The organism is Aeromonas sp. 11P (assembly GCF_051920165.1).
Lineage (GTDB): Bacteria > Pseudomonadota > Gammaproteobacteria > Enterobacterales > Aeromonadaceae > Aeromonas > Aeromonas veronii.
Genome location: NZ_JBQBDJ010000004.1, coordinates 3,550,406 through 3,605,324 on the forward strand (window position 1 = coordinate 3,550,406; position 54,919 = coordinate 3,605,324).

Annotated in this window: 58 protein-coding genes and 3 pseudogenes (2 of these 61 cut by a window edge); 46 read left to right on the forward strand and 15 right to left on the reverse strand. The window is 56.6% G+C overall.

Features of this window, described 5'->3' with window-relative positions; all coding sequences use genetic code 11:
- The 5 genes from ffh to rplS all read left to right on the forward strand — a co-directional run.
- Window positions 1–730 carry the 3' portion of a signal recognition particle protein gene (ffh, locus tag ACTG1P_RS16465; protein ID WP_440001736.1) on the forward strand. It extends 647 nt beyond the left edge of the window, so the window shows 730 of its 1,377 coding nt (coding positions 648–1,377); the start codon falls outside the window, past its left edge; it ends in the stop codon at window positions 728–730.
- Window positions 731–907: 177 nt separating this feature from the next.
- On the forward strand, window positions 908–1,156 hold the full coding sequence (gene rpsP / locus ACTG1P_RS16470; RefSeq protein ID WP_005340392.1) for a 30S ribosomal protein S16: 249 nt from the start codon (window positions 908–910) through the stop codon (window positions 1,154–1,156).
- A gap of 24 nt (window positions 1,157–1,180) precedes the next feature.
- Entirely contained in the window at window positions 1,181–1,702 is a 522-nt protein-coding gene (gene rimM / locus ACTG1P_RS16475) for a ribosome maturation factor RimM (protein ID WP_005340394.1), read from the forward strand.
- A gap of 34 nt (window positions 1,703–1,736) precedes the next feature.
- Entirely contained in the window at window positions 1,737–2,486 is a 750-nt protein-coding gene (trmD, locus tag ACTG1P_RS16480) for a tRNA (guanosine(37)-N1)-methyltransferase TrmD (protein WP_005340400.1), read from the forward strand.
- A 32-nt stretch (window positions 2,487–2,518) separates the two neighbouring features.
- Complete coding sequence (rplS, locus tag ACTG1P_RS16485; protein WP_005313505.1) at window positions 2,519–2,866, forward strand: 50S ribosomal protein L19; 348 nt, start codon at window positions 2,519–2,521, stop codon at window positions 2,864–2,866.
- A 108-nt stretch (window positions 2,867–2,974) separates the two neighbouring features.
- Here rplS and ACTG1P_RS16490 read toward each other — a convergent pair whose 3' ends face one another.
- Both ACTG1P_RS16490 and mutH read right to left on the reverse strand, forming a co-directional pair.
- Window positions 2,975–3,298 (reverse strand): isoamylase early set domain-containing protein, encoded by a 324-nt coding sequence (locus ACTG1P_RS16490; RefSeq protein ID WP_005348910.1) that lies wholly within the window; start codon window positions 3,296–3,298, stop codon window positions 2,975–2,977.
- Window positions 3,299–3,378: 80 nt separating this feature from the next.
- Window positions 3,379–4,048, reverse strand: a pseudogene (mutH, locus tag ACTG1P_RS16495) (DNA mismatch repair endonuclease MutH).
- Window positions 4,049–4,781: 733 nt separating this feature from the next.
- Between mutH and rppH the strand changes: the two are divergent.
- From rppH to ACTG1P_RS16535, 8 genes are all read left to right on the forward strand, one after another.
- Window positions 4,782–5,309, forward strand: coding sequence for an RNA pyrophosphohydrolase (gene rppH, locus ACTG1P_RS16500; protein ID WP_005340421.1), 528 nt, complete (start codon window positions 4,782–4,784; stop codon window positions 5,307–5,309).
- Window positions 5,310–5,323: 14 nt separating this feature from the next.
- Window positions 5,324–7,603, forward strand: a complete 2,280-nt coding sequence (gene ptsP, locus ACTG1P_RS16505; protein ID WP_440001737.1) for a phosphoenolpyruvate--protein phosphotransferase — start codon at window positions 5,324–5,326, stop codon at window positions 7,601–7,603.
- Between the two features lie 67 nt (window positions 7,604–7,670).
- The gene (lgt, locus tag ACTG1P_RS16510; RefSeq protein ID WP_042084341.1) at window positions 7,671–8,495 is read left to right on the forward strand and encodes a prolipoprotein diacylglyceryl transferase; all 825 of its coding nucleotides are present in this window, start codon (window positions 7,671–7,673) and stop codon (window positions 8,493–8,495) included.
- A complete protein-coding gene (thyA, locus tag ACTG1P_RS16515; RefSeq protein ID WP_440001738.1) occupies window positions 8,495–9,289 on the forward strand; it encodes a thymidylate synthase in 795 nt (264 codons plus the stop codon). Before lgt ends, thyA begins: the two co-directional genes overlap by 1 nt.
- A 222-nt stretch (window positions 9,290–9,511) precedes the next feature.
- Window positions 9,512–10,702, forward strand: coding sequence for a Na+/H+ antiporter NhaA (gene nhaA / locus ACTG1P_RS16520; RefSeq protein WP_440001739.1), 1,191 nt, complete (start codon window positions 9,512–9,514; stop codon window positions 10,700–10,702).
- Entirely contained in the window at window positions 10,699–11,106 is a 408-nt protein-coding gene (locus ACTG1P_RS16525; protein ID WP_019445581.1) for a hypothetical protein, read from the forward strand. Before nhaA ends, ACTG1P_RS16525 begins: the two co-directional genes overlap by 4 nt.
- On the forward strand, window positions 11,093–12,025 hold the full coding sequence (gene nhaR, locus ACTG1P_RS16530; protein WP_440001740.1) for a transcriptional activator NhaR: 933 nt from the start codon (window positions 11,093–11,095) through the stop codon (window positions 12,023–12,025). The genes ACTG1P_RS16525 and nhaR overlap by 14 nt, the downstream gene beginning before the upstream one ends.
- Window positions 12,026–12,076: 51 nt before the next feature.
- Entirely contained in the window at window positions 12,077–12,379 is a 303-nt protein-coding gene (locus tag ACTG1P_RS16535; RefSeq protein WP_005348924.1) for an ArsR/SmtB family transcription factor, read from the forward strand.
- 49 nt (window positions 12,380–12,428) lie between these two features.
- Here the strand turns inward: ACTG1P_RS16535 and rpsT are convergent, their stop codons facing one another.
- Window positions 12,429–12,692: a 30S ribosomal protein S20 gene (rpsT, locus tag ACTG1P_RS16540; RefSeq protein ID WP_005308808.1), complete on the reverse strand. Its 264-nt coding sequence runs from the start codon at window positions 12,690–12,692 to the stop codon at window positions 12,429–12,431.
- A 191-nt stretch (window positions 12,693–12,883) separates the two neighbouring features.
- Between rpsT and murJ the strand changes: the two genes are divergently transcribed.
- The 12 genes and pseudogenes from murJ to tapY2 all read left to right on the forward strand — a co-directional run bounded on the left by murJ (window position 12,884) and on the right by tapY2 (window position 26,781).
- Window positions 12,884–14,446 carry a murein biosynthesis integral membrane protein MurJ gene (murJ, locus tag ACTG1P_RS16545; protein WP_026034954.1) on the forward strand — a complete coding sequence of 521 codons (1,563 nt, stop codon included), beginning with the start codon at window positions 12,884–12,886 and terminating at the stop codon, window positions 14,444–14,446.
- A gap of 155 nt (window positions 14,447–14,601) precedes the next feature.
- Window positions 14,602–15,575: pseudogene (gene ribF / locus ACTG1P_RS16550) on the forward strand (bifunctional riboflavin kinase/FAD synthetase).
- Window positions 15,575–18,436, forward strand: coding sequence for an isoleucine--tRNA ligase (gene ileS, locus ACTG1P_RS16555; RefSeq protein WP_440001741.1), 2,862 nt, complete (start codon window positions 15,575–15,577; stop codon window positions 18,434–18,436). The pseudogene ribF and the gene ileS overlap by 1 nt, the downstream one beginning before the upstream one ends.
- The gene (gene lspA, locus ACTG1P_RS16560) at window positions 18,436–18,933 is read left to right on the forward strand and encodes a signal peptidase II (RefSeq protein WP_005340447.1); all 498 of its coding nucleotides are present in this window, start codon (window positions 18,436–18,438) and stop codon (window positions 18,931–18,933) included. Before ileS ends, lspA begins: the two co-directional genes overlap by 1 nt.
- Entirely contained in the window at window positions 18,930–19,382 is a 453-nt protein-coding gene (fkpB, locus tag ACTG1P_RS16565; protein WP_440001742.1) for an FKBP-type peptidyl-prolyl cis-trans isomerase, read from the forward strand. The genes lspA and fkpB overlap by 4 nt, the downstream gene beginning before the upstream one ends.
- The gene (gene ispH, locus ACTG1P_RS16570) at window positions 19,382–20,317 is read left to right on the forward strand and encodes a 4-hydroxy-3-methylbut-2-enyl diphosphate reductase (RefSeq protein ID WP_159158173.1); all 936 of its coding nucleotides are present in this window, start codon (window positions 19,382–19,384) and stop codon (window positions 20,315–20,317) included. The genes fkpB and ispH overlap by 1 nt, the downstream gene beginning before the upstream one ends.
- 110 nt (window positions 20,318–20,427) lie before the next feature.
- Window positions 20,428–20,832, forward strand: a complete 405-nt coding sequence (locus ACTG1P_RS16575; RefSeq protein WP_019445575.1) for a type IV pilin protein — start codon at window positions 20,428–20,430, stop codon at window positions 20,830–20,832.
- 2 nt (window positions 20,833–20,834) lie between these two features.
- Window positions 20,835–21,404 carry a type IV pilus modification protein PilV gene (pilV, locus tag ACTG1P_RS16580; protein ID WP_440001743.1) on the forward strand — a complete coding sequence of 190 codons (570 nt, stop codon included), beginning with the start codon at window positions 20,835–20,837 and terminating at the stop codon, window positions 21,402–21,404.
- Window positions 21,401–22,396 (forward strand): PilW family protein, encoded by a 996-nt coding sequence (locus tag ACTG1P_RS16585; protein ID WP_440001744.1) that lies wholly within the window; start codon window positions 21,401–21,403, stop codon window positions 22,394–22,396. Before pilV ends, ACTG1P_RS16585 begins: the two co-directional genes overlap by 4 nt.
- On the forward strand, window positions 22,393–22,830 hold the full coding sequence (gene tppD / locus ACTG1P_RS16590) for a type IVa pilus pseudopilin TppD (protein ID WP_440001745.1): 438 nt from the start codon (window positions 22,393–22,395) through the stop codon (window positions 22,828–22,830). Before ACTG1P_RS16585 ends, tppD begins: the two co-directional genes overlap by 4 nt.
- Window positions 22,831–22,840: 10 nt before the next feature.
- On the forward strand, window positions 22,841–26,503 hold the full coding sequence (locus ACTG1P_RS16595; RefSeq protein WP_440001746.1) for a pilus assembly protein: 3,663 nt from the start codon (window positions 22,841–22,843) through the stop codon (window positions 26,501–26,503).
- A complete protein-coding gene (tapY2, locus tag ACTG1P_RS16600) occupies window positions 26,500–26,781 on the forward strand; it encodes a type IVa secretion system protein TapY2 (RefSeq protein WP_108541570.1) in 282 nt (93 codons plus the stop codon). The genes ACTG1P_RS16595 and tapY2 overlap by 4 nt, the downstream gene beginning before the upstream one ends.
- Before the next feature lie 27 nt (window positions 26,782–26,808).
- Here tapY2 and ACTG1P_RS16605 read toward each other — a convergent pair whose 3' ends face one another.
- Window positions 26,809–27,336, reverse strand: coding sequence for a GspH/FimT family pseudopilin (locus ACTG1P_RS16605; RefSeq protein WP_108541571.1), 528 nt, complete (start codon window positions 27,334–27,336; stop codon window positions 26,809–26,811).
- Between the two features lie 98 nt (window positions 27,337–27,434).
- Window positions 27,435–28,076 carry a GspH/FimT family pseudopilin gene (locus ACTG1P_RS16610; protein ID WP_440001747.1) on the reverse strand — a complete coding sequence of 214 codons (642 nt, stop codon included), beginning with the start codon at window positions 28,074–28,076 and terminating at the stop codon, window positions 27,435–27,437.
- Window positions 28,077–28,099: 23 nt separating this feature from the next.
- Between ACTG1P_RS16610 and ACTG1P_RS16615 the strand changes: the two genes are divergently transcribed.
- The 4 genes from ACTG1P_RS16615 to luxS are packed head-to-tail and all read left to right on the forward strand — an operon-like array spanning window position 28,100 to window position 31,251.
- Window positions 28,100–29,722 (forward strand): NAD+ synthase, encoded by a 1,623-nt coding sequence (locus tag ACTG1P_RS16615; RefSeq protein WP_149153623.1) that lies wholly within the window; start codon window positions 28,100–28,102, stop codon window positions 29,720–29,722.
- Window positions 29,723–29,731: 9 nt separating this feature from the next.
- On the forward strand, window positions 29,732–30,070 hold the full coding sequence (gene glnB / locus ACTG1P_RS16620) for a nitrogen regulatory protein P-II (RefSeq protein WP_005308848.1): 339 nt from the start codon (window positions 29,732–29,734) through the stop codon (window positions 30,068–30,070).
- Between the two features lie 59 nt (window positions 30,071–30,129).
- Window positions 30,130–30,723 (forward strand): transglycosylase SLT domain-containing protein, encoded by a 594-nt coding sequence (locus tag ACTG1P_RS16625; protein ID WP_272951253.1) that lies wholly within the window; start codon window positions 30,130–30,132, stop codon window positions 30,721–30,723.
- An 18-nt stretch (window positions 30,724–30,741) separates the two neighbouring features.
- Window positions 30,742–31,251 (forward strand): S-ribosylhomocysteine lyase, encoded by a 510-nt coding sequence (luxS, locus tag ACTG1P_RS16630; RefSeq protein WP_429032301.1) that lies wholly within the window; start codon window positions 30,742–30,744, stop codon window positions 31,249–31,251.
- A 325-nt stretch (window positions 31,252–31,576) separates the two neighbouring features.
- Here luxS and tppF read toward each other — a convergent pair whose 3' ends face one another.
- Window positions 31,577–32,191, reverse strand: coding sequence for a type IVa pilus pseudopilin TppF (tppF, locus tag ACTG1P_RS16635; protein ID WP_272868746.1), 615 nt, complete (start codon window positions 32,189–32,191; stop codon window positions 31,577–31,579).
- Between the two features lie 41 nt (window positions 32,192–32,232).
- On the opposite strand from tppF, the gene ACTG1P_RS16640 reads away from it, so the two are divergent.
- The 7 genes and pseudogenes from ACTG1P_RS16640 to deoD all read left to right on the forward strand — a co-directional run bounded on the left by ACTG1P_RS16640 (window position 32,233) and on the right by deoD (window position 39,456).
- On the forward strand, window positions 32,233–33,006 hold the full coding sequence (locus ACTG1P_RS16640) for a TatD family hydrolase (RefSeq protein WP_440001748.1): 774 nt from the start codon (window positions 32,233–32,235) through the stop codon (window positions 33,004–33,006).
- Window positions 33,007–33,228: 222 nt separating this feature from the next.
- On the forward strand, window positions 33,229–34,503 hold the full coding sequence (locus ACTG1P_RS16645; protein ID WP_005340466.1) for a NupC/NupG family nucleoside CNT transporter: 1,275 nt from the start codon (window positions 33,229–33,231) through the stop codon (window positions 34,501–34,503).
- A gap of 125 nt (window positions 34,504–34,628) precedes the next feature.
- Window positions 34,629–34,799: a XapX domain-containing protein gene (locus ACTG1P_RS16650; RefSeq protein WP_005340467.1), complete on the forward strand. Its 171-nt coding sequence runs from the start codon at window positions 34,629–34,631 to the stop codon at window positions 34,797–34,799.
- 423 nt (window positions 34,800–35,222) lie between these two features.
- A complete protein-coding gene (gene deoC, locus ACTG1P_RS16655) occupies window positions 35,223–35,996 on the forward strand; it encodes a deoxyribose-phosphate aldolase (RefSeq protein ID WP_033112950.1) in 774 nt (257 codons plus the stop codon).
- Window positions 35,997–36,105: 109 nt separating this feature from the next.
- Window positions 36,106–37,437, forward strand: coding sequence for a thymidine phosphorylase (gene deoA / locus ACTG1P_RS16660; protein WP_005340469.1), 1,332 nt, complete (start codon window positions 36,106–36,108; stop codon window positions 37,435–37,437).
- A 14-nt stretch (window positions 37,438–37,451) separates the two neighbouring features.
- Window positions 37,452–38,659, forward strand: a pseudogene (locus tag ACTG1P_RS16665) (phosphopentomutase).
- Between the two features lie 80 nt (window positions 38,660–38,739).
- Window positions 38,740–39,456 (forward strand): purine-nucleoside phosphorylase, encoded by a 717-nt coding sequence (deoD, locus tag ACTG1P_RS16670; RefSeq protein ID WP_005340471.1) that lies wholly within the window; start codon window positions 38,740–38,742, stop codon window positions 39,454–39,456.
- A gap of 67 nt (window positions 39,457–39,523) precedes the next feature.
- Here the strand turns inward: deoD and ACTG1P_RS16675 are convergent, their stop codons facing one another.
- Window positions 39,524–40,144 carry an AhpA/YtjB family protein gene (locus ACTG1P_RS16675; protein ID WP_005340472.1) on the reverse strand — a complete coding sequence of 207 codons (621 nt, stop codon included), beginning with the start codon at window positions 40,142–40,144 and terminating at the stop codon, window positions 39,524–39,526.
- A 120-nt stretch (window positions 40,145–40,264) separates the two neighbouring features.
- Here ACTG1P_RS16675 and serB point away from each other — a divergent pair, with 120 nt between their 5' ends.
- Together serB and ACTG1P_RS16685 are read left to right on the forward strand one after the other, a co-directional pair.
- Window positions 40,265–41,275: a phosphoserine phosphatase SerB gene (gene serB, locus ACTG1P_RS16680; RefSeq protein ID WP_440001749.1), complete on the forward strand. Its 1,011-nt coding sequence runs from the start codon at window positions 40,265–40,267 to the stop codon at window positions 41,273–41,275.
- A 28-nt stretch (window positions 41,276–41,303) separates the two neighbouring features.
- Window positions 41,304–42,209: an alpha/beta hydrolase family protein gene (locus tag ACTG1P_RS16685; protein ID WP_440001750.1), complete on the forward strand. Its 906-nt coding sequence runs from the start codon at window positions 41,304–41,306 to the stop codon at window positions 42,207–42,209.
- 54 nt (window positions 42,210–42,263) lie between these two features.
- Here ACTG1P_RS16685 and ACTG1P_RS16690 read toward each other — a convergent pair whose 3' ends face one another.
- Window positions 42,264–44,642: a PilZ domain-containing protein gene (locus ACTG1P_RS16690; RefSeq protein WP_440001751.1), complete on the reverse strand. Its 2,379-nt coding sequence runs from the start codon at window positions 44,640–44,642 to the stop codon at window positions 42,264–42,266.
- 100 nt (window positions 44,643–44,742) lie between these two features.
- Between ACTG1P_RS16690 and radA the strand changes: the two genes are divergently transcribed.
- Window positions 44,743–46,110, forward strand: coding sequence for a DNA repair protein RadA (gene radA, locus ACTG1P_RS16695; RefSeq protein ID WP_005340481.1), 1,368 nt, complete (start codon window positions 44,743–44,745; stop codon window positions 46,108–46,110).
- Window positions 46,111–46,196: 86 nt separating this feature from the next.
- Here radA and ACTG1P_RS16700 read toward each other — a convergent pair whose 3' ends face one another.
- Together ACTG1P_RS16700 and ACTG1P_RS16705 are read right to left on the reverse strand one after the other, a co-directional pair.
- Window positions 46,197–46,577 carry a PilZ domain-containing protein gene (locus ACTG1P_RS16700; protein WP_005340482.1) on the reverse strand — a complete coding sequence of 127 codons (381 nt, stop codon included), beginning with the start codon at window positions 46,575–46,577 and terminating at the stop codon, window positions 46,197–46,199.
- A 100-nt stretch (window positions 46,578–46,677) separates the two neighbouring features.
- Entirely contained in the window at window positions 46,678–47,160 is a 483-nt protein-coding gene (locus tag ACTG1P_RS16705; RefSeq protein WP_005340483.1) for an Rsd/AlgQ family anti-sigma factor, read from the reverse strand.
- 337 nt (window positions 47,161–47,497) lie between these two features.
- Here ACTG1P_RS16705 and hupA point away from each other — a divergent pair, with 337 nt between their 5' ends.
- Window positions 47,498–47,770 (forward strand): nucleoid-associated protein HU-alpha, encoded by a 273-nt coding sequence (hupA, locus tag ACTG1P_RS16710; RefSeq protein WP_005340484.1) that lies wholly within the window; start codon window positions 47,498–47,500, stop codon window positions 47,768–47,770.
- A gap of 128 nt (window positions 47,771–47,898) precedes the next feature.
- Here hupA and ACTG1P_RS16715 read toward each other — a convergent pair whose 3' ends face one another.
- From ACTG1P_RS16715 to ACTG1P_RS16725, 3 genes are all read right to left on the reverse strand, one after another.
- Entirely contained in the window at window positions 47,899–48,342 is a 444-nt protein-coding gene (locus tag ACTG1P_RS16715; protein WP_440001752.1) for a PACE efflux transporter, read from the reverse strand.
- Window positions 48,343–48,505: 163 nt separating this feature from the next.
- Window positions 48,506–49,363, reverse strand: a complete 858-nt coding sequence (locus ACTG1P_RS16720; RefSeq protein WP_440001753.1) for a hypothetical protein — start codon at window positions 49,361–49,363, stop codon at window positions 48,506–48,508.
- Between the two features lie 111 nt (window positions 49,364–49,474).
- Window positions 49,475–50,698 (reverse strand): Nramp family divalent metal transporter, encoded by a 1,224-nt coding sequence (locus tag ACTG1P_RS16725; RefSeq protein WP_440001754.1) that lies wholly within the window; start codon window positions 50,696–50,698, stop codon window positions 49,475–49,477.
- Between the two features lie 237 nt (window positions 50,699–50,935).
- Here ACTG1P_RS16725 and rpsF point away from each other — a divergent pair, with 237 nt between their 5' ends.
- The 4 genes from rpsF (at window position 50,936) to ACTG1P_RS16745 (ending at window position 52,923) form a co-directional block, all read left to right on the forward strand.
- Window positions 50,936–51,322, forward strand: a complete 387-nt coding sequence (rpsF, locus tag ACTG1P_RS16730) for a 30S ribosomal protein S6 (RefSeq protein WP_005308887.1) — start codon at window positions 50,936–50,938, stop codon at window positions 51,320–51,322.
- Between the two features lie 30 nt (window positions 51,323–51,352).
- The gene (gene rpsR, locus ACTG1P_RS16735) at window positions 51,353–51,583 is read left to right on the forward strand and encodes a 30S ribosomal protein S18 (protein WP_005308890.1); all 231 of its coding nucleotides are present in this window, start codon (window positions 51,353–51,355) and stop codon (window positions 51,581–51,583) included.
- Window positions 51,584–51,635: 52 nt separating this feature from the next.
- A complete protein-coding gene (gene rplI, locus ACTG1P_RS16740) occupies window positions 51,636–52,082 on the forward strand; it encodes a 50S ribosomal protein L9 (RefSeq protein WP_005340490.1) in 447 nt (148 codons plus the stop codon).
- Between the two features lie 100 nt (window positions 52,083–52,182).
- Complete coding sequence (locus ACTG1P_RS16745; protein WP_440001755.1) at window positions 52,183–52,923, forward strand: ferredoxin--NADP reductase; 741 nt, start codon at window positions 52,183–52,185, stop codon at window positions 52,921–52,923.
- Between the two features lie 38 nt (window positions 52,924–52,961).
- Here ACTG1P_RS16745 and ACTG1P_RS16750 read toward each other — a convergent pair whose 3' ends face one another.
- Window positions 52,962–53,258 carry a hypothetical protein gene (locus ACTG1P_RS16750; protein ID WP_440001756.1) on the reverse strand — a complete coding sequence of 99 codons (297 nt, stop codon included), beginning with the start codon at window positions 53,256–53,258 and terminating at the stop codon, window positions 52,962–52,964.
- A 255-nt stretch (window positions 53,259–53,513) separates the two neighbouring features.
- Between ACTG1P_RS16750 and ACTG1P_RS16755 the strand changes: the two genes are divergently transcribed.
- The gene (locus tag ACTG1P_RS16755; protein ID WP_440001757.1) at window positions 53,514–54,524 is read left to right on the forward strand and encodes a Preprotein translocase subunit SecY; all 1,011 of its coding nucleotides are present in this window, start codon (window positions 53,514–53,516) and stop codon (window positions 54,522–54,524) included.
- Between the two features lie 54 nt (window positions 54,525–54,578).
- Here ACTG1P_RS16755 and ACTG1P_RS16760 read toward each other — a convergent pair whose 3' ends face one another.
- Window positions 54,579–54,746 (reverse strand): hypothetical protein, encoded by a 168-nt coding sequence (locus tag ACTG1P_RS16760; RefSeq protein ID WP_005308905.1) that lies wholly within the window; start codon window positions 54,744–54,746, stop codon window positions 54,579–54,581.
- A 56-nt stretch (window positions 54,747–54,802) separates the two neighbouring features.
- Between ACTG1P_RS16760 and ACTG1P_RS16765 the strand changes: the two genes are divergently transcribed.
- Window positions 54,803–54,919, forward strand: the beginning of a protein-coding gene (locus ACTG1P_RS16765; RefSeq protein WP_440001758.1) for an NADP-dependent oxidoreductase. The gene runs 861 nt beyond the window's last position; only the first 117 of its 978 coding nucleotides appear in the window; it begins with the start codon at window positions 54,803–54,805; its stop codon lies off the right edge, out of view.

Here is a 54,919-nt window from a genome sequence, read left to right on the forward strand (position 1 = left end):
GACTCTGTTCGTGGTGGATGCCATGACCGGTCAGGATGCCGCCAACACCGCCAAGGCGTTCAACGAAGCGCTGCCGCTCACCGGTGTCATCCTCACCAAGGCGGACGGCGACGCCCGCGGTGGTGCCGCACTGTCGGTGCGTCACATCACCGGCAAGCCGGTCAAGTTTATCGGTATGGGTGAAAAGACCGATGCGCTGGAGCCGTTCCACCCGGATCGTCTTGCCTCCCGTATCCTCGGTATGGGCGATGTGCTCTCTCTGATCGAGGAAGTCGAGCGCAACGTCGATAAAGAGAAAGCGGCCAAGCTGGCCAGCAAGGTCAAGAGCGGCAAAGGCTTCGATCTGGAAGATTTCCGCGAGCAGCTGGCCCAGATGCGCAACATGGGCGGCATGATGGGGATGCTCGACAAGCTGCCCGGCATGTCCGGTCTGCCGGATAACGTGAAAGATCAGATGGATGACAAGCTCACCGTGCGGATGGAGGCCATCATCAGCTCCATGACGCCGAAGGAGCGCGCTCACCCAGATCTCATCAAGGGCTCACGCAAACGCCGTATCGCCGCAGGTTCCGGCATGCAGGTGCAGGATGTGAACAAGCTGCTCAAGCAGTTCACCGAGATGCAGCGCATGATGAAGAAAATGTCCGGCAAGGGCGGCATGCGCAAAATGATGAGCCAGATGAAGAACATGATGCCCCCCGGTTTCGGTGGCGGTCGCGGCCCGTTCTGATCCGGCCTGCGTGTTGATGGGGGTCTGCAGTGGCAGGCCCCTTTTCATTGCCGCTCTGCGCAAAAAATGGCTGGCTTGGTTGCAATTATTACGAATCCAAGTAGAATTACGCGGCTTATTTTAAGCTAGGGTCCGCGTGTTTGCGGGCCTTGTTCATTAGATGTTAATGAGGACGATATGGTAACCATTCGTTTACAACGTGGTGGCGCGAAAAAGCGTCCGTTCTACCAGGTAGTAGTTTCTGACAGCCGTTGCGCCCGTGACGGTCGCTTCATCGAGCGCGTTGGTTTCTTCAACCCGGTTGCTGCTGGTCAAGCTGAAAAGCTGAACCTGGACCTGGCTCGTATCGAGCATTGGGTTGCTACTGGTGCCGCTGTTTCTGACCGCGTTGCCAAGCTGATCAAAGACGCTAAAAAAGCTGCTTAATCAGCCCAACGGTAAGGAGTTAAGGTGGAAAAACCTGTAGTTCTGGGCACCCTGGGTACCGTTTATGGCATCAAGGGCTGGCTTAAAGTGAACTCCTTCACCGATGTTGCCGAAGCGATTTTCGATTACAACCCCTGGCTGATTAATCAGAACGGGGCGTGGCGTGAAATTCGGGTCTCATCCTGGAAACGTCACAACAAGGGTCTGATTTGCAAACTCGATGGTATCGATGTGCGCGAAGATGCCCTGGCATTGACCAATGTCGAGATTGGCGTACCCGCCGATCTGTTGCCTGCGTTGCCTGAAGGTGAGTTCTACTGGCGTGACCTGATTGGTTGCTCCGTGGTGACCACCAAGGGATACGACCTGGGCAAGGTGACCGAATTGATGGAAACCGGCTCCAACGATGTGTTGGTGGTTGAGGCCAATGTAAAAGATGCCTTTGGTGCAAAGGAGCGGTTGATTCCGTTCCTGGAAGAGCAGGTGATCAAGAATATTGATCTGACTGCTCGAACAATCGAAGTTGATTGGGATCCTGGTTTCTAGTTTCCCGCGCTAACACGGGTGCCGGAGGTTTCTTATGTGGATTGGGGTCATTAGCCTCTTCCCTGAAATGTTCCGAGCCATTACCGAGCACGGGGTAACGGGTCGGGCCGTCAAGAGTGGCCTGCTGCAGATTGAGTGCTGGAACCCCCGGGAGTTTACTCACGATAAACACCGTACGGTCGATGATCGTCCTTATGGTGGTGGGCCCGGCATGTTAATGATGGTTCAGCCGCTGCGTGACGCGATTCATGCAGCCAAGCAAGCGGCGGGAGACGGGGCGAAAGTCATCTATCTCTCTCCTCAGGGACGCAAGCTGACTCAAGCGGGCGTAACCGAGTTGGCGACGAATCAGAAACTGATTCTGGTAGCCGGTCGATACGAAGGTATCGATGAACGCGTGATACAAACCGAAGTCGACGAAGAGTGGTCTATCGGGGATTACGTGTTAAGTGGTGGCGAGTTGCCTGCCATGACCCTGATCGATGCGGTTTCGCGTCTGGTCCCCGGGGTTTTGGGCGATCAGGCCAGTGCCGAGCAAGACTCCTTTACGGATGGCTTGCTGGATCATCCCCACTACACTCGGCCGGAGGTGTTGGATGGATTGGCGGTGCCCGAGGCGCTGACAAGCGGCAATCACGAAGTGATTCGACGCTGGCGTCTCAAGCAGTCGCTCGGACGAACCTGGCAAAGAAGGCCGGAACTTATTAACAACCTAGCTCTGACTGACGAGCAAGAATCACTTCTTGCCGAGTATGTCCGCGAAGTGCGTGACAGCGTTAAGTAGAGTTTTCAGTTTATCCTAGGTAAGGAAAGACAATGAGCAAGATTATTCAGCAGCTTGAACAAGAGCAACTGCGTACCGACATCCCGGCTTTTGCCCAGGGCGACACTGTACGTGTTCAAGTTCGTGTTAAAGAAGGTGGTAAAGAGCGTCTGCAGGCTTTCGAAGGCATCGTTATTGCCAAGCGTAACCGCGGTCTGCACTCTGCTTTCACCGTTCGCAAGATCTCCAACGGCGAAGGTGTTGAGCGTGTATTCCAGACTCACTCTCCGCTGATCCACAGTGTAGAACTGAAGCGTCGTGGTGATGTTCGCCGCGCCAAACTGTACTACCTGCGCAACCTGTCCGGCAAAGCTGCTCGTATCAAAGAGAAGCTCAACTAATTCGATTCGAATTGGTGTCGGTATGTCGGCAAATAGCTCGACAGGTAGTGAAAAGGCTCGCCAATGGCGAGCCTTTTTTGTATCCGTTTATTGGCTCTCTGGTTGCCGTTACTGGATCACTCGTACCACCGAGTTGTCACGCCCGAAAGGGCCAGGCACATAGTCGTCCGCAGCCCAGTCATTCTCGTAGAGGGTTTCCCCTGCCGGAGTGATGAGCTGGTAGCAATATTCAAAGTACCCCGGGCCGTCGGTCGGCAGATTGAGGGTGGCTTTGAACTCGCCGCTCTTCATGCGTTTCAGCTCGACCGGTTGCCACTGGGTGAACTCGCCGATCAGCATCACCTGTTCCGCTCCTGCAGCCGCCTCTTTCTCGACGGCAAAGGTCACCTTGACCTCGGGCTTGGACTTCAAAAACTGTTTGATCAGTGGCATGACGCCTCCTTGTCTGTGAGTTAAAAATGGCTCCTGTCTATTTTTATACCACCATATGACAAAGATGTTGATAAGGCAGATCAAGTCGGCAAGGCAAAATAGCGTTGCAGCAAACTGTGGGTAAAGTCGATCTTGAGATAGAAGCCGCGGGGCAGGGTCATGATGGGTTGACCATCGCGGCCGATGGCGCGAGTCAGCGCCTTGTTGTTGGCCGCCTTGGGCCGGAGTTGCATCACCTGGCCGTGGCGTGCGCTGATCTGCTCCACTTCTCCCAGCACTATCATGTCCATTAGCTCCTCCCAGTCCTGACGCAGTAGCCGATCTTCCTCTTCATTCGGGCTCCACATCAGCGGCATGCCGACCCGCCGCTCACCAACCGGGATCTCGCGACTGCCTTCCACCGGGATCCAGAGCACCCGGGATAGCTTGTTGCGCACGTTGGACTCCTCCCAGCGCTGGCCGCTGACGCCGATCAGCGGAGCGACGCAGACGAAGGTGGTCTCCAGCGGTTTGCCTTGAGGATCCACGGGGATCGTCTTGAGTTCGATCCCCAGCTCCGGGAAGTCCTGCTCCGGCTTGCTCCCTGCGCTGGCCCCCAGTTGCAGCTCGATCAACTGACCGACCCACCCCTTGTCACGGCGCAGGTCTTTGGGCACTGCGACACCAGCCTCGGCGGCCAGCCAGCGTGAAGCCGGCCATGGCATAGGCGCGGCTCAATAACTCCTGCTCGGATTGGGGATTGCTTGGCATAGTTGGCTCCATCTTGCTCGCCATATTCTAACAGGGGAGGATCCCGAGAAGGATTGCTGTTTTTATAACCGATCCTGAGTGGATAAGATCAAATGCAGAGAATTTGGGGGCTATCAGTTCATCATTATGATTTTAAAGGGTTTTGTCTATTTTATCGAGCAGTAAGCCAGGTCTGCTTTGACCTCTAAATAGTTGTCCAAGGGTTTGTGCATGATGTTACACACAGTTATCCACAGAAATCTTGGATAAGTGGATGAAAATGGTTGGAGTCGCTGATATGTTACAAAAAATTGTGAATGCCACCCCATTTTTACAGGGTAAACGGGGTAGATATTGTGCCACTCCTGTGGATAATTTCGCCGCGGTGGATCTTTGAGCAGTTGAACTTGTTCACAATCCGGATCATGGATCTGACTCTTGGGGGAACATGGATCTAGATCCAGTTGTCTTATCTCAAGTTTATAAAAAATAATGATTTTTTATATTTTATGTCGCGTGGTGATACGGAGGGTCACTTTTCGCGTACAGTTAAAAAGTACTGTATATACCCGTTTGCTAACAGCTTTATGCACAGCCTGGGTGGGCAACTTGGGGGCGCGGATCCTTGGATTTGTTTATAAGTATGTTTGAAATCGAAAGTTATTCATGAAACAGGGGATTCACTCCTTGTTTGCTGCCACGGAGTGAATGTGGAACAATCTCCTTATAGATTCAGCCTTTATAAGGTGATCACGTGATTGATGGCGACGGATTTCGTCCCAATGTCGGTATCGTGATCTGTAACCGTGAAGGACAAGTGTTGTGGGCTAAACGCTATGGGCAGCACTCCTGGCAGTTTCCGCAGGGGGGGGTTGATGATGGTGAAACGCCAGAGCAGGCCATGTATCGAGAGCTGTATGAGGAGATTGGCCTCAAGCCCGAAGATGTGACCATCATGGCCACCAGTCGTAACTGGCTAAAGTACCGTTTACCCAAACGTCTTGTCCGCTGGGACAGTTCACCGGTCTGTATTGGCCAAAAACAAAAATGGTTCCTGTTACAGCTGAATTCGGGCAAGGAGTCGCGGATCCAGTTCGGCTGTCATGGCCATCCCGAATTTGACGACTGGCGTTGGGTCAGCTTTTGGTACCCGGTGCGTCAGGTCGTCTCGTTCAAGCGGGAGGTTTATCGCCGGGTCATGAAAGAGTTTGCCCCGCTGGCGATGCCGGTGCCGGCAGTGCAGGTCAACAAGAAGGATGGGCGGCGCAATCGCGCCCGTTAAGGAGCACAGATTAGTTGTTAACGGAACTGAGACGAATCGTCGAGAGCATGGCCGAGGCCAATACCCTCGAGCAGGCCTTGCAAGCATTGGTGAGCCAGACCCGGCACGCCATGGCAGTGGACTGCTGCTCCGTCTATGTCTCGGAACCCGAGGTGCGCCGCTATCGCCTGGCGGCTACCGACGGCTTGGCGCCGTCCGCAGTCGGCAAGGTGACCCTGCCCTACGAGCAAGGCATCGTCGGTCTGGTGGGTCAGCGGGAAGAACTGATCAACCTGGCTGATGCCCCCGCGCACCCCAGTTTCAAATTCCTGCCCGATGTGGCCGAAGAGGCGTTCCGCTCCTTCCTCGGCGCTCCCATTATGCACCAGCGTCAGGTGGTTGGCATTCTGGTGGTGCAGCAGAAGGAGAGTCGCCGCTTCGATGAGGGGGAAGAGTCCTTCATGGTCACCCTGGCGGCCCAGTTGGCGGCGAGGATCGCTCAGGCGCAGGCCAAGGGGTGGTTGCAGAAGACCGACTGGAGCAAGCCGCTGCGCGGTATTGCCGGTGCCAGCGGCATTGCCATGGCCAAGGCCTGGGTGTGGCGGCCCCGCAAGGCGCTCTCGTCCATTACCCCGCGCAAGGATGAAGACCATACCAGCCAGTTGGCGCGACTGGAGCTGGCGGTTGAGGAAGTGCGGCACGACTTGGAGAGTCTGGCGCTGCGTTTTCGCGAGAGCTACAGCCAGGATTCGGTGGCGATCTTCGATATCTACCTCCATCTGCTGAACGATCCCGGCTACATCAAGCCTATTCGCAACAAGGTGAGCAAGGAGCACTGGACTGCGGTCTCGGCGGTCAAGCTCATCAGTGATCGCTTGATCGAGCAGTTCAAGGGGATGAAGGATCCCTACCTGCAGGAGCGCTCCACCGACGTGAAGGATATTGCCCAGCGGCTGATCAGCCGACTGGTGCAGAATGAACCGGAACATATCTCCATCGGCGAGCCGGTGGTGCTGGTTGCCGATGAAGTGACCGCCACCATTCTGGCAGAAGTGCCTCGCGAGTATCTGACCGGGGTGGTCTCGCTCAAGGGGGGGACCAACTCCCACGCGGCCATTCTGGCCCGTGCCATGGGAGTCGCCGCCATCATGGGGGTCGATTTGCCCCTTGGTGACATCGGTGGTCGCATGCTGGTCGTCGATGGCTACAGCGGCGATCTCTTCATCGAGCCCAATCAGGTGATCCTGACCGAGTATCGTCAGCTGCTGAGCGAAGAGCGGGCGCTCGATACCCTGGTGCGCAGCGTCGACAACCTGCCATCCGAGACGGCCGACGGCACCAAGGTCTCCCTGTTGCTCAACGCCGGTCTCAGCGCCGATACCGAGATCTCCCTCAATCAGCTGGCGGACGGGGTCGGGCTCTATCGTACCGAGATCCCCTTTATGCTGCAGGAGAGCTTCCCCTCAGAGTGGGAGCAGACTGCCCGCTATCGCGGCATTCTGGAGACCTACCGCAACCGGCCGGTCTGCATGCGGACGCTGGATGTGGGCGGCGACAAGCCGTTACCCTATTTCCCTATCGTCGAGGAAAACCCCTTCCTTGGCTGGCGGGGGATCCGGATCACCCTGGATCACCCCGAACTGTTTCTGGTACAGCTCAAGGCGATGCTGCGGGCCAGTGAAGGGCTGGACAATCTGGCCATCATGCTGCCGATGATCAGTAGCGTCAGCGAAATCAAAGCCTCTCGTCGTCTGCTGGATCAGGCGTGGCGAGAGGTATCGGAAGAGGCGGCGAGCCGCGATGCGGTGATCCGCTACCCCAGCCTCGGGGTGATGATCGAGGTGCCCTCAGCCCTCTTTATCTTGCCGGAGATGGCGCCGCTCATCGATTTCTGGTCGGTTGGCAGTAACGACCTGACCCAGTACCTGCTGGCGGTAGATCGCAACAATTCCCGGGTTGCCAACATCTACGATGCCTTCCATCCTGCGGTGATCCGCGCCCTGCAACAGCTGGTTGATGCTTCCTACCGCTACCAGAAGCCGGTGTCGGTATGTGGCGAGCTGGCCGGTGATCCGGTCGGTGTATTGCTGCTGCTGGCCATGGGCTATCGCCGCTTCAGTATGAACACCCACAACATCGCCCGGATCAAGTACGTGCTGCGTCAATCCACCCTGAGCGAGTTGACCAAACTGATGGCCGATGGCCTCAAACATGACAACCCCCACGTACTGCGCGGCCTGTTTGCCCGCTATCTGGAGGAGCATGGTTTGGGCGGTTTGCTGCGAGCCGGTCATAAATCGAAACAGAGTGATTGATAATCATGCCTTGTCCCTGCTGACGAATGATCGGAAAATGCGGCTTTTATTTTGACTGGGGCCGCATATGCAGCACGATGGATATTGGGTTTTCTCGCAGATTGATCCCGTAGCATTCAGTTTGGGACCACTATCGGTACGCTGGTATGGTCTCATGTACCTGTTCGGTTTTGCGTTTGCCATGTGGCTTGCCGGCCGTCGCGCCGATACACCGAACAGCGGCTGGACCCGCAACGAGGTGTCGGATCTGCTGTTTTACGGCTTCCTCGGGGTGATCCTCGGTGGCCGTGTCGGTTACGTGCTGTTTTACAACTTCGATCTCTTCCTCGCGGATCCGACCTATCTGTTCAAGATCTGGACCGGCGGTATGTCGTTCCACGGTGGGCTGATCGGGGTGATCACCGCGATGATCTGGTTTGCCCACAAGACCAAGCGCCACTTCTTCACCGTGGCCGATTTTGTGGCACCGCTCATTCCGTTTGGTCTCGGTGTTGGCCGGATCGGCAACTTCCTCAACGGCGAGCTGTGGGGTCGGGTCACCGATGTGCCCTGGGCCATCATCTTCCCGGAGGCCGGCCCCGAGCCGCGTCACCCCTCCCAGCTCTACCAGTTCGCACTGGAAGGGGTGGTGCTGTTCATCATCCTCAACCTGTTCTGGCGCAAGAATCCGCCGCGCGGCGCCATCTCCGGCATGTTCCTGCTGTTCTACGGCCTGTTCCGCTTCCTGGTGGAGTTTGTGCGCCAGCCGGACAGCCAGCTTGGTCTCTACTTCCAGGAGATCAGCATGGGCCAGATCCTCTCCACCCCGATGATTATCGCCGGTGCCCTGATGATCTGGGCCGCCTACAAGCGTCCGCAGTTGTTCGGTAATGCCGTGAAGGAGGCGAAATAATGCGAGCTTATCTCGACCTGATGCAGAAAATCCTCGATGAGGGCTCCGTCAAGTCTGACCGTACCGGCACCGGTACTGTCTCCCTGTTCGGCCATCAGATGCGCTTCAATCTGGCGGAGGGGTTCCCGCTAGTGACCACCAAGAAGTGCCACTTGCGCTCCATCATTCACGAGCTGCTCTGGTTCCTCAATGGCGATACCAATACCGCCTATCTAAAGGAAAATGGCGTCAGCATCTGGGATGAGTGGGCCGATGAGAATGGCGATCTGGGGCCGGTTTACGGCGCTCAGTGGCGCTCCTGGCCTGCGGCTGACGGGTCTGTCATCGACCAGATCCAGAAGGCGGTGGATGACATCAAGCACAACCCGGATTCGCGCCGTATCATCGTATCCGCCTGGAACGTGGGTGAACTGGACAAGATGGCGCTGGCCCCCTGCCACGCCTTCTTCCAGTTCTATGTGGCGGATGGCAAGCTCTCCTGCCAGCTCTACCAGCGCAGCTGTGATGTATTCCTCGGCCTGCCGTTCAACATCGCCAGCTACGCCCTGCTGACCCACATGATGGCCCAGCAGTGTGGTCTGGAAGTAGGCGACTTTGTCTGGACCGGCGGTGATGTGCACCTCTACTCCAACCATATGGAGCAGACAGCTCTGCAGCTCTCCCGCGAGCCGCGCCCGCTGCCGACCCTGGTGATCAAGCGCAAACCTGACTCCATCTTCGATTACAAGTTCGAGGATTTCGAGATCGAGGGTTATGACCCCCATCCCGGGATCAAGGCGCCCGTCGCCATCTGATAATAAGGCGCCTCAGGGCGCCTTTTTTATGCAGTTAAATAATTGAAAATTCATTTTATTGATTAATAAGACGGTAGCCAGAGACGAGGAAAACCTGCTTATAGCAGGTATGTTCTATTTTGCCTTCGGTTTTTTCGTTGTATTGAGCAGCAAGAAACGATTTTCCATTGGTTGTTGCAGGATATAGACTCAAACCAAAGCAAAACGGTGGAAAATTTAACCATGAGTGACGTAATCAAAAAGTTCCTGAAGCTGGAGGCTGCCTCCGGAATTATTCTGATCATGGCTGCCATGCTGGCAATGATTTTAGCCAATACCGCGCTGGCTGGCGGGTATCAGGCGTTTCTAGATACGCCGGTGCAGGTGCGCATCGCGGCCCTCGACATCAACAAGCCGCTGCTGCTCTGGATCAACGATGGCTTCATGGCGATCTTCTTCCTGCTGGTTGGTCTGGAAGTGAAGCGTGAAATGCTGGAAGGGGCGCTCTCGACTCGGGTGCAGGCGACCTTCCCGGCCATCGCTGCGGTGGGCGGCATGCTGGCTCCGGCCTTGATCTACGCCTTTTTCAACTATTCGGATGAAGTGGCGCGCGCTGGCTGGGCAATCCCGGCTGCGACCGACATCGCCTTTGCCCTCGGGGTGATGGCGTTGCTCGGCAAGCGGGTGCCGGTGAGCCTCAAGGTATTCCTGTTGGCGCTGGCCATCATGGATGACCTCGGTGTCATTATTATCATCGCGCTCTTCTATACCCAGCAGTTGTCGCTGGAGGCGCTGGCCATCGGTATTCTGGCAACCCTCACTCTGCTTTGGATTAATCGCCGTGGTGAGGATCGGATCAGCCTCTACATGCTGGTTGGTCTGGTGCTCTGGGTTGCGGTGCTCAAGTCTGGCGTTCATGCGACTTTGGCGGGTGTGGTGGTGGGCTTTATGGTTCCGCTTAACGGCAAGCGTTACGCCTCGCCGCTCAAGTATCTGGAGCATCAGCTGCACCCCTGGAGTGCCTATCTGATCCTGCCGCTGTTTGCCTTTGCCAACGCCGGGGTATCGCTGGAGGGGATTGGTCTCTCCTCCCTGCTGAGTCCGGTACCGATGGGGATCATGCTGGGGCTGTTTATCGGCAAGCCGCTCGGGGTGTTCACCATCAGCTGGCTGTCGGTCAAGCTGGGCATCGCCCAGTTGCCGCCCGGGGTCAACTTCAAGCAGATTTTTGCGGTCAGCATCCTCTGTGGCATCGGGTTTACCATGTCGATGTTTATCGCGTCGCTCGCCTTCGAGCACGGTGGGCTGGATTACGGCAGCTACTCTCGCCTCGGGATCCTGGTGGGCTCCACCATGGCGGCGGTAGTCGGCTATCTGGCCTTGCGCATGGCCCTTCCCAAGGGTGAAGGGGAACAGAGTACGGAGGGACTATGAAGCTACATACAGGGTTGTTAATGCTGTTGTTGAGCCCCGCGGCCTGGGCCGGTGGGCTGGAGGATTGCAAGCAGGACGCCGCCTCGGCGAACTGTTCTGCCTATCTGAACGGAGTGGTCGATAGCGCCCTGCTGCTGGGGGACAAGCAGGCCAAGGCGCGCTTTGGCGAGACCTTCTCCGAGCGGGCGCTGAGCAGCCGGGCTGGCGAGATGGTCAAGCGTTCCAACAAGCGTTATTGCGCGGACCGGATGCCTGACAAGGCACGCCTCAAGGCCAGTCTGATGGAGCAGTTTGGCGCGAACAAGGTTGACTCGGTTAGCGATATGTATGACATTCTGGCGGTTGAACTCAGCTGCTACCGGAGTCCGCGTCAAGCGGGAACCCCATCGGATGTCACACCTTAACTACAACCACCTTTACTATTTTTGGATGACTCAGAAGAAGGGCTCCGTTACCCAGGCAGCGGAAGCCCTTTTTTTGACCCCGCAAACCGTCACCGGTCAGATCAAGCTGCTGGAGCAGCGCCTCGGTGGCAAGCTGCTCAAGCGCAAGGGACGCTCCCTTGAGGCAACCGAGCTGGGCCAGCTGGTATTTCGTTATGCCGACAAGATGTTCAGCCTCTCCTACGAGATGCTCGATATCGTCAACTACCGCAAGGAGAGCCAGATCCTGTTTGACGTCGGCATCGCCGATGCACTCTCCAAGCGCCTGGCCAGCCGCGTGCTGCTCTCTGTCATCCCCAATGATGGATCCATCCATCTGCGCTGTTTCGAATCAACCCACGAACTACTGCTGGAGCAGCTGAGCGAGCACAAGCTCGATATGATCCTCTCCGACTGTCCGGTGGACTCCAGTCAGCATGCGGGCCTGCTCTCCAAACGGCTGGGAGGCTGTGGCGTCAGCTTCTTCTGCAAGGCGCCGCTGCCCGAGAAGCCCTTTCCCGCCTGTCTGGAGGAGCGCAAGCTGTTGATCCCCGGTCGCCGTACTGCCATGGGGCGTCAGCTGACCCAGTGGTTCGAGCAGCAAGGTGTCTCCCCCAGCATTCTTGGCGAGTTTGATGATGCCGCCTTGATGAAGGCGTTTGGCTTCTTCAATCAGGGCATCTTCATGGCCCCGACTATCTATCGGGAGGAGATCCTTGAGGGGGAGGGGGTGATGCTGATCGGGGAAACCCAGGATCTGATGGAGGAGTATTACGTCATCTTCGCCGAGCGGATGATCCAGCATCCGGCGGTGAAGCGGATCTGTGAGAGCGATTTTACCTTTCTCTTTTCCGGCCAGGAGAACTTCTCCGCCATCCAGCCGGCCACCCTGTCGTTTTAAAACGACCCGTCACCACGTATCATCGGCGATGAGTGGTAGAGGAGAGATGTGATGCAACTTGAAGAGATGGAAGCCAATGCGAGTAAAGCGGTGGCCTTGCTCAAGGCGCTGGCCAACGAGCGGCGGCTGTTTATTCTGTGCCAGTTGCTGGAGCGCGAACTGTCAGTGGGGGAGCTCAACGAGCGATTGGGATTGAGTCAGTCGGCCTTGTCACAGCATCTTGCGCTGCTGCGGCGGGATGAGCTGGTGACGACGCGCAAAGAGGCCCAGACGGTCTACTATTCGCTGCGCAGCCATGAGGTGCGTGAAATGATCAGTTTGCTGCATCGACTTTATTGCAGCTCAGATAAATAAAAAACCGGCACTAAGGCCGGTTTTTTCAGCTTTGATCAGCAGACGCTGATTAAGCCATAGCTTTGATCTGGGCAGACAGGCGGCTCTTATGACGAGCAGCTTTGTTCTTGTGGATCAGGCCTTTGGTCGCCATACGATCCATGATCGGCTGAGCAACAGCGAAAGCGGCAGTCGCAGCAGCTTTGTCGCCAGAGGCGATAGCAGCAATGACTTTCTTCAGGTAGGTACGGGTCATGGAACGACGGCTGGCGTTGTGCTGACGGCGTTTTTCTGACTGAAGAGCGCGCTTCTTAGCAGATTTGATGTTAGCCAAGGTAAAACTCCTAAAACTGTCTTAGCGAGTGTATTGAAAAGGCCCGGAAATATGCCCTTCCAACCACATAATGTCAAATGATTTGTGCAAATAAACACCGCCTCCCGGTGGTGTGTCAGTAGGGAGACGGTTAAACTGTCGGCCGATTCTAGCAGCATTCTTTTCATTCTGACAGTTCCAGAGGCCTCGTCTTGAGTAAGAAATTGATCAAATCCGGCATGATAGTGTCCGGAATGACGCTGGCATCCCGCGTAATGGGCTTGGTGCGCGATGTAGTCATCGCAAATCTGCTCGGTGCCGGGGTGGCCGCCGACGTCTTCTTTTTTGCCAATCGCATTCCCAACTTTCTGCGTCGTCTGTTCGCCGAAGGAGCATTTAACCAGGCCTTTGTTCCCGTGATGACGGAGTACAAGAAAAATGGCGACGAGGGAGAAGTGCGTGAATTGCTGGCGGCGGTAGCGGGCACGCTGGGGGGGATAGTGACTGTGGTCACCCTGCTCGGGGTGCTGGGGTCGGGTGTGCTGACCGCGCTGTTTGGCTGGGGCTGGTTCTGGGATTGGCTGCACGGTGGCCCCGCGGCCGAGAAGTTCGAGCTCGCCAGTCTGATGCTCAAAATCACCTTCCCTTACCTCTGGTTCATCACCTTTACCGCCATGGCGGGGGCTATCCTCAACACCTTCGGCCGCTTTGCTGTCTCGTCGTTTACGCCGGTGTTTCTCAACATCACCATGATTGCGGCGGCCTGGTGGATTGCACCGCTGATGGACAAACCTGAGATCTCGCTGGCGATTGGTGTCTTTTTGGGCGGTTTGGTGCAGTTTCTGTTCCAGTACCCCTTTTTGCGCCAAATCAACATGCTGGTATGGCCCAAGTGGGGATGGAATCACCCGGGGGTGGTGAAGATCCGCACATTGATGATCCCGGCCCTGTTCGGGGTCTCGGTCAGCCAGATCAACCTGCTGGTCAACACCATGCTGGCTTCCTTCCTGGCGACTGGTGCCATCAGCTATCTCTACTACTCGGATCGCCTGCTGGAGTTCCCCCTCGGGCTGTTTGCGGTGGCCATCAGTACCGTGATCCTGCCAGCGCTGGCCAAGAAGCATGTGGATGCCGATCCGGCGGACTTCTCCCGCACCATGGATTGGGGGGTGCGGATGGTGATGCTGCTCGGCCTGCCCGCCATGATAGGCATTGCGGTCATGCGCGAGCCCATTTTGCGAGTGTTGTTCATGCGCGGCGAATTTGGCCTGCATGAAGTGGCCATGTCGAGCGCCAGCCTGCTGGCCTCCACTACCGGTCTGCTCTCCCTGATGCTGATCAAGGTGCTGGCACCCGGTTATTACGCCCGTCAGGATACCAAGACGCCGGTGCGGATCGGGGTGATGTCGATGATTGCCAACATGGTTTGCAACCTCATCTTCATCTACCCGCTCGGTTACGTGGGGCTGGCGCTCTCGACTGCCTGCTCGGGCACTCTGAATGCGGCCTTGCTGTTCAAGGGGTTGTACCAGCAGAGCGTCTATCGTCCCTCCCGCCATACTGGCGTGTTCTGCCTCAAGCTGCTGGTCGCCAGCGTGCTGATGGGCGGCGTGCTCGCCTATCTGTCGCCGGATTTGGCCCAGTGGGGCGCATGGAGCATGGGTAAGGCCAGTTTGCAGCTGACCATGCTGCTGTCGCTGGGGGCTGCGGTCTATGCCGTGGTGCTGCTGCTGCTGGGCATTCGGCCGCGTCACCTTAAATCGGGGCAGCAGTAGCCGTGATCCTGCGGCGCCATGGGGATAGTGCCTCATGGCGCCGCAGATGGGCGGGCTTGGGCCCGGATAGTTGAAATCAGGCTATGAGGGCTGACCCTGCCTGCTGCCTGATATATAATCCGCCGATTTCCATGGCAGCAACGCACAAGGCACTGATGGAGCTTATTCGCGGCATTCACAATCTCAAGCCCCGTCACCGGGGATGTGTATTAACCATTGGCAACTTTGATGGGGTTCATCAGGGTCACCATGCGGTATTGGCACGTCTCAAGGAGAAAGCGGCCCAGCTGGGATTGCCCGCCTGCGTCATGCTGTTTGAGCCGCAGCCGCTGGAGCTGTTTGCCGGTAGCGAGGCGCCGGCCCGGCTGAGCCGGTTGCGGGAAAAGTACGAAGCACTGCAGGGGCTGCATATCGACCGCATGCTCTGTGTGCGCTTCAGCCACCGCTTTGCCGAGCAGGTGGCCTCGACCTTCATCGAGCAGTTGCTGGTGGAGAAGCTCGGAGTGCGCTATCTGGTGGTCGGCGACGATTTTCGCTTCGGCAAGGGGCGGGAAGGGGACTTCCACCTGCTGGAGGAAGAGGGTCATCGCTTCGGCTTCGAGGTGATCAGTACCCAGAGCTTCCAGCTCGAACGGCAGCGGGTCAGCAGCACCTTGGTGCGTGAAGCCCTCAAGGCGGGCCGCATGGCGGAGGTGGAGCTGATGCTCGGCCGCCCCTACACCATCAGCGGCCGGGTGGCCCACGGCGACAAGCTGGGGCGCACCATAGGTTTTCCCACCGCCAATCTGGCCCTCAAGCGTCAGGTGATCCCGGTCGGTGGCGTGTTTGCGGTGGAAGTGATATGTTCCGGCAAGACCTTCCCCGGTGTAGCCAATGTGGGTGTACGGCCGACCTTGAGCGGTACACAAGCCAGATTGGAAGTACATCTATTTGATTTTTCTGGTGATCTATATGGTCAGCAGGTCAAGGTGCTGCTTCGCCACAAGCTGCGCGAAGAGCAGAAGTTTGCCTCTTTCACTGCCTTGAAGAGCAGATCGAACGAGATGCCCTGGCGGCCCGAGCCTGGTTCGGGCTGCCACAATTCAATTTACCCAGCACTCTTTTAGAAAAGAAGGGAACCCAGGACTGATGAGCGACTATAAACACACCCTGAATCTTCCGGAAACCGAGTTTCCGATGCGTGGCGATCTGGCCAAGCGCGAACCCAACATGCTGAAACGTTGGTACGATCAGGATCTCTACGGCGCTATTCGCCGCGCCAAAGCGGGCAAGCCTTCTTTCATTCTTCATGATGGCCCCCCCTATGCGAACGGCAACATTCACATCGGTCACTCGGTCAACAAGATCCTCAAAGACATCATCATCAAGTCCAAGGGCCTCTCCGGTTTCGATTCCCCCTATGTGCCGGGTTGGGATTGCCACGGTCTGCCTATCGAACTGAAAGTGGAAGGCATGGTTGGCAAGCCGGGCGAGAAGGTTTCCGCTGCCGAATTCCGCGCCGAGTGCCGCAAATATGCCAAGACCCAGATCGAAGCGCAGAAGACCGACTTCATCCGTCTGGGTGTGCTGGGCGACTGGGAACACCCCTACCTGACCATGGATTTTGGCACCGAAGCCAACATCATCCGTTCCATGGCCAAGATCGTTGAAAACGGTCACCTGCACAAAGGCTCCAAGCCGGTGCACTGGTGTACCGATTGCGGCTCCGCGCTGGCTGAAGCCGAAGTGGAGTACTACGACAAGAACTCCCCCTCCATCGATGTGCGCTTCAAGGCCGTTGATGAGGCGACCGTTGCCGCCAAGTTTGACTGCGCCGAAGGCCACACCGGCAAGGGCCCGATCTCTGCGGTGATCTGGACCACCACTCCGTGGACCCTGCCGGCCAACCGTGCTATCGCCATGCATGCCGATCTGGATTACGCACTGGTGCAGGTTGAAGGTGAGCACCCCGAGCGTCTGATCCTGGCCGCCGAGCTGGTCAAGGATGTGATGGATCGCGCCGGTATCGAGAAGTTCCACAATCTGGGTTACGCCAAGGGCGCCGCGCTTGAGCTGCTGCGCTTCAACCACCCCTTCTACAGCTTCGACGTGCCGGTGGTACTGGGTGATCACGTCACCCTGGATGCCGGTACCGGTGCCGTGCACACTGCCCCTGGCCACGGTCAGGAAGACTTCGTGGTCGGTCAGAAGTACGGTCTGGAAGTGGCCAACCCGGTTGGCAGCAACGGTGTTTACCTGCCGGATACCGAACTGTTTGCCGGTCAGCATGTGTTCAAGGCCAATGCCTCCGTGATCGAAGTGCTGACCGAGCGCGGCGCCCTGCTGCATCACAAGGTGTTCAACCACTCCTATCCGCACTGCTGGCGTCACAAGACCCCGATCATCTTCCGTGCCACCCCGCAGTGGTTCATCAGCATGGAGCAGAAGGGTCTGCGCAAGCGCGCGCTGGAAGAGATCGAGCGCATCGAGAAGGACGGCATTGCCCAGCAAGGCCAGAGCGGCTGGGTACCGGCCTGGGGTAAAAACCGCATTCAGGCGATGGTCGAGAACCGTCCTGACTGGTGTATCTCCCGTCAGCGCACCTGGGGTGTGCCCATCTCCCTGTTCGTCCATAAAGAGACTCAGGAACTGCATCCGGAATCCGTGCGTCTGATGCATGAAGTAGCCAAGCGGGTCGAGCAGTCCGGCATTCAGGCATGGTGGGATCTGGACAAGGCGGAGCTGCTGGGTGCCGATGCCGACATGTACGACAAGGTGCCTGACACTCTGGACGTCTGGTTTGACTCCGGTTCTACCCACGCTTCCGTGGTTGATGCCCGTCCCGAGTTCAACAGCAAGCCGGCCGACATGTATCTGGAAGGTTCTGACCAGCACCGTGGCTGGTTCATGTCCTCCCTGATGATCGGCGTGGCCATGAAAGACAAGGCTCCCTACAACCAGGTGCTGACTCACGGCTTCACCGTGGATGGTCAGGGTCGCAAGATGTCCAAGTCCATCGGCAACGTGGTGAGCCCGCAAGACGTAATGAACAAGCTGGGTGCAGACATCCTGCGTCTGTGGGTAGCGAGCACTGACTACACCGGCGAGATGACCGTCTCCGACGAGATCCTCAAGCGCTCTGCCGATGCTTATCGCCGTATTCGCAACACCGCCCGCTTCCTGCTGGCCAACCTGAACGGCTTCAATCCGGCGACCGACATGGTGGCCCCTGCCGACATGGTGGTGGTGGATCGCTGGGCTGTCGGTCGTGCCAAAGCGGTACAGGCCGAGATCATGGCAGCCTTCGATGAGTACAACTTCCACGGCGTGACCCAGAAGCTGATGCAGTTCTGCTCCATCGAGATGGGTTCCTTCTATCTGGACGTCATCAAGGATCGCCAGTACACCGCCAAGGCTGACAGCCTGGCCCGTCGCTCCTGCCAGACTGCCCTGTACCACATCGCCGAAGCCATGGTGCGCTGGATGGCGCCGATCATGAGCTTCACCGCTGATGAAATCTGGGCACTGCTGCCGGGTGAGCGCGGCGAGTTCGTCTTCACCGAAGAGTGGTACGACGGCTTGTTCGGTCTGGAAGCGGGTGAAACCCTCAACGACGATTTCTGGGCCGAGATCCTCACCGTGCGTGGTGAAGTGAACAAGGCGCTGGAAGTGGCCCGTGGCGAGAAGCGTATCGGCGGCTCCCTGCAGGCCGAGCTGACCCTGTTCGCCAAGCCGGAGCTGGCTGCACGCCTGAATGCCCTGGCTGATGAGCTGCGCTTCGTGCTGCTCACCTCCAAAGCCAATGTGGTTGAGGCTGACACTGCGCCGGAAGGCTCTGTGGCGACCGAGCGTGATGACCTGTGGCTGAGCGTGGCCCAGTCTGTTGCCGCCAAGTGCGACCGCTGCTGGCACCATGTAGAAGATGTGGGCACCATCGCGGGTCACGAAGAGATCTGTGGTCGCTGTGTGACCAACGTTGAGGGTGACGGCGAAACTCGTCAATTTGCCTGATGAACATGACTCAACATAAAAGCGGCCTGCGTTGGCTGTGGCTGGCAGTGCTGGCCTTTGTACTGGACCAGGCGAGCAAGCTCGCCGTGGTCAAGTTGCTGCCATTTGGTTACCCGGGGGTGGAGATCACCCCCTTCTTCAATCTGGTTCACGTCTACAACAAGGGTGCCGCATTCAGCTTTCTGGCTGATCAGGGGGGCTGGCAGCGCTGGTTCTTCGCGGTGCTGGCTTTTGCCATCTGTGGATTGCTGATCCACTGGCTGCGCAAGCAGTCGGTGACCCAGCGTTGGAGCGGTATCGCCTATTCACTCATTATCGGCGGCGCCCTTGGTAACGTCTTTGATCGACTGGTGCTGGGCCATGTGGTCGATTTCCTCGACTTCTACTGGCAGCGTGCGCATTGGCCGGCATTCAATCTGGCCGACAGCTTTATCTTTATCGGGGCCGCCATGATTGTGCTGGACGGTTTCCGTGGTGAGAAAAAGGAGCAGGCATGAGCCAGCAGATCACCGCTAACAGCAGCGTGCTGTTCCACTTCTCCATCAAGCTGGAAGATGGCTCGGTTGCCGACAGCACGGCGCTGCACGGCAAACCTGCCCGCCTGCGGATGGGCGATGGCAGCCTGACTCCCACCTTCGAGCAGTGTCTGCTGGGCCTGCGCGAAGGGGAGAGCAAGAGTTTTACTCTGGCGCCGGAAGAGGCCTTTGGTCTCTCCAATCCCGACAACATCTACCATCTCGACCGGGCCAAATTTGGCGCCGATGTGGAGCCAAAAGTCGGCACCATCATCCTGTTCGATCAGCCCAATGGCAGCGAGCTGCCGGGCATCATCCGGGAGGTAGCCGGGATGTCGGTGACGGTCGATTTCAACCACCCGCTGGCCGGTCATACCGTCACCTTCGAGGTGGAGATCCTGGGCGTTGATGATGAGGAGAAGGTGCATTAATGGATATTCTGCTCGCTAACCCTCGCGGTTTTTGCGCCGGTGTTGATCGCGCCATCAGCATTGTCGAGAGCGCGCTGGAGAAGTTCGGTGCCCCCATCTATGTCCGCCACGAAGTGGTGCATAACCGCTATGTGGTGAACAAGCTGAAAGATGCGGGTGCCGTCTTCGTCGAGGAGCTCGATGAGGTGCCGGATGACAGCATCGTCATCTTCTCTGCTCACGGCGTGGCCAAAACAGTGCGCGAGATGGCCAAGTCCCGCGCCCTCAAGGTATTTGATGCCACCTGTCCGCTGGTGACCAAGGTTCACATGGAAGTCCATCGCGCCAGTCGCAAGGGCTCCGAAGCCGTGCTTATCGGTCATGCTGGCCACCCCGAGGTGATCGGGACCATGGGGCAATACGAGAATCGCGAAGGTGGCATGTATCTGGTGGAGACACCGGAAGATGTGGCCAGGCTCAAGGTGAAGAATCCGGATGACCTTTGCTTCGTCACCCAGACCACCCTGAGCGTGGATGAGACCTCGGACGTGATCGATGCGCTGCGCAAGCACTTCCCCAAGATCCAGGGGCCGCGCAAGGACGATATCTGCTACGCCACCCAGAACCGTCAGGATGCGGTGCGGGAGATGGCAGGGCTGGTGGACGCCATGCTGGTGGTGGGGTCTCGCAACTCCTCCAACTCCAACCGTCTGCGCGAGCTGGCCGAGAAGGTGGGCGCCAGAGCCTATCTTATCGACGATGCGTCGATGATCGAGGCGAGCTGGTTGGAAGGGGTGAAGGCGATCGGCGTCACTGCAGGTGCATCAGCCCCCGAGGTGCTGGTGCAAAACGTGATTGCCCGCCTGCGGGAGCTGGGTGGCAAGGTGGTCGCCGAGCATCCTGGCCGTGAAGAGAACGTAGTCTTTGAGGTTCCTCCCGAACTTAGAATAATTTGAGTGCAGCCAGGAAGGCTTAAGAATAAAGTGTGTTGATAATGACGCCGGGTTTGTTCAAGAGACAGGCTCGGCGTTAAACTTATGAAGCAGTCTGTCACCAAGGATGGGATATGATTGGATACTTTCGTGGCTTTTCTCTTATTGAGTTGATGATTGTCATCGCCATCGTGGCGATTCTTGGCACCATCGCTTATCCCGCCTATCAGCAATATGTGCTGACCAGTCATCGTGTCGAAGCCAAGAGCATGCTGCTCAATGCGGCCAATCGGCAAGAAACCTATTTTATGGATTTCAATCAGTATGCATCCTCTGCTGCTGCTCTTGGTATCAGTAGTGCATCTGAGAATGGCCTGTATCAATTATCCATTGCCGTATCAGGTAACACCTACACCTTGTCAGCCAGTGCTGGCGCAACGACAGCCCAAGCCAAAGATACCGATTGCACGGTGTTTTCCATTAATCAGTTGGGTGTCAAAAGTGCCTCTGGTGCAGCTAGCAATAGCTGTTGGGAATAGCCATGGCCATTCATGTTTCATCACATGAGAGAGGATTCAGCCTGCTGGAGGTGATGATCACCGCAGTGATCCTGTCGCTGGGGCTGCTTGGTCTGGTTGCTTTGCAAACCCATTCCAAATTTGCCAGTTATGAAGCTCGTCAGCGTACTATCGCCAGTTGGTTGGCTAACGATATGGTTGAACGAGTACGGATAAATCGCGATAGCTGGACCGCATCCGGTGCAGTGACCGTTAATCTTGCTGCTAACTTGCCACGCCCGACATGCGCAGCCGCAGATGGCACAATTAGCGCGTGCAGTGCTGCAGATTTACGTAACGCCGACCTTCACTACTGGCAACAAGCCTTGCTTGGGGCCAGTGTGTCGGGGGCTGCATCTTCCTTGAATTCACCGATAGGTTGCGTGGTGCGGCGGGCCAATAATGTATTGGCTGTCGGAATATTTTGGGCTGGCAAACAAGATATATCTGATGGGGGGGCTGCCACCGCCGCGGCAACGCTGATCAATGAGTGTCAACTCTCGACAGCAAATAATCTTTCGAGGCGCCAGTTTATTCTGACGACGACTTTATGAATTCTCGCGGTTTCACGCTGGTAGAGTGGCTGGTCGCTATGCTGCTCGGTCTATTCATCCTAGCCGGGGTATTCACTGTTTTTGTGATGTCTCGCTCCAGCTCTGAAGATGCCTTTGATCAAAGTGAATTACAGGAGAATGGTCGGTTGGCCATTCGGCTGATTAGCCAGGATATCAAATGGGCTGGTTTTTTTGGGGCTTATACCGGCCAGTCAACACAAGTTGGTTCTTCTCTGAGCCTCAGTGCTGGCAGCATTGTTCCTGCCAGTAGCGATTGCCTGGATGAGCGCTCTGTCGGTAGTTTGCCCTCAAATGCTGGTCCCATCAGGGGGCTATGGGTAAGCCGGGTATCAACCACCAAAGGATTGGCTGGATTCGCTTGTATTCTCGCTGCTGATCGGGTGGCAAACTCGGATGTTATCAGTATCAAGCGACTGGTAGGGCGTCCTATACCAGCATCAGAGGGATTGGATACAAACCGCTTTTATATGGCAGCCAATAGTCAGGAGGCGAGAATCATCAAGGGAAGTGAAACCCGACCACTCTTTGGTGCCAATAATGAGAGCCAGGTCTGGGAATACCAACACTATATTTATTACCTGTCACAAGAAGATGGTATTCCTGTCTTACGCAAGCGCTATTTGACCGTTAATGGTGGTTCTGCTCTGATTGGTGGTGCTATGGCCGAAGGCGTTGAACATATGGTTCTGATGTATGGAGTTGACGATACCTTGATCCCTGATGGACGTATAGACAGATATATGTCAACGGACCAAATGACAACACAGCGCTGGAATGAGGGGCGAGTATTGGGGGCTCGGCTTTTCTTGCTGATTAGAGCCGCTCGGGAATCAAGTCGCTATAAGAATAACAATAGCTACCAACTCGGTAATATTACGGTTAATGGTGGTGGTGATGGTTATCGCCGTCTGCTCTTGGAAAGCAGTATTGCATTACGCAATCAACAAATAACCACCCGAGGTGGAACATGAGATTGGTTAAAAAAAACCAGGGTGTAGCATTGATCGTTGCACTGGTTATTCTGGTTCCCTTGACTCTGATTGCGGTAGTCGTCATGCAATCCAGTGGTATGAGTCTGAAGATGGCGGGTTCTAGTGCCAGTTTGCAACGGGCGGAGCACGAAGTTGAAGGTACTCTGGAGTCTGCATTGAGCGATACTTCTCTTTCAACACAGATTGCTACACAGGCTATTGGGGTTTCAGCTGCAATAGGTACTACTACTCCATCGACGACCCTGACAGTCAATACAGAAAGTATATGTAAACGCAAATTTGAAGCCAGTAGTCAGAATGTAACGCCAGCTTGTCGTTATGCTGAAGCCACCACATCCAGTGCTTATGGCAAGGTGAATAGCCAAATGACCTTTACTGCCGGGGTAGAACAACCCTTGCTCAGTGCCAATTAGGGAGCCAGTAATGAACATAAGGAACTGTTTATTAACAAGCTTGCTGGTATTGTGTTGCGGAATATCAGGGGGATCTTTGGCGGTAGGTACTGGTTATTCAGATGATACCGAGTTGTTTATTTATGACTTTGCCAAGGCGGGGGACTTCCGCCCTAAGGTGCTCTTTATTTTCGATAACTCGGGGAGTATGAAAAATACAACCGAAGTTGCTAAAGAGCCTTATGACTCATCGATAAGTTATCCATCGTTGGCTAATGATCCAGATGTTAATAATAGCAATCGCTTCATCTATTTCTCCACTGATGGAAAAGTTCCCACTATCAACAGTACCAAACGTTTTAGTGAGAATTTAAATGCATGTGCGACATCTAAAGGCCCTCTAAATAATGTGGGCCGATTTCAGTCACGAGTTTGGGGATATGAAATATATGATAAAAATAGAAAGGGGCGTTGGCGTTCTCTAAATGATTTTGATATTTACAGTATAATAATTGCAGATTGCCAGCAAGATATTGATGAGCGAAACACAAACAATCAATATTCAGGCCCATATTCAACATATATTGTTGATGGTTATCCCGTTGACAAGCCAAATCGCACAACAGGAAGCTGGTTTTACACATCAAATGTAGCCAATGCTCTTGCTAGTGGTAGTTCTACCCAGATCTCATTATTTACGGCAAATTATGTCCGTTGGTATTACGGTAGTACAGGTGTGTCAACACAAACTCGATTGAAAGTTGCTCAGGATGCAGTCAAAGAACTGGTTTTGGCTACGCCAGCTGTCGATTTTGGTCTGGCTGTTTTTAACTACAATGATGGCAATGAACCAGGTAGTAGAAATGGCGGAAGAATAATCCGAAATATTGTAGGTAACGATGCCATCCTCACCTCTGGTAAAAGCGGTGCGCAGGATTTGATTGACAAGGTAAATAGTTTGAGCTCTGACACTTGGACTCCCTTGTGTGAAACACTATATGAATCATATAGATACTTTGGCGGTTTGGGGGTGTACTTTGGTGACGATGATGTAAATCGTACTCCCAAGCGGGATAGCAATGCTGAAGTAACATCGGGTATATATAAAACCCCCTATGATAAATGCTCCAATAATGGTTATATCATCTATATGACAGATGGTGAACCAACCAATGATAAAGCAGCAGATTCCCTTGTCGCCAACCTGATCAGCACGTTATCTACAGAGGATAAGGTTGCTTATGGCGGCTTGGTTAGTTATGGGGCTTCTGGTGAAAAAAGCTATCTTGCTGCACTTGCCGGATATATGAAAAACAATGATGTAAACACCTCGGCTATTGGCAAACAAACAGTCACAACATTCACCGTGGGTTTTGGAGATGAAGCAATTAAGGGGGCCGGTGCATTATTGGCAGAGACCGCTCGTCGTGGTGGGGGTAAATACTATCCGGCAACCGATGCAACCCAACTTAACGAAGCATTAAAATCATCATTACTAGCTATCTTGAAAATGAATACCTCGCTGGTCTCTCCCGCCATTGCCACTAATAACTTTGACCGTACTCGCAGTCTGAATAATATTTATTATGCAATGTTTGAGCCTGGTTCTGGTCCACGATGGAAGGGAAATCTTAAAAAGCTGGTTCTGAATCCAGATAAGGGTTATGTAGTCGATCAGAGTGGCTTACCTGCGATATCCAGTGATGGAACAATTCTTGAATCAGCAAAAACCTATTGGTCATCCACCAGTGATGGTAACAAGGTTGCCGAGGGTGGGGTACAAGAAATGCTGGCTGCTAAAACCAATCGCAATCTTTATATTATTCCCCCTTCCACTAATACATTAACTCCCTTTAGCAAGTCTGCTCTTGAGGGCATGGCAGGCGGGGCGACGCAGCTACGCACTGTCATGAAGCTTGATAGTGCTGATAGCATGGATGACCTGCTTAATTGGACCAAGGGGATTGATGCGTTTGATGAGAATCAGGATGGTGATAGAACAGATAATCGGGAGCATATTCTTGGTGACCCGTTGCATTCACGGCCATTAGTGATCAACTACGGTTGTACAAGGTCGACAGGACAGACTACATGTACACCTGACTTGCGCATCGTGATGGGAAGTAATGCCGGCTTCTTGCATATGTTTAAAGACAGCGGCACCACGGTTGATGAAAGCTGGGCCGTTATGCCCTATCAATTTATCGCGAATCAGAAAGCGCTGCGAGAGAACCTGGACTCATCAGTGCATCTCTATGGTGTGGATGCATCGCCGACAGTGCTGGTCAATGAGCAAGTAAAAGATGGTCATATCAAGTCGTCACAAGGTGACAAGGTGTGGTTATTCACTGGGCTGCGGGGTGGTGGCAAGGCCTATTATGCGTTGAATATATCCAATCCGGACTCCCCTTCGCTGATGTGGCGGTTGGATAAAAACAGCGCCGGTTTCAGCAAACTAGGCGAGACCTGGTCGATCCCCGAGGTTGCGTTTATTCCCGGTTATTACACAGAAACCAATGGTAAAAAAACTTATAAGCCAGTCCTGATATTCTCTGGAGGTTATGATCAGGCCAAGAGCTATTTTGGCCAGGGGGCTGAAGACAGTGAAGGGTTGGGTATTTATATCGTGGATGCTGAGGCCGGCACGCTGTTGTTCAGCTTTACCCCGGATGCGGCCAGTGCAACCAACAAACAGGTTGCAGGCATGGTTTATAGTATGCCTGGCGCTGTTTCTGTGCTGGACAGCGATGGAGATGGTGTATCTGACCGGGTTTATGCGGGTGATACCGGCGGTCAGATCTGGCGCATCGACATGAAGGGGACAGAAAAATCCAAATGGACGGCCATCAAGTTTGCCAGTTTGGGAAATGCACATTTAAGTGGAACTGCCAAGAAGCTGGAAGATGATCGCCGTTTCTTTACCCAGCCCGTATTGGTGCGCACCATTAATAAAGGTTGGAAGTATGATGGTACAAATTATCTTTACAGTGAGCGTCCGTTTGATGCCGTATTGATAGGCAGTGGTGATAGAAACCGCCCCTCCTCGGAGGCGACAACCCAAAATGTGTATGTGATGCTACGTGACTATAATGTTAATCCAACCTTGTTTGGGGCAACGTCTGAACCAGCGGTGCCATCAAGTATCACACTGAACGATCTCTACGATGTGACCAGCGATCCCTTTACGGGTTTGAATGAAGATCAGATTGTAAACACCACCAAGGCGTTGACCAGCAAGTTGGGATGGAAATTCTGGCTCAATGAAAGCGGTGAAAAATCAATGGGGGCTGGTTTGGTGTTGCAAGGCAAGCTCTATTTCACCTCCTTCTTGCCTCAGGTACAGGACTTCCAACAATGTACGATTCAATCGATCGGTGCCATGCGCCAATATATGATTGATATGCACTATGGCACTTCTTTCAAATATGTACTGGATAGCAACAATCAGGAAGTTATTCAGCGTTACGTAGAGGTGCAAAATAAGGTTGCTGATGATCTGGTTATTCATGGTGGGGATGATGGCCGGATCAGGATTATAGGTGGTGCTCCGGGCAAGGAGGTCATCCTCAAAGATGATGGGAAGGGAGAGCCTGAGCGCTGTACCGGTGAAGGAGAATGCTCACAAGGTGCGGAAGAGGCAAAAATGGATATGTCTCCCAAGAAAATCTATCTCTATGAAGGAGAACAGGGATGAAACGCATGCTGCTCTGGTGTGTGGGCTTGCCCTTGTTGGTTCATGCCCAAACGGAAGACATAAAATGTTATGTCACTCTGGAAGGTGGCATACAGATGGTGTTGCAGCAACCGGTTGTTGATACGAGCAAGGCAAATCTTGTCAGGGTGTTTAAACAGAAAGGTTATGAGATTGATGGGGTGGTGCATCTTGTGACAGAGGTAATCGAGTGCGTTCCTTTGGCGGCCACCTTTTCGCTGGCTAATGCAAAAAAACAAGATGAAATCCAACCCAGATAACGTTGGTTATTGAGTAGGGTAAAGGGGCTAAGAACAACTCAGCCCCTTTTTTTCGCTTCTGCTTCTGCCGGATGGGGAAACGATGATATCGACTCGGGGCACCTGGTCGATACAGAACCTGAGTGTCATGTTGGTGCCAATCGCAGTGCCATCTGGACTAAAGCGCACAAATTGTCGATTGGCCGTCACGGTATGTTTTTCAAGAAAGGGTTCTGTTGCTGATAACAAGATATCGCCATTTGTAATATCGAATTGGCGATCCTGATTGATGTCGATAAAGACAAGCATGCGCTGGGCGCCGGTTTGATTTGCGAGTACACAGCCTTCTTTTGTGGAGTTTCTGACCGGCATGGCAAGACATGCTGTGACGGGTTGCTGCTGTGTGATGGCTTGCCGTTGACCGAAGATCAGGTGGTCCTGCAGGTTTCTGGTGTAGATGTCGCTGTCAGTGGATGTTAGCAAATTTGCCAATGACGGTAGTCCCACAGTCAGCAGGATGGTTGTCAGGCTTGCCGATATCAAAAACTCAAGCAGGGTAAATCCATTTCGTGCCATAGCGTATGAGTCCTTGCTCAAAGGAGACTCTAAGCATAGCTACTGGATTGAAATGGATCCTTTTGTGCTCATGTGTGTTTCGCTGTAGTTAACGCTGGTCATGGACATACAGCACCACTTGCTTGGCTATGGGCACGTCCGGCAGGCATAACTTCAATCTGAACGCCCTTTTCGCCGCTTACACAGAGTGAAAAGATGACCTCGCTGTCAGACGTAATGGTGCCATCTGGGGTGAAGCGCAGCGCCTGTGCATCTGCAGAAATGGCCAGTTCTGCAGGAAACTCGGGACTTGCCGTCAGAGTTGTTTCGCTGCCATTGAGCTTCTGATCGCTATTAGTATCGATAAAAGCGATCTGCCGGGTCGCTCCATTTTGATTGGCAGTAACACACTCCTCTACAGAATTATTGATAGTGGTCAGGCAGAGAGTAACCGTTTGTTGGTTAGATATTGCCTGTTGTCTCGCATAGTTTAAGTGGTTTAGCAGGCTCTTTTCCTGGGTCGCCAAATTATTGCTGCCAAGCAGGTTAGAGAGGGAAGGAATACCAATCCCCAACAGAATGACACCCAGCGCAATGGCTATCATCAACTCCATCAGGGTAAATCCGGCGTTTTTCATATCTGCGAAGGCCTGTCGTTCCGTGACTATGTTCAGCTTATCCTTCCCGTTGGTTGCTGTCACACGGTTACGCCTGTCTTGAACTGGCAGATTGCCCCCCTTTTCTTTATCATTCCCCATCATTTTCGAATTCAAGATGCATCGCCATGGCAAAAGCCCTCTCTCTGATGCTTGCCCAGTTGAATCTGACGGTAGGCGCCATCGAAGATAACACTGACAAAGTGCTCGCTGCGGCGGCTCAGGCCGAGCAGCAAGGTGCCGATCTGCTGGTCTGCTCCGAGCTGGCCCTGACCGGCTATCCACCGGAAGATCTGCTGCTGCGCGCCGATCTGATGATGCGGGTCGAAGCCGCGTTGGCTCGTGTTGCCGAATGGCAGGGCAACTGTGCCATTTTGGTGGGGCATCCCTGGCGTGAAGGGGAGGCGCTCTACAACGCAGCTTCACTGTATGAGCAGGGCAAGCTGATTGCCCGTTACTTCAAGCAGGACTTGCCCAACTACGGGGTATTTGACGAGAAGCGCTACTTCACCGCGGCGACCGAGACCTGCGTGGTGCCGTTCCGTGGTCACCAGCTGGGGCTGCTCATCTGCGAAGATTTGTGGCAGCCGGGCCCGGCGCTGGCCGCCAAGGCGGCGGGGGCCGAGCTGCTGCTCACCATCAATGCGTCGCCCTACGATCAAGAGAAACCCTGGATCCGCCGCGAACTGATGACTGAGCGCTGCGATCAGACCGATCTGCCGTTGGTCTACCTCAATCAGGTATGTGGTCAGGATGAGCTGATTTTCGACGGCTGCTCCAAGGTGTTCAACAGCCAGGGCGAGCTGACCCACAAGCTGGCCCCGTTTGCCGAAGAGCTGGCGCTGGTACGTTTTGCCGATGGCCAGCCGGTGAAGGAGCGGGAACCCGCTGCGCCGCTGGAACCGCTGGCCGAGACCTATCAGGCGCTGGTGCTGGCTGTGCGCGACTATGTCACCAAGAACGGCTTCCACGGCGCCGTGCTGGGCCTATCCGGCGGCATTGACTCGGCACTGACCCTGGCCATCGCTGCCGATGCCATCGGCGCCGACAAAGTGCAGGCGGTGATGATGCCGTTCCGCTACACAGCCCAGATGAGTGTGGAAGATGCCAAGGAGCAGGCCGAGCGGATGGGGGTGGAGTTCAACATCATCTCCATCGAGCCGATGTTCGAAGGGTTTATGACCCAGCTGGCGCCGTTGTTTGAAGGTACCGCTCGCGATACGACCGAAGAGAACCTGCAGGCCCGCTGCCGCGGCGTGCTGCTGATGGCGCTCTCCAACAAGCGTCGTCGTATCGTGCTGACCACTGGCAACAAGAGTGAAATGGCTGTTGGCTATGCCACGCTGTACGGTGACATGGCCGGTGGCTTCGACGTGCTGAAAGATGTGCCCAAGACGCTGGTCTTCAAGTTGTGCGAATATCGCAACTCGGTCGACTATGTGATCCCGCAGCGGGTTATCGACCGCCCCCCTTCAGCGGAACTGGCGCCGGATCAGGTGGATCAGGACAGTCTGCCCCCCTACGATATCCTCGATGCGATCCTCAAGCGTTATGTGGAAGAGGATGCTTCGGTCGCCGATATGGTGGCAGAAGGCTTCGAGGAAGCGGTGGTGCGCAAGGTGATCCGGCTGGTGGATCTCAACGAATACAAGCGCCGTCAGGCGGCGGTCGGGCCCCGCATCACGGCTCGCAACTTTGGTAAGGATCGCCGTTACCCCATTACATCCGGGTTCGGTAAACAGAACTGGTAAGGAGTCACCATGAAGAAGATTGAAGCCATCATCAAACCGTTCAAGCTGGACGATGTGCGCGAGGCCCTGGCCGAGATCGGCATCAACGGCATGACCGTATCCGAAGTCAAAGGCTTCGGCCGCCAGAAGGGCCATACCGAGCTCTATCGCGGCGCCGAATATATGGTCGATTTCCTGCCGAAAGTGAAGGTGGAGCTGGTGGTGCAGGACGAGGATCTCGATGCTTGCCTGGAAGCGATCCAGAACACCGCCCGTACCGGCAAGATTGGTGATGGCAAGATCTTCGTCTGCGAGGTGGAGCGCGTCATTCGTATCCGTACCGGCGAAGAGAACGAAGACGCGATCTGACCTTGGCTATCTCTTTACCTGACCAGAGGCGTGAAGTGCGGCCTCATTTGATGGGGTGGATGCGTTTTGCTGTGGTCGCCAGCCTGTTGGCTGGCCTGACTGCTTGCAGTACCCGTCCACCGGCCCAGCCGGAGAATCTGTGCCAGATCTTTCGCGAGAAGCCTGACTGGCACAAGGCCGCGCTCAAGATGAATGAGAAGTGGGGGACGCCAATCCATGTGGTGATGGCCATGATGTATCAGGAGTCCTCGTACGTACATGATGCTCAGCCGCCGATGCAGTATTTCCTCTTCATCCCGACCGGGCGGGCCAGTTCGGCTTATGGTTATGCTCAGGTCAAAGATGAAACTTGGGCGGATTACCAGCGGGAAACCGGCAACAGCTGGAGCGATCGCGATGACTTTGCCGACGCCATCGATTTCATGGGTTGGTACACTAACAAAGCCCAGCGGCTAAATGGCACCTCCAAGTGGGATGCCTATGGCCAGTACCTCAACTATCACGAAGGGTGGGGTGGCTACCGGCGTGGCAGCTATCGCAGCAAGGGGTGGTTGATGAAGACCTCTCGCAAGGTGGAAGCTCGCGCCCAGCGCTACGGCGCCCAGTACCGTCAATGCAAGGATCAGCTCTCCCGTGGGGGCTGGTTCTGGTAACCAAATCAGGAGTCAGAAATGCCGTTATTGGACAGTTTTACCGTTGACCACACCCGTATGGAAGCGCCAGCGGTGCGTGTGGCCAAGACCATGCAGACCCCGAACAAGGACACCATTACCGTGTTCGACCTGCGTTTCTGTGTGCCGAACCAGGAGATCCTTTCCGAGCGCGGTATTCATACCCTCGAACACCTGTTTGCCGGTTTTATGCGTGATCACCTGAACGGCAACGGCGTGGAGATCATCGACATCTCCCCCATGGGTTGCCGTACCGGCTTCTACATGAGCCTGATCGGCGCGCCGGACGAAGCTCGGGTTGGCACCGCCTGGCAGGCAGCCATGAGCGACGTGCTGACCGTGCAGGATCAGGCCAAGATCCCCGAGCTGAACGAGTATCAGTGCGGCACCTACAGCATGCACTCGCTGGAAGAGGCGCACGCCATCGCCCGTCATGTGCTGGAGCGCGGTATCGGCGTTAACCACAACGACGAGCTGGCCCTGCCGGAAGAGAAGCTGAAGAGTCTGTGAGGCGGATGAGCTGTCGCTCATCGGATAATCTCTTCAGGGAATGTTAAAAGAGCCGGTCAGCCATGCTGACCGGCTCTTTTTTATCTCGCCAGACCGCAATAGTGGGGATGACTTGCTCCCCTTGCTGACTCTGATTAGGATGGTTTTTGACCTGAACCTGTTGGCGGAGGTGTGACGATGAAAGGGATATTGCTGCGTTGGCTGGCCCGTTACGACGCGTGGTGCGAGGAGTGGGGGCTCACTCAGGAGAACCGGCGCTGCTGCACGCCGGTTCGTTATGATGATGATTCAAGCAAAGAGCGAGATTGCGCAGAAGAGGCTGAGCTCAATCAAAATTGCGGGTCACGGCACCGGTAACGCTGTTGTACTCGAAGCCGAGGCCGTTGGGGTGATCCGGGAAGCGGCCGATAGAATCGCGAAGAATATAACGGCAGTTATCGTGACGTAGCCCCCCGTCAATTTGGTCATCTGCAGCAATGATCTCAGAGGTGTAGTCTGTGTCCGTATTTTTGTCTGCTAGGTCAGGAACGGTTTGATTGGTATCAAGTAATCCAGTGAAAAGTAGTTTGCAGTCATCCGGGCTACTGACCGATATCTGGTCACTTGTGCCTCCGGGGAAAACAATATCAACACCTTGATTACCCTGATCCTCTTTTGTCCCCACAGGCCAGCCGTAGTGGTTGATATCCAAATCTTTATTGCCCATCCCACTGAAGTTATACAGTGCGAGGTCTTGTCCCTGCACTTTCACCGCCCAGCCAGCATGAGCCAGCTGAACTGCACTGGCAAAGCTGCCTGCGGTCGCCGAGACCGTGCTTTTCAGGGCATCATCCTTGATATTGATAAAGCGGGGCAGGGCGGTGACGGCCAGGATCCCCAGCACTATGATCACCAGCACCAGTTCAATCAGGGTAAAGCCGTTGTTTCTGTTGTTCATCATGTTCAATGACCCATTAAATACCGCAAACAGGTGTAAGTGATATGCAGCTGATAGATACCCATTGCCATCTTGACTTTCCGGTATTCGACCAGGACAGGGAGGCACTGCTGGCCCGTTGCCGGGCATTAGGGGTGACGGAGTATATCATTCCTGCCATCGCAGAGGATAACTGGACTCGTGTGATGGCACTGGCAGAGCAACATGACGGCCTCTTTTATGGTCTGGGCGTTCATCCCTGGTACGCCGGTGAACAGCTGGAGGGGGTGATGGAGCGGTTGCGAACGCTGGTGATGAGCCAGCCTGCCGGGCTGGTGGCCATTGGCGAGTGCGGGCTGGACCTCCGTTCACACGTGCCTCAGGAGGGGCAGCTTGCGCTGTTTGAGGCTCAGGTCCGGCTGGCTGCTGATGCCGAGCTTCCCCTGATGATCCACTCGGTGCGTGCCAATGACACTGTGGCCAAGCTGTTGCGCCGCTTCAAGCCGCCACGTGGCGGGGTGATCCACGCTTTCAGCGGTTCGTTGCAGCAGGCGGAGGCTTTCTGGCAACTGGGCTTTCGACTCGGGGTGGGCGGGGTGATCAGTTTTGAACGGGCGAACAAGACGCGAGAGGTATTTCGGGCCATGCCGCTCGAGGCCCTTGTGCTGGAAACCGATTCGCCCGATATGCCGTTGCAAGGCGCACAAGGCTCCCGAAATACCCCGGAAGCGCTGCCGAAAATAGCGGAAATATTGATGACATTGCGGGATGAACCATCGGCAGATGTTGCCAAGGTGTTATTTGAAACTGCCCGGCATATTTTCCATCACGACCAATAGCTATGAAACAAATTCGCAACACCTGATTTAGTTGTCAGGAAAAAAAATGAGCGTAAAAATCGTTTGCTGTCTAATTTTGTGACACTTGGACATTTTGATAACGATAAAATGTGACCAGCATTCTATTTTATCGGACTTTAATTAGTATAATGCGCTCCCCTTGATTAGTTGGGTTTAATAACAACTCGCTAACAAGCCAGGTGCTACTAGAGGAAGATAATAATGAATTTGTTCATGGGTCTGGTAGGGATGGCGACGCTCGTCCTTATCGCGGTGCTGTTCTCCAGCAATCGCAAGGCAATCAACGTGCGTACCGTTGTCGGTGCGTTCGCTATTCAAGCCGGTCTGGGGGCGTTTGTTCTCTATGTTCCGGTTGGTCGCGATATCCTGGTCGGCGTGTCCGACGCGGTATCCAGCGTGATCAGCTACGGCCAGAACGGGATCGACTTCCTGTTTGGCGGTCTGGTCAGCAACAAGATGTTTGAAGTGTTCGGTGGCGGCGGCTTTGTCTTTGCCTTCCGTGTTCTGCCGGTCATCATCTTCTTCTCTTCCCTGATTGCAGTGCTCTACTACTTGGGCATCATGCAGATGGTCATCAAGTTGCTGGGCGGCGGTCTGCAGAAAGTACTGGGTACTTCCCGCACCGAATCCCTCTCTGCAACCGCCAACATCTTCGTCGGTCAGACCGAAGCGCCGCTGGTAGTTCGTCCCTACATCGCCAAGATGACTGACTCCGAGCTGTTCGCCGTCATGTGTGGTGGTCTGGCTTCCGTTGCCGGTTCCGTACTGGCCGGTTACGCCTCCATGGGCGTGAAGATGGAGTACCTGATTGCTGCCTCCTTCATGGCTGCACCGGGTGGTCTGCTGTTCGCCAAGCTGCTGGTTCCCGAGACCGAGACCCCGAACTACGACGAAAGCTCTGCCGATGCCGAGCTGGATGACAAGCCTGCCAACGTCATTGACGCTGCTGCTGCTGGCGCTTCTGCCGGTATGCAACTGGCCCTGAACGTCGGCGCCATGCTGCTGGCCTTCATCGGTCTGATTGCCATGATCAACGGCATCTTCTCCGGTGTGGGTGGCTGGTTCGGTTATCCGCAACTCTCTCTGGAACTGCTGCTGGGCTGGATCTTCTCCCCGCTGGCCTTCCTGATCGGTGTGCCCTGGAATGAAGCAGTGGTTGCCGGTTCCTTCATCGGTCAGAAGCTGGTAGTGAACGAGTTCGTGGCTTACCTGAACTTCGCTCCGTACCTGAAAGACGAAGTGCTGATCAACGGTGTGGCCATGTCCGATCACACCAAGGCGATCATCTCCTTCGCACTGTGTGGTTTTGCCAACCTCTCCTCCGTTGCCATCCTGCTGGGTGGTCTGGGGTCCATGGCGCCGAACCGCCGCGGTACCATTGCACGCTTTGGTCTGAAAGCCGTATTGGCTGGCTCTCTGTCCAACCTGATGTCTGCCACTATCGCAGGCTTCTTCCTGGCACTGTCCGGCATGTAATCGCCGCCTGACTGACAGGGTATAAACACGAACGCCACGGCATCTGCCGTGGCGTTCGCGTATGGAGCGGTGACAACCGTTTTCCTATCTAAACTAATAATAAAATGAGTCAAATCGGAGGTTATATGAATGAAGTGCTACTGGCGATGGTGGCCGGCTTTATAGTTGGTTTGTTGTTTTCTTTCCTCAAATTGCCGATCCCGGCACCTCCCGTTTTATCCGGGGTAATGGGGATCGTCGGGGTCTATCTGGGGGGATTGGCCTACTCCTGGATCCTGACTCGTTTCTTTTCGTAAGGCTTTTTTAGACCTGGATTTGCCAGATGTGAGGTACCTCTGAAATTGGCAAATCCGGCTTGCAAACAGGGGGTATCTCGGCTGAAATAGGCGTTGCCAGCAGGGTGCTGGCAATGACTAATACTCGATGAAATCGGGTGTTGGCGGTCAAATGGAATTGATTGGGAAGTCGGGTCAGATGTTGTCGGCCTTTCTCAAGTCTTCATGGAACCAAGTCCGCACTTTTGTAAGAAAGTGACAGGGCTCTTGCCTTATTTACAGTCGCAGTGCCTGCAGGGTGTTTTGAATAGCATCCCGATAGTGCCGGTGCCTTCGCACTGTAATTCCATTCCCGTATAGCTGGGGATACTGCCTGTGCATCTATCGCTGGATGGTATGGTGGTGCCCGGTTATCTGGATTAAATCGAGACTTTGGAGAACAGAATGAGTGATCTGAAACTGGCCGCCCAGCGCGCCCTGAACCTGATGGACCTGACCACCCTGAACGACGACGATACCGATCAGAAGGTGATCGACCTGTGCCACAAGGCCAAGTCACCGGCCGGTCTGACCGCCGCCGTCTGCATCTACCCCCGTTTCATTCCCATCGCTCGCAAGACCCTGCGTGAGATCGGCGCTGCCGACGTGCGCATTGCGACTGTGACCAACTTCCCGCACGGCAACGACGACATCGAGATCGCCGTGGCCGAGACCCGTGCCGCTGTCGCCTACGGTGCCGACGAAGTGGACGTGGTCTTCCCGTACCGCGCTTTCATGGCTGGCAACGAGCAGATCGGTTTTGATCTGGTCAAAGCCTGTAAAGAGGCCTGTGGAGCCAACGTGCTGCTGAAAGTGATCATCGAAACCGGCGAACTGAAAGAAGAGGCGTTGATCCGTCGCGCTTCCGAAATCTGTATCGATGCCGGTGCCGACTTCATCAAGACCTCCACCGGCAAGGTGCCGGTCAATGCGACCCCGGAAGCGGCGCGCATCATGATGGAAGTGATCAAGGCCAAGAATCCGAAAGTCGGTTTCAAGCCGGCCGGTGGCGTGAAAGATGCCGCCGTGGCGGGTCAGTACCTGGCCATGGCCGAAGAGATCCTCGGCAAGGACTGGGTATCCGCCCGCACCTTCCGCTTTGGTGCATCCAGCCTGCTGGCCAGCCTGCTGGCCACTCTGGGGCATGGCGACAAGCCGGCCAACACCAGCGGTTACTAATAGGTTGATGAGAGGGCGGACGGCTGTCCGCCCTGTTAAGCCCCCACCTGTGGTGCGCGGGCAAGGATTCAGGCTTGTGTAACGCCAGCAATGGCGGAGGGAATGAAAGATGTTTTTGCCTCAAGAAATTATTCGCAAGAAGCGCAACGGTGAAGCGCTCAGTACCCAAGAGATTCAATTCTTCGTTCAGGGCATTACCAACAACACCATCGGCGAGGGCCAGATTGCGGCGCTGGCGATGGCGGTCTACTTCAAAGATATGACCATGGATGAGCGGGTTGCCCTGACCTGCGCCATGCGCGACTCCGGCATGGTATTGACCTGGGATCACCTCAATCTAGGTGGCCCGATTGTCGACAAGCACTCCACCGGCGGTGTGGGTGACGTTGTCTCCCTGATGCTTGGCCCGATGGTCGCCGCCTGCGGCGGTTTCGTGCCGATGATCTCCGGCCGTGGTCTGGGCCATACCGGCGGTACCCTCGACAAACTGGATGCCATTCCCGGCTACCAGACCTCGGTCGACAACGATCGTTTCCTGAAAGTGGTGAAAGAGGCGGGTGTCGCCATCATCGGCCAGACTGGCGATCTCGCCCCGGCCGACAAGCGTATCTATGCCGTACGTGACATCACTGCCACCGTCGAATCTGTCGCCATGATCACCGGCTCCATCCTCTCCAAGAAGCTCGCCTCCGGGCTCGAAGCGCTGGTGATGGATGTGAAAGTGGGCTCCGGTGCCTTTATGCCGACCTTTGAAGCCTCCGAAGAGCTGGCCAAGAGCATCGTTGCTGTGGCCAATGGCGCCGGCTGCCGCACCTCTGCGCTCTTGACCGATATGAACCAGGTGCTGGCCTCCAGCGCCGGTAACGCGGTGGAAGTGCGTGAAGCGGTGCGTTACCTGACCGGTGAATACCGCAACCCGCGGATCCACGAAGTGACCATGGCGCTGTGCGCCGAGATGCTGATCTCCGCCGGTCTGGCCAGCGACGAGCGCGATGCCCGTGCCAAGCTGCAGGCGGTGCTGGATAACGGCAAGGCGGCCGAGATCTTCGGTCGCATGGTGACTGGCCTCGGCGGCCCGGCCGATTTTATGGAGCGTTATGACGCTTACCTGCCCAAGGCTGCCATCGTGCGCCCGGTCTTCGCGGCCAACAGCGGTTTTGTGACCGCTATGGATACCCGCGAGCTGGGCCTGGCCGTGGTCGCCATGGGCGGTGGTCGCCGCGCTGCCGGTGACAAACTTGATTATGCGGTCGGTCTGACCGACTTTATCCGCCTGGGTCAAAGTGTTGATGCTGACAAGCCGATCGCGATGATCCACGCTCAGACTGAAGAGCAATATGCTCAGGCTGCCAGCATGGTGCAGGCGGCTGTCCGGATTGGTGGCGAGCGGCCGGAAGCACTGCCTGAAGTGTACCGCCGTATCACCCTAGCCGATTTGTAACAAGGGGAAGACCCATGAAACGTACCTTTATTCTGATGATGGACTCTTTCGGTATTGGCGCAGCTGCCGACGCCGACAAGTTCGGAGATGTGGGCGCCAATACCCTTGGCCATATCGCCAAGGCGTGTGCGGCAGGTGAAATTGAAGGCCGTGGTGCCCTCAATCTGCCCAACCTCAACAAGCTGGGTCTGGGCCACGCCTGCGAGCAGGCCTCCGGCTACTTCCCGGAAGGGCTGAAGAAAGATATCGAGGTGGTCGGTGCCTACGGCTTTGCTCAGGAGCTCTCCTCCGGCAAGGATACCCCGTCCGGTCACTGGGAGATCGCTGGTGTGCCCGTGCTGTTCGAGTGGGGCTACTTCAAGGATCACCACAACAGCTTCCCGCAGGAGCTGCTGGACGCCATCGTCGAGAAGGCCGGTCTGCCTGGCTATCTGGGCAACTGCCACGCTTCCGGTACCCAGGTGCTGGACGATCTGGGCGAAGAGCACATGAAGACCGGCAAGCCGATCCTCTACACCTCTGCCGACTCCGTGTCCAGATTGCCTGCCACGAAGAGACCTATGGCCTCGAGAAGCTCTATGAGCTGTGCCACATCGTGCGCGAGCTGCTGGAGCCCTACAACATCGGTCGCGTCATCGCGCGTCCGTTCGTGGGCAGCGGCAAGGGCAACTTCAAGCGTACCGGCAACCGTCACGACTACTCCGTGCTGCCGCCGGCACCGACCGTGCTGGATTACATGAAAGAAGCGGGTGGCCAGGTGGTCTCCATCGGCAAGATCGCCGACATCTATGCCGAGCAGGGCATCACCAAGAAAGTGAAGGGGACCGGTCTGACCGAGCTGTGGGATCGCACCCTGGAAGAGGTGAAAGCGGCCGGTGACAACACCATCGTCTTCACCAACTTCGTCGACTTCGACTCCTCTTACGGCCACCGTCGCGACGTGAAGGGCTACGCCGATGCGCTGGAGTATTTCGACTCCCGCCTGCCGGAGCTGTTCGACCTGCTGCAGGATGGCGACGTGGTGGTGTTGACCGCAGACCACGGTTGTGACCCGACCTGGAGCGGCACCGACCATACCCGCGAGTACATCCCGGTACTGTTCTACGGCAAGCCGGTCAAAGCCGGTTCCGTCGGCCGTCGCGAGACCTTCGCCGACATCGGCCAGAGCATTGCGGCGTACCACGGTCTGCCCAAACTGGCATACGGTACCAGCTTCCTGTAATTTACCCGCCCGCCACTCCGGTGGCGGGCAATTTTAATAAAGACAATAAAACTCAACCCAAGTGTGAAGGAATCAAGAGAATGGCAACTCCTCATATCAATGCGAAAGATGGCGCCTTTGCTGATACCGTGCTGATGCCGGGCGACCCCCTGCGCGCCAAGTACATCGCAGAGACTTTCCTGGAGAACGTCGAGCAGATCTGCGACGTGCGCAACATGTTCGGCTTTACCGGTACCTACAAGGGCCGTCGTATCTCCGTCATGGGCCACGGCATGGGTATCCCCTCCTGTTCCATCTACGCAAAAGAGCTGATCACCGATTACGGTGTGAAGACCCTGATCCGCGTCGGCTCCTGCGGTGCCGTGCGTGAAGATGTGAAACTGCGTGACGTGGTAATCGGTATGGGTGCCTGCACCGACTCCAAAGTAAACCGTCTGCGTTTCAAGGATCACGACTTCGCTGCCATCGCTGACTTCGACCTGGTTGCCAATGCTGTGCAGGCTGCCAAGAACAAGGGCGTTGCCGTGCGCGTGGGCAACATCTTCTCCGCCGACCTGTTCTATACCCCGGATCCCTCCATGTTCGACGTCATGGAAAAATACGGCATCCTGGGTGTCGAGATGGAAGCCGCCGGTATCTACGGCGTGGCCGCAGAGTACGGTGCCAAGGCACTGACCATCTGCACCGTCTCCGACCATATCCGTACCGGTGAGCAGACCACCTCTGAAGAGCGTCAGCTGACCTTCAACGACATGATCGAAATCGCGCTGGATTCCGTCCTGCTGGGCGACAAGTAATTCCCTTGCGAATAAGAAACGGCGGCCTTCTGGCCGCCGTTTTTGTATCCGCTCTCTGGTCGTGCCATCAGTTTTCCGGAGGTGGCGAGGGGGGCGTACTCTTTTTCTTGTGCTTGCGCACCCGCATGTAGTTGCGGCGCACGCCGTAGGAGATGAGCACCCCGGCCAGCAGGGCGACCAGCAGCATCAGCCGCTGTTTCTCTTGCACCACCTTGAGCCGGGTGTCCTTGTCTGCAAGCATCTGCTGCTCTTCCAGGGTGATGCGCAGGAAGCCGATGGTCTGCTCGCCATCCCGGATCTCCTGCACGAACTGGATCCGTCCTTTGCCCTGCTCCGGCAGTGACTTGTTATCGCTGCCGATGGGCAGCAGGCTCTCCAGCGGCACCGCCTGCTCAGACTGGGCGAGGGGAATGCCGCGTCCGTCGTAGAGGGTGGCATCGAGGATCTCCGGTTCCGCCGCCAGATCCCGCGCCAGCCGCTCCAGCTCGCTGCTCTTCTCCTCCTTGATCCAGCGTTTCATGTCGCGGGCGGCATAGGCGACCAGCGCCTGTGCCCGGTTGCGTGCTTCGCTGTGCAGCGAGGCCTGGCTTTCACCCTGCATATGGATGAGCACACCGAGCACCCAGCATCCGAGCAGGATACCGGCACCCAGGCTGAGAACACGTTTGATGGGAAGATGACGCTGCAAGCGCGAGACCTCATGGTAACAAGGAGTGGCGGGATCTTGGCGCTTGCCTGTACAAAAAGCAATACGCTACTCTGGGCCAGCATTGTTAACCCCCTGATCACCAAGGAAGGCGTATCCCTTATGTTGTTGTCCCGGCTCCCCCCGCTGTTATCCGATTGGCCCGCGTTGTTGTCAGGCTCACCCTGTTGGCAGCTCAGCGCAGATGCGTTGCAACCGACAGAGACTCCTCAGGCAGGCGGCTGGTTGGTGCTGTTTGGCAAGGGGCTGGGCGCCTCCCATCTGGCGCGTCTGTCGCCACTGTTGGCTGCACAGGAGTTGGCGGCCACCCTCTATCCTCCCACCGAGGTGGCGGGCGTGCCGCTGCTGCTGCTTGGCTGCGATCGCTTCTCTGCCGAGCTGGTGGCCGAGCTCAAGAGCGGTGAGTGGGAGATCGATCTCTGCCATCTGCCCGCGCTACCGACCCTGAACGAGCCCGGCCTGCTGGTGATGGATATGGACTCCACCGCGATCCGCATTGAGTGTATAGACGAGATTGCCCGCCTTGCCGGGGTTGGCGAGCAGGTGGCGGCAGTGACGGCCGCGGCGATGCAGGGCAAGCTGGAGTTTTCCGACAGCCTGCGCAATCGGGTGGCCCTTCTGGCAGGCGCGCCGGTCACCATTCTCGACGAGGTGGCGGCATGGATGCCCTGGATGCCGGGCTTGCAGCTGATGGTCGATACCCTCAAACAGGCGGGGTGGCGTGTTGCCATCGCCTCCGGCGGTTTTACCCGTTTTGCTGGCCAGTTGCAGCGCGATCTGGGGCTCGATGCCATCTTCGCCAACGAGCTGGCGGTGGAAGGGGAGCAACTGAGTGGCAAGGTGAACGGGCGCATCGTTGATGCCAGCGTCAAGGCCGAGGTGTTGCAGCAGCTTGCTCAGGAGTACGGCATTGCTGCCGCCCAGACCGTGGCTATCGGCGATGGTGCCAACGATCTCAAGATGATGGGGGTCGCGGGCCTTGGCATCGCCATTCACGCCAAGCCGCTGGTGCGGGCGCAGGCGGCGGCCACCCTCAATCATCACGATTTGGAGGGGGTGATCTGCCTGCTGGCGGCGCGGGCCTGCAGCGAGCAACGTTGGGACAAGCGCTGACAGTGTTTCAAGGAGGAAACCCATAAAAATGGAATTGTTGCAGCAGTCTCTGTTTATCCCCTGTGGTGGCCATCAATTGCATGTGCGCCACATCAAACCCCGGGTCGCCGTGCATGGAGAGCCGATCCTGATGGTGCATGGCGCCATCGAGAACGGCCGCATCTTTTACACCGAATCGGGCAAGGGGCTGGCCTGCTTTCTGGCCCGTCACGGCTATCAGGTCTATGTGGCTGATTTGCGGGGGCGGGGGCTTAGCACTCCTGCCATCGCCGAGCAGGCAGAGCACGGTCAGCATGAGCTGATCACCGAGGATCTGCCCGCCCTGCAGCGCTGGATTGCCGAGCGCCATCACGGCTTCAAGGTGCACTGGGTGGCCCACTCCTGGGGCGGTGTCATCATGGCCTCGACCCTGGTGCGCTTCCCCGAGCTGGCGGATCAGGTGGCCAGCCTGCTGTTTTTTGGCACCAAGCGCGGTGTGTCGGTGCACAATCCCGAGCGTTGGCTGAAGGTGGATCTGATCTGGAATCGGCTTGCCCCCTGGCTGGCCCGCCGCCGTGGTTTTCTGGCGGCTCGCACTCTGAGGATCGGTGCTGACGACGAGCCGCTGCGCTATTTGCAGGAGACCATCCCCTGGGTCAAGTGCGGCCCCTGGCAGGATCCTCACGACGGTTTTGCCTATGACGAGGCTGCGGCACGGGTTAACTGGCCACCCCTCTGGATGATTTCGGCCAAAGCGGACAAGGTGCTGGGCCACCCGACCGATGTGCGCCGTTTCAGCGACGAGATGGGGTCGGCAACTCGTCACACCCGATTGGGGCGGGACAACGGCAACCGCCTCGATTATGACCACATCAATATGCTGACCGCCCCGCAGGCGCAGGAGGATCACTTTCCCCAGATCCTCGACTGGCTGCTCAACCCGCAGGCGGCATGAAAAAAAACAGGGCGCCTCGAGCGCCCTGTTTCATTTCTGTCTGTTTCCGGATCTTCAGTTCAGCGGCGGCGTGATGCCAAAGCGGAACAGGGTGGCCTGGGTGGTATCGGTCAGTTCGCCCACCCCCACCACGCTCCAGAGCTCCTCTTCCAGCTTGCGCGCCTTGTGGATGGCAAACTTGGCGATGTAGTCCAGCTCGTTGGCGATGAAGTTGGTGTCGGGCCGTCCGGTACGGGAGATGCCGACCAGCACCGAGTAGAACTCCCCCTGTTGCTGCGCCAGCTCGATGAACTGACGCTTCTCTTTGACGTTGGCAAAGCTGCTGGCCAGTCGGCTGCTGAAGATGGGCAGGCCGGCCTTGGTCTGGATGCTGGCGATGTAGACCTCGTCTTCTCTCGGTTTGTCCTCCCGCTCGATGGCACGCAGCGGGTTCATCAGCAGCTCCTTGAGCAGCTCACCCTGAAACAGCGGGTAGAGGTTCTCCTGCTCCGGCAGCTCGGCACAGGCTTGCAGTAGCCGCTGCAGACTGCGCGGTTGCAGAGATTTGCCGATGGAGGCCGGTTTGGGCGCGCCTTTCAGCTTGTTGACATAGACCGGCGAGTTGAACAGGTGGTGGGTGTAGATGTTGCGCAGTGCCCGCGCCAGCCCGCGATAGCGACGCTGCTCCTGCGCCGCCTTGAGCTTGTTCTGGTTGCTCTCGATCAGCAGGCTGAAGAATTGGCGGCCGGTATGGCGATCCGAATCCCCTTCGATGCAGAGGTGCAGCACGGTGCGGGTCATGTTGAGGCTGACCAGTCGGTAGGAGAGGCGCTGCAGATCCATGCTCTTGGAAAGCTCCTGCAAGCGGGGCAGGGCTATGGTCACCACATCGTTCTTCTCGCCGATGAAAGCATCTTCCAGCTCGATTTGCAGGCCGTGTGTCGAGATGTCGCGGGTCCAGCCGATCCAGGATTTGCCGTTGTGATGGATGGCGACCGCGGTCTTGTGGATGTAGCGCGACTCCTTGCGTAGCTGAACATAGTGCAGGGTCTCGATCTCGAACGGGGCAACCCCCTGCTCGTGACCAAAGCGTTGCAGCTCGTTGGCGTTGTTGCTGACCCCTTCCTGATGGAACTCTTCCCGCTGGGACTCCAGGCCGATCTCCTGCAGCAGGCCGCAATAGCTGATTTGCTTGAGCCGCTCGAGCAGCAGGATATCTTGCAACTGCGGGTTGTCCTGCCCCTGCAGTTGCCCCACATCCGCCTCGACCAGATCGCATGCCTCCAGCGTGAACTTGTAGACACGCCAGCTGGGCCGGCGTGAGCCCACCTGGAAGAAGAGGGCGGTGAGGCCACTCTGGCGCAGCTCCTCGGCGGTGGCGGAGAAGAAGTAGATGTGGCTGCGCACCGTGTGGGTAAAGCAGTAGATGATGGTCTCGGTGGTGGTGCCGGGGGGCGGGCAGAGCCGTTTCATCCGCTCTGCGCTGAAAAGGCCCGCGAGGGCATCGCGGTTTTTTTCATCGCGCCAATACTCCAGCAGGTGCTGGTTGTTTTCCGTACGCAGGGCAATCTCGAGATTGGGGCTATCGCCGGTGCCGAAGAAGAGCGGCATGCCGGTCATCCGCGGCAGGTAGAACTGCTCATACCCCTTGATGATGGCGGCGGAGAGCAGATAGTCGACGCTGACCCGATAACGGATCTTGTTGGCGTCGATAAAATCGCTGAGGAAAGCATCGAAGGCGGGCTGTTCGCCGGAGCGCACCAGCCGCAGCCAATATTTTCCCTCTTTGCTCTCTTCGCCGAGGATCTGATAGCCGACCGGCTGATGCAGCACCGGATTGGGGGTGTCCCGCTCCAGTCCGGTAAAGAAGACCTCCACCTGGGCGCCGGTGTGATAGTTAGGCAGATAGGGCACCGAGACCCGCATGCCCCCCAGCGAGAGATCGGAACTCTTGGCGAACAGCTTCTCACCATCCTGAAACTTGATCAGCACTGGCGAGCTGAAGTGCATCCGCTCCTGGCGGCGGCCGTAGTAGCTGGCAAAGGCGATGGTGTTGACATCATATTGCCGGAAGGGGCTGGCCGGCGGAGACAGCTGACCATCCACGCGGGCGTTGTGGTGCTGTTTTTGCCACTGTTGCAGCGCCTCGTAGACACCGAGGGTATAGATATCGCGGTAGAGATAGCACTGGGACTGGAACAGGGCAATCGCATCGGCGGGCATGAAGTGAGTGATGCCGTCAAACTCATGCACCAGGCACTCATCCTCCAGCTCATCGCGCATGTCGATGACCCTGCGGCAGGGGGAGCACTTGCGCTTGAGCTCCATCTTGATCAGAAAACGGCTGTTGCTGTTTTCCTCCTGGGTCATGCGGTTGAAGATCTCCTCGAAATCTTTCTCCCGCAGCAAGGGGACGAGTTGTTCAATCAGATGTTGCTGGTGTTCTGAATCCATTTGTTCCTGCCACGGAAAGTCACTTTTCCGATTCTGGGTTTGATCTGTCGGTCGCAAACAAGTATATCAAGCAGGAATTCATCCTGTCCCCGAGTTATCAATGGCCAAAAATAAAACTGCTTATGTTTGTTCCGAATGTGGTGCCGACTTCACACGCTGGCAAGGTCAATGCAGCGAGTGCAAGGAGTGGAATACCATTACCGAGGTGCGCCTCGGTTCGGTGAGCCCCGCTGGCAAGAGTGCCCGTTACACCGGTTATGCCGGCGCGGTCGGCAGTCAGGTACAGACACTGGCAGAGATCGCCACCACCGAAATTCCCCGTTTTACCTCAGGTTTCAAGGAGCTGGATCGGGTGCTTGGTGGCGGTGTGGTGCCCGGTTCGGCCATTCTGATCGGCGGCAACCCGGGGGCGGGCAAATCGACCCTGCTGCTGCAGACCATGTGTGGTCTCGCTGAACGGATGAAAACCCTCTATGTCACCGGCGAGGAGTCGCTCCAGCAGGTGGCGATGCGGGCCAACCGCCTCGGGCTGCCCACCGACAAGCTGCGGATGCTCTCCGAGACCAGCGTCGAGCAGATCTGCCTGATTGCCCAGCAGGAGCAGCCGCAGATCATGGTGATTGACTCCATTCAGGTGATGCATGTGGCGGATGTGCAATCGTCCCCCGGTTCTGTCTCGCAGGTGCGCGAAGCGGCTGCGTTGCTGACCCGCTACGCCAAGCAAAATCATGTGGCCATCTTCATGGTGGGCCATGTGACCAAGGATGGCAGTCTGGCGGGCCCCAAGGTGCTGGAGCACTGCATCGATTGCTCTGTGCTGCTCGATGGTGGTCATGACTCCCGTTTTCGGACTCTGCGCTCCCACAAGAACCGCTTCGGCGCGGTCAACGAGCTGGGGGTCTTTGCCATGACCGAACAGGGAATGCGTGAGGTGAGCAACCCCTCCGCCATCTTCCTCAGCCGGGGGCAGGAGCAGGCGCCCGGTTCCATCGTCATGGTGATCTGGGAGGGCACCCGACCGCTGCTAGTGGAGTTGCAGGCGCTGGTGGATTACTCCCAGCTCTCCAACCCGCGCCGGGTGGCAGTGGGGATGGATCACAACCGGCTCGCCATGTTGCTGGCGGTGCTGCACCGTCACGGCGGGTTGCAGATGGCGGATCAGGATGTCTTCATCAACGTGGTCGGCGGGGTCAAGGTCGAGGAGACCAGTGCGGATCTGGCGCTGCTGCTGGCGATGGTCTCCAGCTTCCGGGATCAGGCGCTGCCCAAGGATTTGGTGGTGTTCGGCGAAGTGGGTCTTTCCGGTGAAATTCGCCCGGTGCCGTCCGGCCAGGAGCGGTTGCAGGAGGCGGCCAAGCATGGCTTCCGTCGCGCCATCGTGCCGCACGCCAATGCCCCCAAGCACCCCATCGAAGGGATGGAAGTGGTGCCGGTCAAGAAGCTGTCTGAGGCACTCGAGGCGCTGTAATCGTCCCGCATTGCAATCGAGAGAGCAGAACAACAAAAACAAAAAAGAGCGCCTCTGCGCTCTTTTTTACGGGGCGTAACCTGCCATCAGGGCTGGCTATGTTCCAGATGTTCGCTCAGCAGTTGTTCCAGCTCGCGGTGGAGCAGCTCTTCGTCGCCGACGTTGAGCTCGATCATCCGCTTGAGATGGGTGGCGCTGTCGATATCGATGTGGTGGCAGTAGAAACCCAGCTTCTTGCTGGCTTCGTGGGTCAGCTCGACCTGCATTTTGATCTCGATATCGCTACCGCTCAGGATAAAGCTGAGCTGGTACTCCTTGTTGTCACGGCTCTCCCAGTCGTCGGGGCGGATCAGCAGGGCTCCCTGCAAGGAGACGTCGACAAGCTGGGTCTGCCACTTCTGTTCCCCCTGGGTGAGTTCTGCCATGGTCAAGTAGAGGATCCGTGCAAAACGGCGGCGCTCAGACATGCTCATCTCCTGTATGCAATAAGTGTGGACGCTAGGGTCATTGCTCTGAGTGTAATCCACCTTGGTTGCCAGTATCTTGAACTTGCTCCGAAAATGGCATTCAGGCTTGCTGGGTACTTAAGGATTCCACCACATGAAGCGCCTTGACCAGGCGATCTTCCTGTTTGAACCGCTCTTCCAGAACCGGACCCAACTCATTGAGATCATCATCCAGTAGCAGCAATTGGGCCTCGTCGGCATCACTGTATTTGTCGTTGAACTCGAGGGCGAATTCGGTGCTGGTACGAATATGGGGATAGATGCGTTTGGCCAGCTCCAGTGTTTCGCCGCTGGCTTGCTCGAAGGCGGTGACGACGTGGTGGTAGATCTCGAAATGGCCTGCACTGACATAGTCGACCAGCCGGTCGCAAAACTGATGCAGCTCTTCTGTTTTGGGCAGGCTGCGTTGCTTGGTCCGCGCCGGAGTGAGGCCTGCCAGCTGCATGTATCCAACCAGCAACGCTTGCCTTGCATCCAGCCAGTCGTCGATAGCCTTATGCTTGCCTGCCAGCGCCTGCTTGGTCTGTTCCAGTTTCGTCAACATAATCCCTATCCCTCCGTGGGGCAAAGGCTGGCCGAATGTTCGGTATTCCGAGCCGTTTGAGCAGTGACACAACCTATAACTAGGGAAAATCTGGGCAAGCGTCAATAGCCATGGGGGGATAATGTTAAGTGGCGAAGAAATAGTCAGTGGATTGTGTCTGAGTGCTAGCAGGTTTCAGGCCTGCTCACGGTTTTTCGCGTGTGGAATGTGACTATTTCCGCAGATCTTGATGAAAACCCCAGCGTTTGACGCGTTCGGCTCGATAAAGGCTTTGCCTGTGCGTTTTTTTTTGCATAGAGTGACCCAGCGCTAAATGCCCGATCATAAAGGAAATGTTATGAACAAAGCTCAACTTGTCGATGCGATTGCCGCCAAAGCAGATCTGAGCAAAGCTCAGGCCAAAGTGGCTCTGGAAGAGATCATCAATGGTATTACCCAGAGCTTGAAAGAAGGCGATGCTGTGCAACTGGTCGGTTTTGGCACCTTCAAGGTCACCCACCGCGCAGGCCGCACCGGTCGTAACCCGCAAACTGGTAAAGAGATCCAGATTGCTGCTGCCAACGTGCCTTCATTCGTGGCTGGCAAGGCTCTGAAAGACGCCGTCAAGTAAGTCCGAAAGTCTGTTTTGTCCAATGCCAGTCAGCTCGCTGACTGGCATTGTTTTTATGGAATTCTCTCATCCTTCCTAGTTAGTCCTTCCTGACTTTTCCTTCTGTCGGCCTCGTTGCGGCTGAGGCCTTATGCCGTCTGCGGGTTGAATGGCAGCGGCCAGATCCGCTCATAGGCCCAGGTAAAGACCATGATGTAGACGAGGTAGAAGGCGACGAAGCCGAGGTCCAGCATCAGGGCGTCCCAGACTCCCAGATCGAGCCAGAACATGACGCAGGGGAGGGAGAGCATCATAAAGCTCGCCTCATAGCCAAACGCGTGCAGGAAGCGGTCCAGTGGTCGCTTGTTGGTGCGCCCGCACAGTTTGAGCAACCCCTTGTCGAACAACAGGTTCCAGCCGTAGGTCCAGGCAGTGGCGACGATGGAGAAGAAGATGGCCAGCGAACCGACCTCGGCGACGCTCTGACCGAACAGCTGGCTGATCAGCGGTGCGACCAGTGTCAGCCCGATGCCTTCGTAGAGAACCAGATAACGAAGTCGATCCGGGGTGGTGCGTAGTTGGGTGCTACTCATGGGTGAAGTGCCTCCTGTGGGAGGCGCATTCTAATCAGGGAGTGGTTAAAAGAGAAGCATCGGCCCGTCATGACTGGCGTTGAGGGGTATGATGATGCCCCCTCTTTACGATACGTCTCTATTGCCAACTTGGGCGTTAGCCCTGACTGGTCAAGTCTGCGACTCAGGCGCCGGTTGGCGTGACCCGGGCCAGCATTGCAAAGCCCTCTTCCACTTGTGTGAGCTCTACCTTGACCTCCCCCAACTCGGCGAGCGAGGCGACATGGGTGCCGCCACAGGGAATGGTGACCTCCTGGCCTTCCAGCGTGCAGTGCCAGTAACGGGAATCGATGATCGCCTCGCCAGCGCGGCTGCGGCGGATTTCGCTCCCAGCGGCGATCCAGTCGGCCAGCTGCTGGTTGACCTGTTCTTCAATCAACGCCAACTCCGCCAGCAGCGCTTCGCTGTTGACGCCCTTTTTGCGCAGGCTCTTGCCGATGCGGTACTGCTCGCGTGAGCCCATAGGCTCGACCCGCGAGCTTTGAATAGCCAGACGATCGAAGTCGGGCTGACCCAGAGCATCACGCTCGCTTACCTCCTTGCGCCAGTAGGGGATGAGTACCCGGTTGAGGGCCATCGCGGCCAGATGGCAGCCGCTATGGCCCAGACTCAGGGCGTGGCGGGCAGCGCTATCTACTTGCAATTCGACCTGGCTGCCAACGGCTAGCTCATGGTCACCGGTCAGCGGATGGACCACCACGAAATGCCACCCTTCAGCGCCCCGTTTTACCGGAATCGCAGTATCGACAAACAGCTCGCCATCCGGGCTGATGGCCCCCATCCGGCAAGGGCCAATGGCGGCTTCGCCCCCTTCCCAGCGAGCATTGCCCACGTCCCCCGGCTGATCAGGCCAGAGGTGGCTCTGGGGATGAAAGGGGGTGAGGTCGGTGACCAGCAGCGTGGTGTCGCCACGCTGGCAGCAGACCACGCTGGCTTGCTCCTGATGATGGCCCAGCACGAAGCTGGCTCGGGTATGTTCCATGGCAAGGCTCCCGCAACGATAAATGAGAAGAGAAAGCGGCAGCATACGCCAAAGTGCGAAAGGGCTCATTAACCAGTGTTAATGAGCCCCTCTTCTCGGTTTTACTGTTCGCTAGATCATGGCAACCAGCAGATAGGCGTTGAGGCCAATCACCAGCGCAACGATAAGGCGGCCGATGGCTTGTGTGACCGGATGGTTGCGATGTTGTCCCATCAGCGCCTGATCGCCGGTCAGCATCAACAGTGGGATCAGGGCCAGCGCGATGCCAAAGCTCAGGATAACCTGGCTCAACACCAGAATTTCGGTGGTGTTGAGCCCCATGGCGATTACCACGAAGGCGGGAGCCATGGTGATGGCGCGACGCAGCCAGAGCGGGATGGTAAAGCGGACAAAGCCCTGCATCACAACTTGCCCGGCCAACGTGCCCACCACGGTAGAGCTGATGCCGGAGGCGACCAACGAGAGGCCAAACAGGGTGGCTGCAGCCTGACCCAGCAGCGGAGTGAGGGTCTGGTAGGCGGATTCCAGCTCCGCTACCTGCTGGTGGCCCGAGCTGTGAAACGCGGCGGCCGCCATCGCCATCATCGCCAGATTGACGAAGCCTGCGATGGTCATGGCGATTGCCACATCGACCCGGGTGGTGTGCAGCCGTTGGCTGACCGAGCCCTGCTCCTGCGTGTGCTGGGTCAGTGCCGAGTGCAGATAGATAACGTGGGGCATCACGGTGGCACCGAGCACACCGGCGGCCAGATAGACGGCATCGCTGTTGGGCAGACCGGGGAAGAGGGCGCCCTCCAGCAGGCTGGGCAGATGGGGGCGGGAGAAGATCAGCTCGACGATGTAGGCCGCCGCGACAAATAGCAGCAGGCCGCCGACCACGAACTCCAGCGGTTTCTGGCCACGGGACTGCAGCATCAGGATCCCCCAGGTCACTACGGCGGTGATACAGGCTCCCTCCAGCAGGGTGACGCCAAGCAGCAGCTTGAAGCCGACTGCGGCGCCGATAAATTCGGCTAGGTCGGTGGCCATGGCGATGATCTCTGCCTGCACCCAGTAGGCCCAGACCGCCGGTTTCGGCAGTCGGTCGCGGATGTGCTCCGCCAGATTCTTGCCGGTGACGATGCCGAGCTTGGCCGAGAGGGTCTGCACCAGCATGGCCATCAGGTTGGCCCATACCACCACCCAGAGCAACTGGTAGCCAAAGGTAGAGCCCGCCTGAATATTGGTGGCGAAGTTGCCCGGGTCGATATAGCCGATGGCGGCGATAAAGGCAGGCCCGAGCAGGGTCAGTTTGAATTTGCGGGCTGGAATCGTAGTCGTCAGTGCGGGTTGCATGGCATCACCCTCCATAAGGATATGGAGAGAGAATAGATCTAAGTGATAATCATTATCAATTGTTGTTTCTGATGATTTCCATCGGGAAAAACATTTAAGGCGGTCAGTTGCAGTGAGGGATGTGATTTCGTACAATACGCCGCCCTAGAAAAGCAGCGACTAAACACCTTTATGTTCCTTGCCTCCGAGGTCTGGCTGCACCTGGGCGGAGGCTGAATTAATCCGTAAGGAGCTAAAATGCGTCATTACGAAATCGTCTTCATGGTTCATCCGGACCAGAGCGAGCAAGTTCCCGGCATGATCGAGCGTTACACCGGCGCCATCACCACCTCCGGTGGTACCATTCATCGCCTGGAAGATTGGGGCCGTCGTCAGCTGGCTTACCCGATCGACAAACTGCACAAAGCCCACTACGTTCTGATGAACGTAGAAGCAGAGCAAGCCGTTATCGATGAGCTGGAAACCAACTTCCGCTTCAACGATGCCGTTATCCGCAACATGATCATGCGCACCAAGCACGCCGTGACTGAAGTTTCTCCGATGGCCAAGGCCAAAGAAGAGCGCTTCACCCGTCGTGACGACGAGCGCCGCGAAGAAGCTACTGAAGCTGCTTCCGAAGAGTAATTCTGGATCACTGACTAGAGGATAAAGGCCATGGCACGTTATTTCCGTCGTCGTAAGTTCTGCCGCTTCACCGCCGAGAACGTTACCGAGATCGACTACAAAGATATCGTTACTCTGAAAAACTACATCACTGAATCTGGCAAGATCGTACCGAGCCGTATCACCGGTACCCGCGCCAAGTATCAGCGTCAGCTGGCACGCGCCATCAAGCGTGCTCGTTACCTGGCTCTGCTGCCGTACACCGATCTGCACAACAAGTAAGAATCGGCCCGGCACTTAAGCCTAACTCAACGAAATTTATAGAGGAAAGGTAATGCAAGTTATCCTGCTCGACAAAATCGCCAAACTGGGCGGTCTGGGTGACCAAGTTTCCGTGAAATCTGGTTATGCCCGTAACTACCTGATCCCGCAAGGCAAAGCTGTTATGGCCACCAAGGCCAACATCGAAGCTTTCGGTGCTCGTCGCGCTGAGCTGGAAGCCAAACTGGCTGCCAACAAAGCTGCTGCTGAAGAGCGTGCTGCCAAGCTGGCCGAACTGGCTACCGTGGTTATCGCTTCCAAGTCTGGCGACGAAGGTAAGCTGTTCGGTTCCATCGGTACCCGTGACGTGGCTGAAGCCATCACTGCTGCCGGCGTAGCCGTTGCCAAGAGCGAAGTCCGCATGGGCAACGTTCTGCGTAACACCGGTGACTACGAAGTTGCTGTTCAGCTGCACGCTGACGTTAAAGCAACCGTACAGATCCAGGTTGTTGCCCTGTAATAGCGATTCGCTTTTGCAGAAAAAACCCGCGCTTTTGCGCGGGTTTTTTATTTTCCGGCCCGGGGGTAGAGTGAGGTCTGTTCCACTGGAGGAGATCCTTATGGCTTGGGTAGAAGGCCGCGTCATCGAACGCATCGAATGGACACCCACCCTGTTCTCCCTGCGGGTAGCGGCCGAGCTGGCCCCCTACAAGGCAGGCCAATTCACCAAGCTGGCCCTCGAGCAGGGCGATCGCCGCATTCAGCGCGCCTACTCCTTCGTCAATCCCCCCTCTTCGCCATACCACGAGTTCTATCTGGTCGAGATCCCGAGCGGTGAGCTGACTCCGTCCCTCGGCTCGCTGCAAGCAGGCGATACCCTGCTGGTACAATCCCAGGTCACCGGCTTTCTGACGCTGGATGAGGTGCCTGCCGGGCGCGATCTCTGGCTGCTCTCGACCGGCACTGCCATCGGCCCCTTCCTCTCCATGCTGGCCGATGGGGAAGCCTTCAACCGTTTCGAGAATCTGGTGCTGGTGCACGGGGTGCGCAAAGGCGAAGAGCTGAGCTATCAGGATTTGATCGCCAGCTTTACCGAGCAACATGGCGAGCGCTTTCGCTATGTCCCCTTTGTCAGCCGCGAGCCCTGGCCCGATGCAATGGCAGGGCGGATCCCGGCGGCGATTGCCAATGGTCAGCTGCAGGCTCGAGTGGGGTTGGAGTTCTCACCAGAGCTGAGCCAAGTGCTGATCTGCGGCAATCCGGAGATGGTGAAAGAGACCCAACAGACCTTGCTGACGCTGGGGTTGGCCAAGAATCTGCGGCGGGCGCCGGGCAATATCAGTGCGGAGAACTACTGGTAACGCAGCATAACGGCGGGGCCACTACTGGCCCCTGACCATTACTGGTTATTACCCTGAGGGGCGGAGAGTTGGTTGGTGCTGGGGGGCTGGTTGCGATTCTCTTCATCTTCCAGATTGAATTTGACTGCCCTGCAGTCGGCCGGGGTGGTTTCGCCGACCCCCAAGTCGAGGCAGTCGTTCTGGGTCCAGCCGAACTCTTTGTCATCCCAGTCCAGATTGAATTTAAGCTCATCGACGGAGAATTCGGAGCCACTGCTCTCTTGATATTGCTGTGTCGCTGCGGCGCTGCCGGTAACCAGAAGAAGGGAGAGTAGCAACGTGGTCTTACTGTTCATGATGGCCTCGGATAATTGCAACGGTGGATGAGTGTACAGACCGGAGCTGAACCCGGGCGGAACTGTTCCCCATCTCACTACATGATCAAGTCAGGGAGGGATTGTATCGCTTTTCTGCTGCCGATTTGTCCGTTTTGGTCGCACTCTGGGCAGCTGGTTGCCAATCTGAAGGAATTCAGTCATTTGCCCTTCTCTGGGCGAGTCTGGCGACTATAATCGGCAGCCAACTTTTCCTGCACAGCACATCCCTTCATCATGACCACACAGGACTCCTCCACATTGCGCTACCCCAAGGGGTGGTTTGCTCTGACGACGGTATACAGTTTTACCGGGTTGGCCATTCTGGCTTCCATTATCTTCTCGCTGCTGCTGTTCCTCTCCATCGATGACAACCCGCTGATGAAGTGGCTGTTCGGCGGCTTGGCCATCATCTTCGAGCTGGGCAAGTTTTACGTCTGGTACGAGTACGGCGAGCGCAAGGCGCGGCGGGATTTGAGTGGCGCTTTCTGGTCGCTGTTGTTCTACAGCGTGCTGGCGGCCATCTCCATCGGCGGCAGTATTGGTGGCATCAACAGCGCCACCAACACGGTACTGAGCCAGCAGGCGCGCCACGAGCGGGAGCTGGCCCGTTTCGACGAGCAGATCGCCAGCATCGAGCGGCAGATCCAGCTCAACGAGGAGGCGGCCCGCAAATACATCGAGCTGGAGCGCATCTCCAGTGGCGTCTCCTCGTTGCAGCACGCCAACACCAAGCTGCGTTTGCAGCAGGATGAGTTGCGTCAGCAGCGCGATGCCAAACCGGTCAACGAACAATCTTCCATGCTGGGGCTGATGAGCAGTCTGGCGGACGGGGTGGGGATGAGCATCAGTCAGGTGCAGTTCCTGCTGGTCTGCTTCCTCTCGGTGTTGCTCGACGTATTCGGTGCCTTCTTCGTCAGCCTGATCGGCGAGGAGAACCGCTTTCGCCGGATGTGGCGTGGGCAGCAGGACAAAGCTCGCAGAGAGGCACAGGAAGCGTTGGCGATGGCGGCACAGCCCGAGCCCATGATGCCCCCAGAACCGGCCCCCGAAGTGCTGGCGCAGGTGCGCGGTGCGCTGGTGAGCGGTGAGCTAAAGTGCAGCAAACGCTCGGTGGCGCAGGCGTTGTCACTCTCGCTGGAGGAGGTGGATCGGGTGTTCCACCATCTGCTGTCACAAGGGGTGCTGGGGCAGGGGAGCAATCGCCACTACTACCTCAATCCGGCGTTGGAGCAGCAACCCGGATAGTGAGAAGGCCACCGAAACTCGGTGGCCTTTTTCGTTGTCGAGTGGCTGTGGCACTCAGTGAGTCAGCACCATCATCAGGCTGAGGAAGGCGGCCAGTCCGCCACCGATGCCGATGATCCAGTAAAACCCCTTGGCCCCCTGTTTGAGCGGGATGCGGAAGTAGAGTAGAAACGCCCACCACCCCAGTGCCAGCAACAGAGGAATAAGAAACATTCGAGCCATGGTGTCCTCGCTGTTATTCTGTTGACCCTTGATCAATCAACAGGATGGATAGTGCAATGACGCAACTACAGATTACCGCATTCGGTGACCCCTCGGTACTCAAGCTCAACCCTTCCCTAGATAAGGTGCCAGCCGATGGTGAAGTGCGGGTGCGCATCTGTTTTGCGGGGGTC

Excerpts from the sequence above, each read along its gene's own strand:
- rpsF (WP_005308887.1), top strand. The coding sequence starts at position 50,936 with ATGCGTCATTACGAAATCGTCTTCATGGTTCATCCGGACCAGAGCGAG.
- rpsR (WP_005308890.1), top strand. The coding sequence starts at position 51,353 with ATGGCACGTTATTTCCGTCGTCGTAAGTTCTGCCGCTTCACCGCCGAG.
- ACTG1P_RS16685 (WP_440001750.1), top strand. The coding sequence starts at position 41,304 with ATGGAATTGTTGCAGCAGTCTCTGTTTATCCCCTGTGGTGGCCATCAA.
- deoA (WP_005340469.1), top strand. The coding sequence starts at position 36,106 with ATGTTTTTGCCTCAAGAAATTATTCGCAAGAAGCGCAACGGTGAAGCG.
- ACTG1P_RS16625 (WP_272951253.1), top strand. The coding sequence starts at position 30,130 with ATGCGTTTTGCTGTGGTCGCCAGCCTGTTGGCTGGCCTGACTGCTTGC.
- radA (WP_005340481.1), top strand. The coding sequence starts at position 44,743 with ATGGCCAAAAATAAAACTGCTTATGTTTGTTCCGAATGTGGTGCCGAC.
- ACTG1P_RS16525 (WP_019445581.1), top strand. The coding sequence starts at position 10,699 with ATGAAGCTACATACAGGGTTGTTAATGCTGTTGTTGAGCCCCGCGGCC.
- pilV (WP_440001743.1), top strand. The coding sequence starts at position 20,835 with ATGGCCATTCATGTTTCATCACATGAGAGAGGATTCAGCCTGCTGGAG.
- ileS (WP_440001741.1), top strand. The coding sequence starts at position 15,575 with ATGAGCGACTATAAACACACCCTGAATCTTCCGGAAACCGAGTTTCCG.
- ACTG1P_RS16690 (WP_440001751.1), bottom strand. The coding sequence starts at position 44,642 with ATGGATTCAGAACACCAGCAACATCTGATTGAACAACTCGTCCCCTTG.
- tppF (WP_272868746.1), bottom strand. The coding sequence starts at position 32,191 with ATGATGAACAACAGAAACAACGGCTTTACCCTGATTGAACTGGTGCTG.
- ACTG1P_RS16750 (WP_440001756.1), bottom strand. The coding sequence starts at position 53,258 with ATGAACAGTAAGACCACGTTGCTACTCTCCCTTCTTCTGGTTACCGGC.
- trmD (WP_005340400.1), top strand. The coding sequence starts at position 1,737 with ATGTGGATTGGGGTCATTAGCCTCTTCCCTGAAATGTTCCGAGCCATT.
- lgt (WP_042084341.1), top strand. The coding sequence starts at position 7,671 with ATGCAGCACGATGGATATTGGGTTTTCTCGCAGATTGATCCCGTAGCA.
- ACTG1P_RS16605 (WP_108541571.1), bottom strand. The coding sequence starts at position 27,336 with ATGGCACGAAATGGATTTACCCTGCTTGAGTTTTTGATATCGGCAAGC.
- ACTG1P_RS16760 (WP_005308905.1), bottom strand. The coding sequence starts at position 54,746 with ATGGCTCGAATGTTTCTTATTCCTCTGTTGCTGGCACTGGGGTGGTGG.
- tppD (WP_440001745.1), top strand. The coding sequence starts at position 22,393 with ATGAGATTGGTTAAAAAAAACCAGGGTGTAGCATTGATCGTTGCACTG.
- ACTG1P_RS16615 (WP_149153623.1), top strand. The coding sequence starts at position 28,100 with ATGGCAAAAGCCCTCTCTCTGATGCTTGCCCAGTTGAATCTGACGGTA.
- rplS (WP_005313505.1), top strand. The coding sequence starts at position 2,519 with ATGAGCAAGATTATTCAGCAGCTTGAACAAGAGCAACTGCGTACCGAC.
- ACTG1P_RS16650 (WP_005340467.1), top strand. The coding sequence starts at position 34,629 with ATGAATGAAGTGCTACTGGCGATGGTGGCCGGCTTTATAGTTGGTTTG.
- nhaA (WP_440001739.1), top strand. The coding sequence starts at position 9,512 with ATGAGTGACGTAATCAAAAAGTTCCTGAAGCTGGAGGCTGCCTCCGGA.
- ACTG1P_RS16610 (WP_440001747.1), bottom strand. The coding sequence starts at position 28,076 with ATGATGGGGAATGATAAAGAAAAGGGGGGCAATCTGCCAGTTCAAGAC.
- luxS (WP_429032301.1), top strand. The coding sequence starts at position 30,742 with ATGCCGTTATTGGACAGTTTTACCGTTGACCACACCCGTATGGAAGCG.
- ACTG1P_RS16725 (WP_440001754.1), bottom strand. The coding sequence starts at position 50,698 with ATGCAACCCGCACTGACGACTACGATTCCAGCCCGCAAATTCAAACTG.
- ACTG1P_RS16745 (WP_440001755.1), top strand. The coding sequence starts at position 52,183 with ATGGCTTGGGTAGAAGGCCGCGTCATCGAACGCATCGAATGGACACCC.
- ACTG1P_RS16640 (WP_440001748.1), top strand. The coding sequence starts at position 32,233 with ATGCAGCTGATAGATACCCATTGCCATCTTGACTTTCCGGTATTCGAC.
- deoD (WP_005340471.1), top strand. The coding sequence starts at position 38,740 with ATGGCAACTCCTCATATCAATGCGAAAGATGGCGCCTTTGCTGATACC.
- ACTG1P_RS16490 (WP_005348910.1), bottom strand. The coding sequence starts at position 3,298 with ATGCCACTGATCAAACAGTTTTTGAAGTCCAAGCCCGAGGTCAAGGTG.
- rpsP (WP_005340392.1), top strand. The coding sequence starts at position 908 with ATGGTAACCATTCGTTTACAACGTGGTGGCGCGAAAAAGCGTCCGTTC.
- ACTG1P_RS16705 (WP_005340483.1), bottom strand. The coding sequence starts at position 47,160 with ATGTTGACGAAACTGGAACAGACCAAGCAGGCGCTGGCAGGCAAGCAT.
- ACTG1P_RS16755 (WP_440001757.1), top strand. The coding sequence starts at position 53,514 with ATGACCACACAGGACTCCTCCACATTGCGCTACCCCAAGGGGTGGTTT.
- thyA (WP_440001738.1), top strand. The coding sequence starts at position 8,495 with ATGCGAGCTTATCTCGACCTGATGCAGAAAATCCTCGATGAGGGCTCC.
- rplI (WP_005340490.1), top strand. The coding sequence starts at position 51,636 with ATGCAAGTTATCCTGCTCGACAAAATCGCCAAACTGGGCGGTCTGGGT.
- fkpB (WP_440001742.1), top strand. The coding sequence starts at position 18,930 with ATGAGCCAGCAGATCACCGCTAACAGCAGCGTGCTGTTCCACTTCTCC.
- ACTG1P_RS16645 (WP_005340466.1), top strand. The coding sequence starts at position 33,229 with ATGAATTTGTTCATGGGTCTGGTAGGGATGGCGACGCTCGTCCTTATC.
- ACTG1P_RS16700 (WP_005340482.1), bottom strand. The coding sequence starts at position 46,577 with ATGTCTGAGCGCCGCCGTTTTGCACGGATCCTCTACTTGACCATGGCA.
- hupA (WP_005340484.1), top strand. The coding sequence starts at position 47,498 with ATGAACAAAGCTCAACTTGTCGATGCGATTGCCGCCAAAGCAGATCTG.
- ACTG1P_RS16585 (WP_440001744.1), top strand. The coding sequence starts at position 21,401 with ATGAATTCTCGCGGTTTCACGCTGGTAGAGTGGCTGGTCGCTATGCTG.
- ACTG1P_RS16595 (WP_440001746.1), top strand. The coding sequence starts at position 22,841 with ATGAACATAAGGAACTGTTTATTAACAAGCTTGCTGGTATTGTGTTGC.
- ACTG1P_RS16720 (WP_440001753.1), bottom strand. The coding sequence starts at position 49,363 with ATGGAACATACCCGAGCCAGCTTCGTGCTGGGCCATCATCAGGAGCAA.
- lspA (WP_005340447.1), top strand. The coding sequence starts at position 18,436 with ATGAACATGACTCAACATAAAAGCGGCCTGCGTTGGCTGTGGCTGGCA.
- nhaR (WP_440001740.1), top strand. The coding sequence starts at position 11,093 with ATGTCACACCTTAACTACAACCACCTTTACTATTTTTGGATGACTCAG.
- ispH (WP_159158173.1), top strand. The coding sequence starts at position 19,382 with ATGGATATTCTGCTCGCTAACCCTCGCGGTTTTTGCGCCGGTGTTGAT.
- ACTG1P_RS16715 (WP_440001752.1), bottom strand. The coding sequence starts at position 48,342 with ATGAGTAGCACCCAACTACGCACCACCCCGGATCGACTTCGTTATCTG.
- tapY2 (WP_108541570.1), top strand. The coding sequence starts at position 26,500 with ATGAAACGCATGCTGCTCTGGTGTGTGGGCTTGCCCTTGTTGGTTCAT.
- ACTG1P_RS16575 (WP_019445575.1), top strand. The coding sequence starts at position 20,428 with ATGATTGGATACTTTCGTGGCTTTTCTCTTATTGAGTTGATGATTGTC.
- glnB (WP_005308848.1), top strand. The coding sequence starts at position 29,732 with ATGAAGAAGATTGAAGCCATCATCAAACCGTTCAAGCTGGACGATGTG.
- deoC (WP_033112950.1), top strand. The coding sequence starts at position 35,223 with ATGAGTGATCTGAAACTGGCCGCCCAGCGCGCCCTGAACCTGATGGAC.
- ACTG1P_RS16535 (WP_005348924.1), top strand. The coding sequence starts at position 12,077 with ATGCAACTTGAAGAGATGGAAGCCAATGCGAGTAAAGCGGTGGCCTTG.
- serB (WP_440001749.1), top strand. The coding sequence starts at position 40,265 with ATGTTGTTGTCCCGGCTCCCCCCGCTGTTATCCGATTGGCCCGCGTTG.